Below are 57483 nucleotides of genomic sequence, written 5' to 3' on the forward strand. Positions count from 1 at the left end.
GCCAATTCGCTGAAGCGACGGTTGAGCACGGCCATGCCCAGCGTGCGAACCCAACCCTTGGCGCGCTCTGCCGATGTGTCCGGAGCGTTCACATACGGCTTGGTCCAGAAGATCTGCGTCGAGGACTGGACGCCGGGCTCCTGGAAGATGCGGGTCTCGGTCTGACGCGGCTGAACCTCGCCCAGAACAGGTTCCGGGCCGTCTGGGGCCGGATTGTCCCAGTTCGAGAAGGCCGCCTTGATCTGGGCCTCCATCTTGTCGATGTCGAAGTCACCGACCGCGATCATGGTGGCGCGCTCGGGGCGGTAGTATTTGCGGTAGAAATCGACGAACTCGTCACGGGGCGCGGTCCGGATGATGTTGAGGTCGCCGATGGGGAAACGGTCGGCCAGGCGCTGGCCGGGAGCCAGGAAGCCGAACTGCGCCTTGGCGGCGCGAAGCCCGGGGACGTCGCGGGTCCGCTCCTCGCCGACGATGACGCCGCGCTCGGCGTCGACGGCGGTCGCATCGAACAGCAGTTCGCTGGCGGTCTCGCGCAGGACGAACAGGCTGGTCTCGACGACCTCGTCGGTCGTGTTGGGGAGGTTCAGCGTATAGGCGGTCTGGTCGAAGCTGGTGAAGGCGTTGGTGTCACCGCCGAACGACAGGCCCAGCCGCTCCAGCCGCCGGGTCATCTCGCCTTCGGGGATGTTGTTCGAGCCGTTGAAGGCCATGTGTTCGAGGAAGTGGGCCAGGCCCTTCTGGGAATCGGTTTCGGAAAGCGAACCCGCATCAAAGCGCAGGCGCAGCGCGGCCTGGCTGGGCGGCGTAGCGTTCCGCATGATGGCGTATTTCATCCCGTTGGGCAGGACGCCGAAGCGGACGGAGGCGTCCGCCGGAATGTCGCTGAGGGTCTGACCCCATGGGTCGGTCGGCTGGCCATCGACCGAGGCCGAGGCGGCCGGGGCCTGGGCGAGGGCGACAGCGGGCAGGCCGGCTCCGGCGATGACGGCGACACCGGACACGGCAACAAGAAGCAGGCGGCGGAACGAGCGCATCTGGATATCCCCGAATGGCGGACGTCATCCGGGTGGAGCGCCTCGCCTTTGAATGGACGGGGCGACCGAACTCACGCGCGTCGGACCCCTGACGCTCACTCTTAGAGCGAGAGCAGGGGCCCTCAAGTTACCGATGTGTAATGCGGCGTCCTACTGACCCGGGCGGGTCACATAGAAGCTGGCGGCATTGCCTGTGGCGCTGGAGCCGGTGATCACGGCCCGTCCCGAAGAGACGATGGTCGTGTTGGCGATCGCCGAGACATTGCCGGTGTTGATCTGGTTGTTGGTTGCGGCAACCTGGCCGGCACAGGTGGAGCAGGCATAGCCGGTCACGCTGTTGCCGACGGCAGTGGCGGTGACGAAGGCGTCATAACCGGCACCCGACCCATTGCCGATGAAGCTGGCCTCGACATCCACGCCGCCCGAGTTCACCTGGCTGTTGTCGATCTCAAGATAGACGTCGTTGTTGCCAGCCTCGACCTGGTTGCCGGCGCCCGATGCCTGGGCATATGCCGCCCCGAAATCGAAGCTGGTGGTCAGGGCCCGCGAGCGAACCCGGGACTGGTTGTCCTGATCGGTCGAGACCACGACCGATCCGCCGCCATTATAGAAGGCGGCCTGGTTGGCGGCGGCATGCGACTGGCTGGTGAGGTCCCAGCCATTGCCCGCATTGGCGCTGGTGTCGGCCTCGACCAGGTCACCGGTCGAGCGCTGGCGCGTGGCCAGAACCTGATTGGAGCCGGTCGGGGTGTTCACCGAAATCGTGTTGGCCACGGCCTGACTGGAGAAGACGGCGCGGGCCGGCACATAGCGGGTCTGGGCCAGGTTGCCGGCGCGAACGGTCGCGGCGGAGTCCTGGTCGACCGAACCATTGATGCTGGCCCCCTCGCCGCCGAGGATCGTCGTATTGGCACTGGCGGACGCGCCGACAAAGCCACCCTGCAGCAGGCGGGCCTCGCCGCCACGGATGGCGGTATTGGCGATGATCTCGCCGGTGCCCGTGGTCTGGGAAGCTTCGATGTCGAGCCGCGCCCCTGTGGCACCGGCAGCAAGGTAGTTGCCCCCGGCCTGGGTCGTCGAATGGACATAGCCGCCCGTCGTGCCGGTCAGGCCCAGTTCGGTCGTGGCGCGGGCATTGCCCTGCATCGACTGGCGCGAGACGACATAGGCCGGCACGCCCTCGGTCGAACCCGAGATGCTGTTGCCCAGCGCCGAGTTGGTCACGCTGACCTCCTCGCGCACGCCTTCGACGTTCAGGACCTGGCCCGAGATGACGTCGCCGAGCTGAAGCTGTTCGTTCAGGACGTCAGGACGGTCCTGGGCGCAGACCTCAGTAGCGGCTGCGGCGAACATCACCGTCGCGGCCAGCGTGCCAGCGATTCGGGTCTGCGCGTGTCTGACCATTGTTCTGATCCAGGTTGTTGTAAGCAGGGTAATAGCCACCGGTCGGTCCGACAGGGCCAAGCGGGTCATTCGAGGCATTCAGGCAGACTTCGGGGCCGGGCGCGCCATACAGGTTCGCCATCATTTCCAGCGTGGCGCGCTCGATCAGGGCCCGGACAGCCAGCTGGGTCGGCTCCATGCCGCCGGTGCCGGCCGAGATGTCGAAGACATTGCCGTTCAGGAAGTCGAACACGCCTGCCGAGATTTCACGGCCGATGATCTGCTTCTGGTAGGAAACGACGTCGACAACCTCGAGCGTCGTCGTCTGGACCATGCGCAGATCCAGCGCGATGTTCATGACGAAGGTCTTGCCTGAGACGATGCCGGAGCCGCCGCCGTCCTCGACCTCGCCGCCAGCGATGTCGAACCCGCCCGAGCGGATGTTGTAGTTCACCTCGGTGATGCCGCCGACGATGTAGAAGTCGGAGCCGGGGACCTGGCCCGCGAGGATGCGGCGATAGTTGGGGTCTTCGGGTCCGCCGCCCTCATCGGAAATCAGCTTGTTGTTGGCGTAGCGCAGTTCCAGCTCGGAGATGGAGGTGTCGAACCGTTCCACGATGTGGACGCCCGCTTTTGCCAGGGCCGAGTTGGCCATCAGCGACGCCCCGCCGGTGATCTGGCGTCCGCCGTCGGCCGCGACCGTGCCGGTGTAGTCGCTGATCCGGCCCACGGCGATGCGCGGGGAGGGCAGGTCGTAGTTCCGGGCGTAGTCGGCCAGGCAGTAAAGGGCCGGCGTGTAAGGCGTCGGGTTGGACGTCACCGGGGCATTGCCGATCGGTGTGGCGTACAGGCCCTTGGGGCCCGCCACTGGGCTGACGCAGGCGCTCAGCAGGGCCGAGACAGCGCAGGCCGCCGCGATGGGGCGAAGGCGGCGCATGAGGGTGCGATCGATCATTGTGCTCTCGGAGTACCGTTTACGTTGGTCCCGGCCGTGACGTTGCCGGAGTTGTTCTGGGTCGAGTTGACGATCACGGTGTTCCGGTTGCCCTGGACCACCACGTTCAGATTGTTCCCGATCGCGGTCGATCCGCCGGCATAGCCACCCTGACCGCCAACGCCCGAATAGGACGAGGAGACGCCGCCGGACTGGCGGGTGTAGCTCGACGCCCCGCTCTGGATGATGCCGTCGACGATGATGCGGTTACCGTTACCGTCCCGGGTCGAGCCGGTGGTGTTCTGGGCCGTGGCCTGGCGGGCGTTGCCATACCCCGCCTGGTAGTTGGCCGCCTGGCTGCGCGACTGCGCGACCGCGGGGGCGGCGATGACGCAGGCGAGTGCCGCGATGGCGACGCCCTGTGTCATCCTGAAACTGGTCATCGGTCTACTCCGTCGGACGATCCGTCGCCGGGAGACCCTGCAACTGATGTGCCAGAGTGCACGATGGGTCTTAAGAACGGCTTGAGATTGAGGCACTTCCCGCCCATCTCTGGCCCATGGACCCCCGGCACGATCGAATCGACACTCCGCCCAGAGAGAGACTCTTCAATGCGCCGCTGCTGGCGGTGCTGGTCGCGGTGTCGATGCCGGTGCTCTATGTGTTCCAATCCGGGGCAGTGGATCAGTGGATCAGCCTGGCCTTCGTGCCGACCGATCTGGAGCGGGGACGCTGGGGAGGCCTGGTGTCGTCCATGCTTCTGCACGGGAACTGGCCCCATGTGCTGATGAACGCGATCGCCGCCCTGACCTTCGGCGCACCGGTCGCGCGGCTGTTGAGGGGACCTGCGGGGATGGGCGCGTTTTTCACCCTATATATTGTATCGGGTGTCGTGGGGGCCGCCGGTTACGGTCTGTTGCACCTCGACAGCAGCGATCCCCTGGTCGGGGCTTCGGGCGCAATCTTCGGGCTGATCGGCGCGGCGACGCGGCTGATCGGGGTGCCAGGTCAGAGTACCGGCGGCCGGGTGATGCCCCTGACCGCGCGTCCGGTCGTGACCGCATCGATCGCCTGGATGGCCGTCAACGCCGTGATCGGCCTGATCGGACTGGCACCCGGAGCAGAGGGTGCGCGAATCGCCTGGGAGGCTCACGCCTTCGGGTTCGTAACAGGCCTGCTGCTGATCGGTCCGCTCGCGCGCCTGTTCGGGACGCCCGCCGCTGCATTTGATTCGCGGGACGTTATGGGTGATCCTCGATCCTAGAAGCGGCGTCGCGCCGATCCACGGCCCGGGGCCTTCTCTGAAACGAACAGAGACGAGGAACGCCCATGCTGGTTTCGCAGATTCTCAAGGACAAGGGCGGGTCCGTCTTTGCCATCGCTCCGCACCTCACGCTCGGGCAGGTCTGCAATGAGCTGGAGCAGAAAAGGGTCGGCGCCCTGATCGTCTGTGATGGCGATACGGTCGTCGGGGTGGTGTCGGAGCGGGACATTGTCCGGGCCGTGGCCAGGGGCGGGGCGACCTGTCTGGACCAGCCGGTGTCGGATCACATGACCCGCGAGGTGGTGTTTGCCGAACCGTCCGAGACGGTGGCCATCCTCATGACCCGCATGACGGACCGCCGGATCCGGCACCTGCCCGTGATGATCGATGCAAGACTGGCCGGGGTGATCTCGATCGGGGATGTCGTGAAATGCCAGATCGCGGAAGCGCAGCATGAGGCCGAGAGCCTGCGCAGCTATATCGCTGCGGGCTGAAGCGCCGGTCCCACCGGGGCGCGGCGGTCGCTGAGCGGGGGTCTGCGAGAAAGTCGGCCTGCCGCGAAAAAGCCGCTTGCGGACGAAATGGGGTCTCCGTATAGACCCGCCTCGCCCGGAGACGGGCCGGCCACCGGGCCGCGGCGACGCAAGTCGCCAAAGGTTCCCGGGGAAAACGGAAGTCGCAAAAACTTCTTGCTTCCATGGCCCGGTCCACATAGTCTCCGCGCTCCAATCGAATCGTCGGAAACGATAAAAGAGGGAAGCCTCTCGCTTCTCCTGACGGTTTTGTGCGGCCTGGAAGCTCCGGTTTCTGATCCGCAGAATGGCTGAAAAGTCCGGTTGACACGGAGATCGGACTTCTTCAGGAAGCCGCCTCCGCCGACCCCCGGGTCGGGACGGACCCTGAAGTTTCTTCCAAGAAACTTCTTGACTTGAACGACCGAGGCGACTAAATCCCCGCCTCCGCCGGACACCGGCGTTAAACAGTGTCCTCCGGGTTTCCGGTGTTGGTCTTTGAAATCGTTGATTTGGAAAGAGAAACGCAGGCGGCGGTATTCTAGCGAATGACTTCGGTCATTACGATGAAGCTGACAGCTGCGGTCTTTTTTGAAGATACCATGCCGAATATCTTTAGGGGTATTTGGAGTGGTTCTCGTCAAGAATACGTAGAACTAATGCCAAGTCGGATTTCGGTCCGGCTCTGCTTAGGTCAGATAGTCAACTCAACCTGAGAGTTTGATCCTGGCTCAGAGCGAACGCTGGCGGCAGGCCTAACACATGCAAGTCGAACGGACCTTTCGGGGTTAGTGGCGGACGGGTGAGTAACACGTGGGAACGTGCCTTTAGGTTCGGAATAAGCTCGGGAAACTGGGTCTAATACCGAATGTGCCCTTCGGGGGAAAGATTTATCGCCTTTAGAGCGGCCCGCGTCTGATTAGCTAGTTGGTGGTGTAATGGACCACCAAGGCGACGATCAGTAGCTGGTCTGAGAGGATGACCAGCCACATTGGGACTGAGACACGGCCCAAACTCCTACGGGAGGCAGCAGTGGGGAATCTTGCGCAATGGGCGAAAGCCTGACGCAGCCATGCCGCGTGTATGATGAAGGTCTTAGGATTGTAAAATACTTTCACCGGTGAAGATAATGACTGTAGCCGGAGAAGAAGCCCCGGCTAACTTCGTGCCAGCAGCCGCGGTAATACGAAGGGGGCTAGCGTTGCTCGGAATTACTGGGCGTAAAGGGAGCGTAGGCGGACATTTAAGTCAGGGGTGAAATCCCAGAGCTCAACTCTGGAACTGCCTTTGATACTGGGTGTCTTGAGTGTGATAGAGGTATGTGGAACTCCGAGTGTAGAGGTGAAATTCGTAGATATTCGGAAGAACACCAGTGGCGAAGGCGACATACTGGATCATTACTGACGCTGAGGCTCGAAAGCGTGGGGAGCAAACAGGATTAGATACCCTGGTAGTCCACGCCGTAAACGATGATTGCTAGTTGTCGGGATGTTTACATCTCGGTGACGCAGCTAACGCATTAAGCAATCCGCCTGGGGAGTACGGTCGCAAGATTAAAACTCAAAGGAATTGACGGGGGCCCGCACAAGCGGTGGAGCATGTGGTTTAATTCGAAGCAACGCGCAGAACCTTACCACCTTTTGACATGCCTGGACCGCCAGAGAGATCTGGCTTTCCCTTCGGGGACTGGGACACAGGTGCTGCATGGCTGTCGTCAGCTCGTGTCGTGAGATGTTGGGTTAAGTCCCGCAACGAGCGCAACCCTCGCCATTAGTTGCCATCATTTAGTTGGGAACTCTAATGGGACTGCCGGTGCTAAGCCGGAGGAAGGTGGGGATGACGTCAAGTCCTCATGGCCCTTACAGGGTGGGCTACACACGTGCTACAATGGCGACTACAGAGGGTTAATCCTTAAAAGTCGTCTCAGTTCGGATTGTCCTCTGCAACTCGAGGGCATGAAGTTGGAATCGCTAGTAATCGCGGATCAGCATGCCGCGGTGAATACGTTCCCGGGCCTTGTACACACCGCCCGTCACACCATGGGAGTTGGTTCTACCCGAAGGCGATGCGCTAACCGCAAGGGGGCAGTCGACCACGGTAGGGTCAGCGACTGGGGTGAAGTCGTAACAAGGTAGCCGTAGGGGAACCTGCGGCTGGATCACCTCCTTTCTAAGGATGCGTCTCCAGTGCGTCTCTCACGAGAAGCACTATTGGCGCTCCATACAGCGAGAAGCCCTCAAGCAGCCGCAAGGCGTTAGGGCTTCGAGCAAAAACTGCGGGATACCGCCGTCTTCGTTTCTCTTTCCTTTTTCACGCTCCATGGCGTCCGGTGTTTGGCTGGATGGTGTGGGGTGTGCGATCGCGAGCCTGGTATCCGGGCTGTCGTGCGGCCATAGGCCCGTAGCTCAGCCTGGTTAGAGCGTACGCCTGATAAGCGTAAGGTCGGCAGTTCGAGTCTGCCCGGGCCTACCAGCCAGCTGGCTGGTGGCGCTAGCGCCGACTTCGTGGACCTCGCACCGACAGCTTTCCTGAGCTCGCACCGTTCCTGGAACGGGGCCATAGCTCAGTTGGTAGAGCGCCTGCTTTGCAAGCAGGATGTCGTCGGTTCGACTCCGTCTGGCTCCACCAGGCCCTCTTTGAGGGGCTATCGCCTGGCGGCTACTTGAGCCCGGGTGGTTTGGTGACTGCGTGATCGCATAGAGAGATTGCCCCGACTGTTTGGTCGACGGCATTGATATTGTGAAGGAAGAATGCGTCCGGCCTGTTCATAGGCTTTGAGGACCTGTTCGAGAGAAGACATTGTCTGACAAAAATCAGGCATGGACCCGCTGGCATTTCTTTCCAGTCACCGGGATGCATCCATGCATGAGTTTTGCTGAGAAACGATCAAGCGTTGAAGGGCTTCTGACGGATGCCTTGGCGTAGAGAGGCGATGAAGGACGTGGCAAGCTGCGATAAGAACCGGGGAGGCGCTAGCACCCTTTGATCCGGTTATTTCCGAATGGGGAAACCCACCTTTACGGTCTTCCAACTTTGCTTTCCCTCGGGAAGGCAAGGATTGGCGGATCGTTCAAAGGTATAATGACCTGAATACATAGGGTTCATTAAGCAAACCCGGGGAACTGAAACATCTCAGTACCCGGAGGAAAGGACATCAACCGAGACTCCCGTAGTAGTGGCGAGCGAACCGGGACCAGGCCAGTGCTCTTGTGACATAAAGCCGAACGATCTGGAAAGGTCGGCCATAGCGGGTGAAAGCCCCGTAGGCGTCAAACAGCAAGAGACTCGAGTAGGGCGGGACACGTGAAATCCTGTCTGAACATGGGGGGACCACCCTCCAAGCCTAAGTACTCCTCTACGACCGATAGTGAACAAGTACCGTGAGGGAAAGGTGAAAAGCACCCCGACAAGGGGAGTGAAACAGATCCTGAAATCGGAAGCCTACAAGCAGTCGGAGCCTCCAAGCGAGGTGACGGCGTACCTTTTGTATAATGGGTCAGCGACTTCATGTGTCGAGCAAGCTTAAGCCGTTAGGTGTAGGCGCAGCGAAAGCGAGTCTGAATAGGGCGCTAAGTTCGACGTATGACGACCCGAAACTAGGTGATCTATCCATGAGCAGGATGAAGGTAAGGTAACACTTACTGGAGGTCCGAACCCGTGAATGTTGAAAAATTCTGGGATGACTTGTGGATAGGGGTGAAAGGCCAATCAAACCTAGACATAGCTGGTTCTCCGCGAAATCTATTTAGGTAGAGCGTCCGACGAATTCCTCAGGGGGTAGAGCACTGGATGGTTGCGGGCTGCGCGAGCGGTACCAATACTAACCAAACTCCGAATACCTGAGAGAACTATCGGGCAGACACACGGCGGGTGCTAACGTCCGTCGTGAAAAGGGAAACAACCCTAACCATCATCTAAGGCCCCCAAGTACTGGCTAAGTGGGAAACGATGTGGGATTGCTTTGACAATCAGGAGGTTGGCTTAGAAGCAGCCATCCTTTAAAGAAAGCGTAACAGCTCACTGATCAAGCGATCCTGCGCGGAAAATGTAACGGGGCTCAAGCCAGTCGCCGAAGATATGGGTTTGCACTTATGTGCAAGCGGTAGCGGAGCGTTCCGTAAGCCGGTGAAGGTCAGGCGTGAGCCTGGCTGGAGGTATCGGAAGTGAGAATGCTGACATGAGTAACGATAGGAGTGTGAGAGACACTCCCGCCGAAAGACCAAGGGTTCCTGCGTAAAGCTAATCTGCGCAGGGTTAGTCGGCCCCTAAGGCGAGGCTGAAAAGCGTAGTCGATGGGAAGCAGGTAAATATTCCTGCACCAGCTGGAAGTGACGGATGGCGTAAGTTGTCGGGGCTTATTGGATTGTTCCCGGCAGCGAAGTTGTCCCTGGAAATAACTCCAGCAGAGACCGTACCCGAAACCGACACAGGTGGTCAGGTAGAGCATACCAAGGCGTTTGAGAGAACTATGCTGAAGGAACTCGGCAAATTGCACGCGTAACTTCGGAATAAGCGTGACTCTCCTTGCGCAAGCAGGTGAGAGTGGCACAAGCCAGGGGGTAGCGACTGTTTAGCAAAAACACAGGGCTCTGCGAAGCAGCAATGCGACGTATAGGGTCTGACGCCTGCCCGGTGCCTGAAGGTTAAAGGGAGTTGTGAAAGCGACGAACTGAAGCCCAGGTAAACGGCGGCCGTAACTATAACGGTCCTAAGGTAGCGAAATTCCTTGTCGGGTAAGTTCCGACCTGCACGAATGGCGTAACGACTTCCCCACTGTCTCCAGCATAGGCTCAGTGAAATTGAATTCCCCGTGAAGATGCGGGGTTCCCGCGGTCAGACGGAAAGACCCTATGAACCTTTACTATAGCTTCGCCTTGGCGTTAGCGACCGTATGTGTAGGATAGGTGGGAGGCTATGAAGCCGGGGCGCCAGCTCTGGTGGAGCCATCCTTGAAATACCACCCTTACTGTCGTTGACGTCTAACCGAGGGCCGTTATCCGGTCCCGGGACATGGCGTGGTGGGTAGTTTGACTGGGGCGGTCGCCTCCTAAAGTGTAACGGAGGCGCGCGATGGTGGGCTCAGAACGGTCGGAAATCGTTCGATGAGTGCAATGGCATAAGCCCGCCTGACTGCGAGACTGACAAGTCGAGCAGAGACGAAAGTCGGCCATAGTGATCCGGTGGTCCCGAGTGGAAGGGCCATCGCTCAACGGATAAAAGGTACTCTAGGGATAACAGGCTGATTTTGCCCAAGAGTCCATATCGACGGCAAAGTTTGGCACCTCGATGTCGGCTCATCACATCCTGGGGCTGGAGCAGGTCCCAAGGGTTCGGCTGTTCGCCGATTAAAGTGGTACGTGAGCTGGGTTCAGAACGTCGTGAGACAGTTTGGTCCCTATCTGCCGTGGGTGTTCGAAGCTTGAGAGGATCTGTCCCTAGTACGAGAGGACCGGGATGGACATACCTCTGGTGGACCTGTCATGACGCCAGTTGTGCAGCAGGGTAGCTAAGTATGGAATAGATAACCGCTGAAAGCATCTAAGCGGGAAACTAACCTCAAAACAAGGCTTCGCTGAGGATCGTGGAAGACTACCACGTTGATAGGCCAGGTGTGGAAGCGCGGCGACGCGTGAAGCTTACTGGTACTAATAATCCGATCGGCTTGATCGTTTCTCAGCAAAACTCATGCGATTTTAACAAGACAATGTCTTCTCAAACACGTCCCGGGCCTCAAAACCCGGGGATCTGATATCCGCTTGGTTGACCTGGTGGTTATGTCGGAGGTTCCCCACCCGATCCCATTCCGAACTCGGTCGTTAAGCCCTCCAGAGCCAATGGTACTTCGTCTCAAGGCGCGGGAGAGTAGGTCGCCGCCGGGTCTACCAAGCCGATATCAATCACAAACGTGTCTCTCGAACATCTTCCTTCACAACCCTCACTCTGTCGCGGGATGGAGCAGCCCGGTAGCTCGTCAGGCTCATAACCTGAAGGTCGCAGGTTCAAATCCTGCTCCCGCACCCAAAACACCAGACACGCAAAACAAAAAGCCCCCCGGTCCACACCAGGGGGCTTTTTTGCTGTTCTGCCGTGCCGGTCTTTCCAACCAGGCGGTCGAAGCGGTCATGCCAGACGGGAACACGTCTGTCCCACAGGCGCTTCCAAGGCTGTCCAACCGTACGGAGAAACCCATGACCGCATCGCTCACCGACCTGAACATCGCCGTCGTTGCGACGGACGGCTTCGAACAGATCGAACTGACCCAGCCCGTCGCCGCGCTGCGCGCCGCAGGCGCCCGCGTCGATATCCTCGCGCCCGAAGGCGGGGAGATCCAGGGCTTCAACCATCATGACAAGGCCGACCGGTTCTCAGTCGACCATACGCTGCAGGCTGCGAGCGCAGGGGACTATGATGGTCTTCTGCTGCCGGGCGGCGTCATCAGTCCGGACGCCCTCCGCATCGACGAGGACGCCGTCGCCTTCATTCGCGCCTTCGTCGAGGCGGGCAAGCCAATTGCCGCCATCTGCCATGGCCCCTGGACGCTGATCAACGCCGACGGCGTCGAAGGACGCCGGCTAACCTCCTGGCCATCGCTGCAGCGCGATCTCGAGAACGCCGGTGCCATCTGGGTGGATGAAGACGTCGTGGTCGATGCCAATCTGGTTACTTCGCGCAAGCCGGACGACCTGCCCGTGTTCTGTGCGAAGATGATCGAGACGTTTGCCGCTGAACGCGACCGCGACTGACGTAAGACAGGCTCATACGTTACGGGTCTGCCATGCGGTGACGCCCTTCCAGCCTTGGTCTAGCGTCGGGCATGGCCTAGCCGGAGATTCCCATGACCTACCAGACCCTGAAACTGGACCTAGACGACCGACTTCTGTGGGTCCGGCTGAACCGCCCGGACCAGATGAATGCCTTTACCGTCGAGATGGCGGACGAGCTTGAAGCGACCTTCCGGTATGCCAGTCTGGACGAGGCCATCCGCGTTGTCGTCGTGACCGGCGAAGGCAGGGCCTTCTGTGCGGGCATGGACCTTTCGGTGCCTGGCAATGTGTTCGGGCTGGACGAGACGCTGGACCCGACCCTTGCCGAACTGGATGCGGGCTTCGAGGAATCGGGGCTCCGGGACGGTGTCCGGGACACCGGGGGGCGGGTCACCCTGGCCATTCACGACTGTCGCAAGCCGGTGATCGCGGCCATCAATGGCGCGGCGGTCGGGGTGGGTGCGACCATGACCCTGGCAATGGATTTCCGCATGGCCTCGACGGCAGCGCGGATCGGGTTCGTCTTCAACAAGATCGGCATTGTGCCGGAGGCCTGTTCGACCTGGTTCCTGCCCCGGCTGGTCGGACTGCAGCAGGCGCTGGAGTGGTGCTATACAGGGGATATCCTGAAGCCGGAGGCGTGCCTGCAGGCCGGACTGCTCCGGTCCGTTCATGATCCGGAAACCCTGTTGGCCGAGGTCGAGGCCTTTGCGCGACGGCTGATCACGCACCGTTCGCCCGCTGCCATCGCCATGACCCGGCACATGATGCGGCGAAACCCCGCCCTGCCGGATCCGAGACAGGCGCACCTGATCGAGTCTCTCGCCATGCTCCATGCCAGTCAGGGCGACGGCAAGGAAGGTGTCCGGGCTTTCCTCGAGAAAAGGGACCCTGAGTTCTCGGCACCGGCTTCGCGACTGCCGGGGTTTGCCGAGGCCTGGCTGGGCTGACCATATCCCGGCGATCGCGGCGGACTGGCTTATGGCTGGCGCGACCTTATGTCGGGTAACCCCCAGCCTCGGGTGAACGTAGCTGAGGGCGTGCGCAGTTTGCGCCACAAGCTGATAGAGTCTGCCGATGACACGACTGTTTTCCCTGATCGTCCTTCTCGCCCTTGCCGCCTGCGCGTCACCGCAGCCGATCGAGCGGGCTCAACCGGCCAATGCCGCAACCGCCGTGTTCGCGGCGGGATGTTTCTGGTGTGTGGAACAGGCGTTTGAGAAGACCCCAGGCGTTTCGCAGGCTGTCTCCGGCTACACGGGCGGGACGACTGTGAACCCCACCTATCAGCAGGTCACCGTGGGCGATACCGGCCATTTCGAGGCTGTGAAAGTGACCTACGACCCCGCTGTCGTCACCTATGCCCAGTTGCTGGACGTGTTCTGGAAGAACGTCGACCCGTTCGATCCGATCGGCCAGTTCTGCGACAAGGGTCCTTCCTATCGCGGGGCCATCTTTCCGGCGACACCCGAAGAGACTGCCGCAGCCGAGGGCTCGAAACAGGCGGTGGCACAAAGGTTCGGGCGGGCGGTGGCCGTCGAGGTCCTGCCGTCAGCGGCCTTCTACGACGCCGAGACCTACCACCAGGACTACTATCTGAAGAATCCCTCGACCTATAATTTCTACAAATGGCGGTGCGGGCGAGCGCAGCGGCTGGAGGAAATCTGGGGTCCTGCCTGATGCTGCGGTCATCCAGACGCGGGCTGATCCTGGGCGGAGCGGGGTTTCTGCTGGCCGGGCCGGCAGGGGCTCAGGCAGGGAGCGTTGCAGGGTTCACCGTCAATCGGGCCGGGAGCGGCACAGCCAGCCATGGCGCGTTCGACACCCTGCTGGGACGTCGCGCCCGGGCTTCCAGGGATGGCGTCGTGCGGGTCGACTATGCAGGCTGGAAGGCGTCGGCGGCAGACCGTGCAGCGCTGAAGGCCTATATCGCCAGTCTCGTGCGGCTGAGTCCCCTTGCGCTGACCCGGCCCGAGCAGTTCGCCTTCTGGGCCAACCTGTACAATGCCGTGACCATCGATGTGGTGCTGGAGGCCTGGCCGGTGCGGTCGATCCGGGACATCCGGTCGGGGCTGGTCGCCGGCCCCTGGAAGCGCAAGGTCGTCACGGTTGGCGGCGTCGCGCTGTCGCTCGACGACATCGAGCACAACATCCTGCGCAAGGGGTGGAGTGACCCGCGCGTCCATTACGCCGTCAACTGTGCATCCTTCAGTTGCCCGAACCTGCCGCTGCGCGCCTGGCGGGGCACCACGCTCGGGCCGGGGCTGGACGCAGCGGCGCGGGCCTATGTGAACGCTCCGCGGGGCGTGACCTTCGATGGTGATGTGCTGGTCGTCTCGTCGATCTACAAATGGTACGCGGCCGACTTCGGCGGGAGCGATGCCCGGGTCATCGCCCATCTGGCCCGTTATGCTGATGAGCCTCTCAAGGCGCGGCTGCGGGCGGTGACGCGCATCGGCCGGGATACCTACGACTGGTCGCTGAATGCGGTCCCGAGAGGCTGAGGCATGAAGCACATCAAACGGTTTCTCCCGCTCGCGATCCTGATCGTCGCCGTGATCGCGATCTTCGCCAGCGGGGTGACGAAGTATCTGAACCTCGAGGCGCTGCAGGCCAATGAGGCGCTGCTACGTGGCTACATCGACCAGAACCTGATCCTGGCGCTTCTGGCCTTCATCGCCGTCTATGCCCTTGCGACAGCGGTAAGCCTGCCGGGTGCGATCATCCTGACGCTGGCAGGCGGTTATCTGTTCGGGACCTGGGTCGGCGGGTCCGCGACGGTGATCGGGGCAACAGTCGGGGCTGTGGCCGTCTTCTATGCGGTGCAGACCTCGCTGGGCGAAGCGCTGCGGGCGAAGGCGGAAGCCTCGGGGGGTATGCTGAAGAAGGTCATCGACGGCGTGGGGCAGGGGGCGTTCGGCTATATCCTGACGCTCCGGCTGATCCCGCTGGCCCCCTTCTGGCTGGTCAATGTTGCGGCGGCCCTCGCCCATGCGCCGCTGCGGGCCTATGCGCTGGCGACCTTCTTCGGGATCATGCCGGCGACCTTCATCTACAGCGGGATCGGGGCCGGGATCGGGGCCCTGGTCGCACGTGGCGAGGCCCCCGATCTGGGCGTCATCTTCGAGCCGAAGGTGCTGGTGCCGCTGGTCGCGCTGGGCCTGCTTTCGCTGGGCACGACCCTGTATCAGCGCCGCAAGGGAAAGAGCCTGTGACGGAAACACTGACGGTCGATGTTTGCGTCATCGGGGCCGGCTCGGGCGGACTGTCGGTCGCAGCCGGTGCGGCGCAGCTGGGTCTCGATGTCGTGCTGTTCGAAAAGGGCGAGATGGGTGGCGACTGCCTGAACTATGGCTGCGTCCCGTCCAAGGCCCTGATCGCGGCCGGAGACAAGGCGCATCAGGCCCGGACCGCGGGGCTCGGCATCGGTGCCGTGGAGCCGATCGTCGATTTCGCTGCTGTGATGGCCCATGTCCACCGCACCATCGCGACCATTGCGCCAGTCGACAGCCAGGACCGATTCGAAGGTCTGGGGGTCCGGGTGATCCGCGCCCATGCCCGGTTCGAGGATGAGCGGACGGTCGTCGGCGGTGACGTCCGGGTCGAGGCGCGCAAGGTCGTCATCGCCACCGGTTCCCGGGCGGCCGTTCCGCCGATCCCGGGGCTTGAGAACCTGCCCTATCTCACCAACGAGACACTGTTCGAACTGACGGAACAGCCACGGCGGCTGATCGTGCTGGGTGGCGGTCCGATCGGGGTGGAACTGGGCCAGGCGTTCCAGCGGCTGGGGTCCGAGGTCGTTATCGTCGAGGCAGGTGAAATCCTCGGCCGCGAGGATCCGGAAGCGGTGGCCGTCGTGCGCGACCAGTTGGTTGCCGACGGCGTCGATCTGCGGGACCGGACCCGGGCAATGCGTGCCGAGACGTCACCGAAACGGACTGGCGTCGTGCTGATCGTCGAGGGGCCTGAGGGCGAGAGCCGGATCGCGGGCTCGCACCTGCTGGTCGCTGTGGGCCGAAGCCCTTCCACGGGTGGTCTCGACCTCGATAAGGCTGGCATCGTCCATGATGCGAAGGGGATACGGACAGACAAGGCTCTTCGGACCAGCAACAGAAGAGTCCACGCCGTCGGCGATGTCGCCGGGCGGGGACAGTTCACCCATCTGGCGGGTGCGCATGCCTCGCTGTTCGTGCGGCGGGCCATCTTTGGTGCGCCAGTTAATGCCGATGCCCTGGCCGTGCCCCGTGTCACCTATTGCGATCCCGAACTGGCCACGATCGGCCATACCGAAGCCGAGGCCCGTCAGGCGCATGGCGAGGATGTCCGGGTCGAGACCTTTCATTTCAGCGAGAACGACCGCGCCATGGCCGAGGGCGATACCCGGGGTCTGGGCAAGCTGGTCACGACGAAGAAGGGCAAGGTCCTGGGGGTCACCCTGGTCGGGCGTCATGCCGGGGATCACATCCACGTGTGGGCCCTGTCAATGTCGGCGAAGCTGAAGCTCAGCGCCATGACCGGCATGATCGCGCCCTATCCGACCCGGGGCGAGATCGGCAAGCGGCTGGCCGGGATGTGGTACACGCCCGCCCTGTTCAGCGACCGGACGCGCAAGATCGTCTCGATCCTGAAACATCTGGCCTGAGGCGGTCGCGCCCGTCAGGTCCGGCTGCGTGCTACAAAGCCGAGGTCTAGCCGTCGCTTGAGCGCCAGGGCGAGGCGGCCCTGCCACCACAGACCGTCCCTCATGGCGAGGCCTGTGTCATCACCGAGGTCCATGATCGAGAGCCAGTGCTTCTGGGGCCGGTAGGGCCGGGGTTTGGTGCCCGTGCCGAGGGCGCACAGATTGTCGATCAGGACGTCCGCAGCCCGGACCCCGAACACGCCGGCAAAGGGGCGGGGGTCGCCCTTGATCGTGGCGCAGTCCCCGGCGGCGAAGACCCGGTTGTCGGCGATGCTGCACAGGATCGGCGCGACCTTGATGCGACCGCGATCGTCCAGCGGCAGATCAAGCGTCTGTGTCAGGATTGACGCCCGCAGGCCGGTCGCCAGCACCAGATGATCGCACGCAAGGGTCTGTCCATCCGAGAGGCTGACGTGGCCGGGCTCATGCGCCACGACCTGGGCGAGGACCCGTTTCACACCTCGCCGGTCGAGGGACCGGGTCATGCTGTGGCCGGCGGACCCCGGAGCCCAGCGGGCATCGGCCTTGGGACCCGTGAGCGTCAGGTTGACGGCGCATCCATGCCGTTGATGCAGGCCCGTCAGAGCAGCGGCGATCTCGAAACCGGTGGGGCCGTCTCCGGCAACCACGATGGCGGGGGGCGTGCTGCCTGCGGCCATGTGGGCCTCCAGGGCTGCGCGCAGGGCAAACAGGGAGGACAGCGGTTTCACGGGCCAGACTCCGTCGCGACCGATCCAGTCTTGGGGGGCCTCCACCGTGCTGCCGATGTTGAAGGAGACGACGTCATAGGCCGCCTGCGATCCGTTCTCCAGCGCCAGGATCCGCGCGGGTCGGTCGATGCCGATGACCTCTGCCACCGTGTGCGGGACGTCGTGCTTCCGGGTGAGGGTGGCGATGTCGATTCGCGCAGAACCTGTCGACAGGGCTCCGGACAGGACCCCTGTCGCCAGACCGGAATAGTCGAAGGTCGCCGGGGCGATCAGGACGGGGTGGACCCCTGCCGCGCGCAGCCGCGCGGCACTGGCGATGACGGCCAGATGGGCGTGTCCCGCGCCGACCAGAACCAGATGGATCGGCGCGACCCGGGTCGATGTCATGAGGGCCGGACGACTGTCCGCATGGCGTCGGCGTTCAGGATCGTGTCGTATTTCTGCAGGAGGAACAGGGTGATGCAGGCGGCCAGCATCGGCCATGCCGCGAAAAACAGCAGATTGTCGAACGCATCCAGATACTGTTTCCACGACGCCAGTGTGGTGACTCCATGCATCAGCAATACGGCACCGTAGCTCCAGGTCCTGAACAGGCCGACGGTGAACAGCGTGACGATGACGACCTGGGCCAGCCCGATCAGCGTCACCACCGTAACCCCGCTGTCGCCCATGCCGTAGAAATGTTCCAGCACCGCCTGGCCATGGCCGGGATTGACGAATTTGTCCGCCGCCCAGATCCCCATCACGATCGCGATCCCAAGCCGCAAGAGCAGCAGGGACAGGGCAAGGTGCCGAAGGGGCAAGAGGGCCGCGGGGGTGGGCATGGCAGGTGTCCGGTGTGGGAAAGGCGCAGGTCTGACGCTACGACGGCTCCTGTCCGGAAGTTACAGGCGGGCCGAGACCCCTGTCAGATAGGCCTCGATCCGGGCGGCATTGGCCCCCAGGTCGCTGAGGCCGACGCGCGATGTCGACCGGACGTCGATGACAGAGCCTGAGCCGTCAGCGCGCACCCGAACCGCGACATCATCCTTGAAGCCGAACCAGAAGGTCGTCGCCGTGGCGCTGAGCGTGCCTGCGGCCGGGTCCTGGCTGACGATGGTCCAGCCCTGGGACTGTGCCTCGGTCAGCGCGGCTGCGAAGGCCGTTGCGGGCGCAGTATTCGTGGTCAGGGGCTGGATGTCCGGATAGGCTTCTGCCGCGACCTGGCCCAGGGACTGGTCCGCCATCTCGGCGAAGCGCGGACCCTGGTATTTCTCCAGCCGGGCCATGGGGACGGTCAGATCGACCACAGGGTTCACGTCCTCGGTCAGGGCACGCTGGGCCAGCAGGTCCGGCGAGAAGGCGGGCGGGTCGGCGGGGCGCGTCGAGACGTCGTGGATCGGCGGGATGTCTTCGGATTGTCCCCGGACCCAAGCCAGATAGCCCAGGCCCGCAGCCGGTATCAGAACGGCGACGAGCGCCGATCGCCAGCCCTTGCGCGGGGACTTCACCAGGGTCGCGATCAGGATCAGCACGGCCACAGCCAGCAGGCCGATGATCAGTCGGGGTCCCCACTGGATGATCATCGTGCCGAGACCGAATTTCCAGTCGAAGAGGCCGAACCGCGATCCCAGGGCGGCAACGGCAAAATAGACCGGCAACAGCAGGGCGAGAAACAGGGTCAGGCGGGCCAGGGTCGAACGCATGGTCAGGTTTCTTTCAAGCAGCCGCCCCTGTGTTCCATGTTCGACGTGATGAAGCCAGACCGTACCCCACCGATGAAACCTCGCAGGGTGCGCTGTCGTAACTCGCAGGTCGCGGCTTGCACTCGCCGGGCACGCCCTTCAGATAACGACAGCATGACCATGGCCGCCGCATCCCCCTTCGTCACTGGCCGACCCCGCACCCTGTCGCCGCAGAAATTCGTCGATCCGGCCTGGACGCTGGACGGGTCTCGGCGCGCGGGCGTGGCTCTGGAGCGGCTCGAGACGCTGTGGTTCAACACCGGCACCCTGTGCAACATCGCCTGCGCCAACTGCTATATCGACAGTTCACCGACCAATGACGCCCTCGCCTATCTGACTCGGGCGGATGCCCGGGCCTATCTGGACGAGATCGCAGCGGAGGGGCTGGGCTCCATCGAGATCGGCTTCACCGGCGGCGAGCCGTTCATGAACCCGGATATCCTGCTGATGATCGAGGACGCCCTCGCCAGCGGTCACCGGGTGCTGGTCCTGACCAATGCCATGCGGCCGATGATGCGGTGGGACCAGCGGCTGGCCCGGCTGGCCGAGAACGTCGGCGACCGGCTGACGTTGCGGGTCAGTCTGGATCACCACACGCAAGCCATCCACGACGCCGAGCGCGGCGAGGGGGCCTGGGACAAGGCGTGGGAAGGATTGCGCTGGCTGCGCGACCACGGCTTCCGCCTCGCCATTGCCGGACGACGGCTGGCGCATGAGGACGAGGCATCGGCACGGGCCGCGTTCGGCACCGTGTTTGCCGGGGAGCGTCTGCCAGTCGAGGCCGCCAGCCCGGCGGCCCTGGTCCTGTTTCCCGAGATGGAACCTGCGGCCGATGTGCCCGAGATCACCGAAGCCTGCTGGGGCATATTGCACAAGTCTCCAACCGAGATGATGTGCGCCTCCAGCCGGATGGTGGTGCGCCGTCGCGGAGCCCCGCAGGCGGTCGTCGTCGCCTGCACCCTGACGCCCTATGACCCCGGCTTCGAGATGGGACGGACCCTGGCCGAGGCGTCCGGGCGGGTGTCACTGAACCACCCCTTCTGTGCCCAATTCTGCGTTCTGGGCGGAGCCAGTTGCAGCGCGTGAGCCCGCTGGAGCAAATCGACGTCATCATTCCGACCCTGAATGCGGCGGGCTCGCTTTCGACCACCCTCGCTGCCCTGCCGCCCGGGGTGGCGGTCATTGTCAGCGACGGCGGCTCGACCGACAGAACATCGGCGATTGCGCTGGCGGCCGGAGCCCGGGTCGTCAGCGGCCCGCCGGGTCGGGGCCAGCAGCTGGCCGCCGGAGCCGGAGCCGCGACACGCCCCTGGCGGCTATTCCTTCACGCGGACACGACCTTATCGCAGGAAGGGTGGGCCGGCATCGTCCGGCACATCGAACGGCCGGAGGGTCGCGGACGGGCGGCCTCCCTGCGGCTGGCAATCGATGATTCCGCCTGGCAGGCCCGCGTGATTGAACGGGCCGTTGCCTTGCGGGTGCGCCTCCTCGGCCTGCCCTATGGCGATCAGGGCCTGTTGATCCACCGGGACCTGTACGACGCCGTCGGCGGCTATCCGGATCAGCCGCTGATGGAGGATGTCGAGATCATGCGACGCCTGGGTCGGGCCCGGCATGTCGTCCTGTCCGGTGAGGCCAGGACCTCTGCGGCCCGGTGGCGGCGGCGCGGGTGGATTCGCCAGACGGCGTTGAACCTGACCTGTCTCAGCCTGTACCGGATGGGTGTGCCCGCCGAACGGATCGCGAAACTGTATGGCCGCTAGAAACTGTCATCTGGTGATCTTCGCGCGCCGGCCGCAGCTGGGCGTGGGCAAGCGGCGGCTGGCGGCGGACGTCGGGGATGTCGAGGCCGTGCGGTTTGCACGCCATGCGCTGGACCGGCTGACTCGCACCTTGGGACATGATCCGCGCTGGCGGCTGTGGCTGGCGGTGGCACCGGACCGACCGCTGGACTGGGTCCGGACGGGCACGGCCCTTCCGCAGGGGCCGGGCGATCTCGGCGAGCGTCTGACGCGGGTGATCCGGTCCCTGCCGCCCGGGCCGGTGGTCATCCTGGGCAGCGACACACCGACAGTGACGCGGGCCGATGTCGGGGCGGCCTTTCGGGCGCTGGGCTTGCATCGCGCCGTGTTCGGTCCGGCGACGGACGGCGGCTACTGGCTGATCGGCCTGCGCCGGGGGCCGGGCGAGCGCCTGCCGTTCGAGGGCGTGCGGTGGTCGACCGCAAATGCCCTGTCTGACACCCTCGCCAATCTGAAGGGGGCAACCGTCACCCTCCTGCGCGAGCAGGAAGATGTCGACGACGGGCCCGCCCTGAAACGCTATCGCGCCCGGTCCTAGCCGAACTTCCGTGGGCAGAGGGTCGCCAGCCTGGCCTTGAGGTCCGGCTCCCAGAGGTCCGGGGCGGTGATCACGGCCATGTCGAGCGTGGTGTCGATCGGTGACGGCTCCCGTTCGGCGGGCAGGGATCGCACCAGGGTGTCGACCAGTTTGCGCCCGGCCTCGGCATTGCTCTTCAGAATCGCCAGGACGTCAGTCACCTGCACATCGGCGGTGTGCTCGCGCCAGCAGTCATAGTCGGTGACCATGCCCACACAGGCGTAGGGCAGCTCGGCCTCGCGGGCGAGGCGGGCCTCGGGCATGCCGGTCATGCCGATGACGTCGCAGCCCCAGGACCGGTAGAGATGGCTTTCGGCCCGGGTCGAGAACTGGGGCCCCTCCATCGCCAGATAGGTGCCGCCGTTCACGATCGGCACGCCATTGCTCCGACCGGCCTCGAAGGCCAGCTCCGACAGGCGCGGGCAGACGGGATCGGCCAGCGAGACATGGGCCACGATGCCGGGGCCGAAGAAGGAGGCCGGTCGAGCGACCGTGCGGTCGATATACTGGTCGATGACGACGAAGGACCCCGGCGCATGCTCTTCCTTCAGCGAGCCGACGGCCGAGATCGACAGGACGTCGGTACAGCCCGCCGCCTTCAGGGCCGCGATATTGGCCCGGGCGTTCAGGTCGCCGGGCGGGATGCGGTGGCCGCGGCCGTGGCGGGGCAGGAAGACCAGTTCGACCCCGTGCAGGGTCCCGCTGAGGAGCTCGTCCGACGGTGCGCCCCAGGGCGTGTCGACCCGGTGCCACTGGCGGTCCTGCAGCCCGTCCAGCTCATACAGGCCCGAGCCGCCCATGATCCCGATCTTCCACGCACCCATGGTTCATCCTTCGTCGACTGAAGCGGTTCCGTTACCGTATCGCGGTGCCGGTGTCCCGGGCCTGTTCGCGGGCGGCTGTGGCGGCTAGACACCGGCCATGACGACCCCCCTTTGCGTTGCTGCCCTGTACCGGTTTGCACCCGTCGCCGATCCCGAGGCGATGCGGGCGACGCTGCAGGCTGCGTGCGAGGACTCTGGCGTGCGCGGGACCCTGCTGGTTGCCCATGAAGGTGTGAACGGCACCCTGGCCGGGCCGGACGCCGGGATCGAGGCGGTGATCGCGACCCTGCGGGCCCAGCCGGGGTTCGCGGCGCTGGACGTCAAATACTCGACGGCAGAGACCATGCCGTTCCACCGGCTGAAGGTGCGGATCAAGCCCGAGATCGTCACCCTGGGGCGTCCCGACGTGGATGCCCATGATGCCGGGACCTATGTTGCGCCCGCCGACTGGAATGCGCTGATTGCCGACCCGGACACCGTCATCATCGACACCCGCAATGACTATGAGGTCGCTGTCGGGACGTTCGAGGGGGCGATCGATCCGCGCACGGTCAGCTTTCGCGATTTCCCGGCCTGGTTCGAGCGCGAAGGCCGGGCCCTGCTGGACAGGCCTGAGCCGCCTCGGGTGGCCATGTTCTGCACCGGCGGAATCCGCTGCGAGAAGGCCACGGCCCTGCTGAAGGCCGAAGGGATCGAGAAGGTCCATCACCTGCAGGGCGGGATCCTGAAATATCTCGAGACCGTGCCGGAGGCCGACAGCCTGTGGCGGGGCGAATGTTTCGTATTCGACCGGCGGGTGGCCGTGGGGCATGGGCTGAGCCCGGGCACCCACACCCTGTGCCACGGCTGCCGCATGCCGGTCAGTCCGGAGGGGCGGACCTCGCCCCAGTATGTCGAGGGCGTGTGCTGCGAACGCTGCCATGACCGTGATCCCGACCGGCAGGCTGGCTATGCCGAACGGCAGCGCCAGATGCAGATCGCCGCCCGGCTGGGTATCGACCATGTCGGTGCACGCTTGACGCCGCCAGTTCGATCGCAGCCTTTGGACGATGACAGCGTTTCGACGACGCCACCCGAGGGGACATCATGATCCGGTCCGACCGCCTTATCGCCATCGCTCTCGTCGCCCTGCTGGCGGCCTGCGACCAGTCTCCCGAGGCCCCGGTCCAGCCGCCGGTCGAGCCCTCTGCACCGGTCCTGACCGCAGCGGCCGTCGCCTATGAGTGCGAGAGCGGCAAGACCGTCGCGGTGCAGTATCCCGACCTCCAGTCGGCCGTGGTCACCTATGAGGGCGAGGTCTACCAGACCCGCTCGGTCGAGGCCGCCTCGGGCGCCCGCTATTCCGGCTCCGGTGTCCAGTGGTGGACGACCAGCCGTGACGGTATCGAGACCGGGACCCTGGGACGCGTCAGCGCGACTGACGGGGGCGTGTCAGCCATACTGGAGCGGTGCAGCCGGGCTTTGCCGCCGTCGCCGAGCACCATCGCGGCAACCGCAACACCGGCACCGTGCCGCGCGGCCGATCTGAAGCTGTCCAGCGAGGGCGGAGACGCTGGCGCAGGCAATCGGCTGGCAACAGTCGGCGTTCAGAATATCGGGGCCCAGCCCTGCGGCCTGACCGGCTATCCGACCGTCGCGCTGCTGGACGCCATCCAGCAGCCGATCACGACCGTGCGCAGCGAACAGGACACAGGCAGCTATCTGAGGTCAGGTTCTGCACCCATGCTCGTCCGCCTGGCCCCGCAGGCGAAGGGCTATTTCGATCTGGCCTGGACTGTTGTCCCGGATAAGACCCAGGGGCAGACGACCTGTCCTGCGGCCATGGGTGTTCGCGTGACGCCGCCGGCCGATACCCGCAGCGTCGATCTGGCGCAGCAGCTTGGCCCGTGCGGCGGACGGGTGAAGGTCAGTCCGTTCCGCGCGGTGCAGGAGCCGGCACCCGCCCCCTGAGACCGATCGCCGGTCGGTCAACGGCCGCCGCGGCGGGGTGGAAACACGGCCCGTTTCGGCCTACCTGTCCGGTCATGACCTCGACCTTTCACGACCGTATCGCCGCCGAGCTGACCGACATCGAGGCCCAGGGCCTGACCAAGCCTGAGCGCGTGATCGCCTCGCGCCAGGGGCCGGTGATCCAGGTTGGTGGTCGCGACGTCCTGAACTTCTGCGCCAACAACTATCTGGGTCTGGCCGGCGACCAGCGGATCGTGGATGCCGCCAATGCCGCCAGCGAGGCGCGCGGAGCCGGTACCGCTTCGGTGCGGTTCATCTGCGGGACGCTGGACATCCACAAGGAGCTGGAGCGGTCGCTTGCCGACTATCTGGGCTTCGAGGATTCGATCCTTTTTGCCGCTGCGTTTGATGCCAATGGCGGGCTTTTCGAGCCGCTGTTCGGGGCCGAGGACGCGATCGTCTCCGACAGCCTGAACCATGCCTCGATCATCGACGGCGTGCGGCTGTGCAAGGCGAAACGCTACCGGTTCGCGACGTCGGACATGGACGATCTGGAGACCCAGCTGAAGGCGGCCCGCGCCGACGGGGCCCGCGAGATCGTCATCGCGACCGACGGGGCCTTCTCGATGGATGGCTATATTGCGAAGCTGAAGGACATCCGGGCGCTCGCCGACAGATATCAGGCCCTGATCATGGTCGACGACTGCCATGCGACCGGCTTCCTCGGGCCGCAGGGCAAGGGCTCCTATGCCCATCATGGCGTCGAGATCGACTTCCTGACAGGCACCTTCGGCAAGGCGCTGGGCGGGGCCATGGGCGGTTTCATCTGCGCGACCGCGCCGGTGGTTCAGCTGCTGAAGCAACGGGCGCGGCCCTATCTGTTTTCCAATGCCCTGGCCCCGTCGATCTGCGGCGCGTCCCTGGAGGCCATTCGCATCGCCCGGGGCAGCGAGGGCGACACCCTGAGGACGCAGCTGTTCGCCAATGCCGCCCGCTATCGTTCGGCCATGACCGAGGCAGGTTTCAACCTTCTGCCCGGCGAGCATCCCATCATCCCGGTCATGCTGGGCGACGCCCGTCTGGCGCAGGATCTGGCGGCGCGGATGCTGGAGCTGGGCGTCTATGTCATCGGCTTCTCGTTCCCGGTCGTGCCGCGCGGGGCCGCGCGGATCCGGACCCAGATGTCGGCGGCGCATACTTTTGAACATATCGATGCAGCGGTCGCGGCGTTCACGACGGCCGGCAAGGAACTGGGAGTAATCTGATGACCGATACCATGAAGGCCCTGGCCAAGACCGCACCGGGCATCGGCCTGGAGCTGATCGACGCGCCGATCCCGGTCGCCGGGCCCGAGGATGTGCTGATCCGCGTGAAGCGGACGGCCGTGTGCGGCACCGACATTCACATCTGGAACTGGGACGACTGGTCCCAGAAGAACGTCCCGACCCCCATGATCACGGGTCACGAGTTCAGCGGCGAGATCGTCGCCATCGGCTCGGACGTCAATCGCCCCCTGAAGATCGGCCAGCGCGTCTCGGCCGAGGGTCATGTCATCGACCTGAACTCCGAAGCGGCGCGCGCCGGGCATTTCCATCTCGACCCCCACACCCGGGGCATCGGCGTGAACCGTCAGGGGGCCTTTGCCGAGTTCGTCGTCGCGCCGGCCTTCAACGTGATCGAACTGCCGGACGACGTGTCCGACGACGTCGCCTCGATGCTGGATCCCTTCGGCAATGCGGTTCACACCTGCCAGCAGTTCGACCTGCTGGGCGAGGATGTGATCGTCACGGGGGCGGGGCCGATCGGCATGATGGCCGCCGCCGTTGCACGCCACGCCGGGGCCCGGACCGTGGTCCTGACCGATATCAACGACTTCCGGCTTGAGCTGGCCCAGAAGGTCGCGCCGGGCGTCCGCACCGTGAACACCACACGCGAGGACCTGAAGGACGTGATGCACGAGCTGGGCCTGAAGGTCGGGTTCGACGTGGCGCTCGAGATGTCGGGCTCGCCGATCGCCTTCAAGCAATGCGTCGACACCCTGATCATGGGCGGCGGCATGGCCTTGCTGGGTATTCCCTCCAAGCCGATGGAGACCGACTGGGGTGCGATCATCCTGAAGGCCCTGACCATCAAGGGCGTCTACGGGCGCGAGATGTTCACGACCTGGCGCAAGATGCTGGGTCTGCTGAAGGCGGGTCTGGACCTTGAGCCGCTGATCACCCACCGCATGGGCTACCAGCGTTTCGAGGAAGGCTTCGAGGCCATGCGCTCGGGCCAGTCCGGCAAGGTGGTTCTGAACTGGGACAAGGCGGCCTGAAGCACGCCGAGGGGCGCTATTCCGGGATGTCCCTGACGTTCGAATAGCGCCCGTCGCGGGCCAGGTTGCCGAAGCGGGTCGTGTCGGCGTCGAACGACAGCTTGACGATACCGATCGGGCCGTGGCGCTGCTTGCCGATGACGACCTCGGCCTGGTGCTGCAGGACGTCCATGTCCTCCTGCCATTTCAGGTGCTCTTCGGTGCCTTCGCGGGGCTCGGTCCGGCCAAGGTAATAGGCTTCGCGGTAGACGAACATCACGGCGTCGGCGTCCTGCTCGATCGAGCCGGATTCCCGCAGGTCGGACAGCTGGGGCCGCTTGTCCTCGCGGTTCTCGACCTGACGGCTGAGCTGGGACAGGGCGATGATCGGGACGTTCAGTTCCTTGGCCAGCGCCTTGAGGCCGCCCGTGATCTCGGACACCTCCTGCACGCGGTTCTTCTGGCCATTGCCTTCGCCGACGGTGATCAGCTGCAGATAGTCGACGATGATCAGGTCCAGACCCTGATCCATTCGTTTCAGGCGCCTTGCGCGGGCGGCCAGTTTCGAGATGGCCAGGCCGCCGGTCGCATCGATGTAGAGCGGGCTCTCGCCGATCTCGATGGCGGCATCGCGGACGCGGCCGAAGTCCGAGGCGTCGATCTCGCCCTTCCTCAGCTTGTCCGATGACACGCCCGAGGCATCGGCCAAGATCCGCATGGCCAGCTGTTCGGCGCTCATTTCCAGGCTGAAGAAGGCGACCACGCCGCCGGATACGGTCTTTCGACCGTCAGGCGTCGGCTCCCAGCGATAGTTCCGGGCCACGTTGAAGGCGATGTTGGTGGCCAGCGCCGTCTTGCCCATCGAGGGTCGGCCGGCAAGGATCAGCAGGTCGGACGGGTGCATCCCGCCCAGCATCCGGTCCAGGTCGTCCAGATGGGTGGCCAGGCCGGCTAGCTTCCCGTCGCGCTGATAGGCCTCGCCGGCCATCTGCACGGCCCCGGCGAGGGCGGTCGAAAAGCTGACGAAGCCCGAGGACGGCGCGCCACTCTCGGCGAGGGAATACAGGGTCAGTTCCGCCTGTTCGATCTGGTCGATGGCAGCGGTCTCGGGGTCCGGGGCATCCTTGATGATGTCCCCGCCAATCCGGATCAGGTCGCGGCGCAAGGCCAGGTCATAGACCACGCGCGCATAGTCGGGCGCGTTGGCGCCGGGAGGCGCCCGGTCCATCAGGTCGGCGAGGTAACGCAGGCCGCCGAACTCGGCAAAGGCGGGGTCCTGCTTGAACCGCTCCATCAGGATGGTGGGCTCGGCCAGCATGCCCTGACGGATATGGTCCTCGATCGCGGCGTACAGGCGCTGGTGGAAGGGCTCGTAGAAATGCTGGCCGCGCAACCGGTCCGACAGGCGTTCGAACACGGCATTGTCGAACATCAGGGCGCCCAGCAGGGCCTGTTCGGCCTCCAGATTGTGGGGCAGCGACGGGATGGCGAGGTGGTCGGCGGTGATCGGAGCGAAGGCGTTCATCCACATTTGCTTAACCGTCCCGGGCCTCCGCGACATGCGCGGGACGGCCTTCGGTGGTGGAGAAGTGCGCGGGGTTGTGGACGGTCCGAAAATCCTGAGGCGGATCAGTTTTCGAGGGTCACGCCGGGCAGGGGTAGCGGCTGCGCAGCCACTGGCGCATGCCGTCCGTGACCGTCATTGACGGCCGTCCCGCATCGGCAATCGCATCCAGCTGGCGAAGGGTCGCCACCGGATCGATCGACAGGCGTTCCGGCGGACACATGGAGGGCGCGCGACCCGCCGACCTTGCGGCGGCCTCTTCGCGCTTGACGGCCGTGAGCCCGCCCTCGAACTCACGCTTCACGCGCCGGAAATCGGACCGCAGAAGGGCTGTTGGATTGCGGGGGATGCGCTCGGCGACCGTGACGAACTCCCGAAGGTTCATGGTCTGGGCCGACGAAGGCACCGGAGTCACGAGGACGGTTCCCACACCGAGAGCGGCGGCCAGTCCGATGGTCTTCAGCATTCCCGTTCTCCCGTTCACCCCACCACAGTGAACGATGATCGGTGGCAGAAAAAGGGCGGCAGACCCGTCCGGATCACGCCGCCCTCCTGATATCAGAAGTTGTAGCTCAGGCGGCCGTAGAAGAAGCGGCCGTTGAAGCCATAGGGCGAGAAGCTGGGGTAGCCGACCGAGCCCGTGGCCCCGTTCAGGGTTGTCGGCGTTGCCGTCGGATACTCGTCGGTCAGGTTGTTCACCCCCACGGCTGCCGTGACGCCGAACGGGAAGGTGTAACGGCCTTCCAGATCGACCAGCAGGGCCTCGCCGGTCTGGTAGTCGAGGATCGGGTTGTTGTTGGGGACCAGAACCGAGTCATAGCTGGTCACCTTGACCGTCGCGGCCAGGGCATCGAGCGTCCAGTCCACGCTGCCGACGATCTTCTGCTCCGGCGTTCCTTCCTCGAAGGTCAGGCGGCTGGAGCGGTCGAACAGGAAGGCGTCAGATGGCGCGATGGCCAGATTGGACGGGACTGGCGGGGTGCGGGTGACTTCGGTCTCGTTGAAGTTTCCAGCCAGGGTGAAGTCGAAGCGACCGAAGTCCTGGGACGTGCGATAGCGGGCCACGAGGTCGATCCCGGACGTCGTGCTGTCGACCCCGTTAAGGAAGAATCGCGCGCCGGCCACGCCGAGCGGAGCCAGCAGGGTCTGGATGGCGGCGGTGGAGGCCGCGCTCTGGCTGGGCCGGGCAACGCCGAGGGTTTCCGAATAGATGATCCGGTCCTGCAGATCGATGCGGTAGGCATCGACCGTCAACTCGAATCCGCCCCGGCGGAAGACGGCACCACCGGAGAAATTGGTCGAGGTCTCGGGCTCCAGCGGCTTGGCACCGAGGGCGATGGCCGTCGGATCGGTGACGCGGAACGATCCGTTCTGCTGGATCACAACCCCCTGTGCCGTCGCCACGAGGTTGGAGGCGACATAGGAGAAGAACTGCTGCTGAAGGGCGGGCGACTTGAAGCCGGTCGAAATCGCGCCGCGCAGGGCAAACGCGGGCGAGAAGTCGTAGCGGGCCGACATCTTGCCGGTCAGGGTGTCGCCGAAATCGGAATAGTCCTCGTACCGGGCCGCGAGGCCGAGCGTGAACTGTTCGGTGAACTTCCCTTCCAGGTCGATGTAGGCGCTGATGTTGTTCCGGTCCTCGTCGGTGACGTTGGAGGGCTGGAAGCCGGGGAAGCCCTGCGAGCCACCCCCGGCGGATGCTGTTCCGGCCGTGCCGCGGGTGTAGGAGGCCAGTTCACCGGCCGAGACGTCGAAGGACTCGGTGCGATATTCGACACCGAGCGCGAGGTTCAGCGGCTCGTACAGGCCCGCCTCGATCGGGCGGACGGCGTCGATGGCGAAGGTGAACTGGTCATAGCCCAGACCGCCGGCATCGAACGAGCGTGGTGAGGCCGCGCCCAGCGAGGCGTTGATCGAGTTCTCGACGCGGTACTCCAGCTCGTTGCGGCCATAGCCCGCCGAGATGTCCCAGTCGAAGCCGGCCGCCGGTCCCTTGATCCCGCCATAGATGTTCGTGTCGTCGATCGAGGTGGCGATGATCGGCAGGAAGCCGTTCGGATAGACCGAGGTGATGTTGTTGGCGTTGTTGAAGGCCCGGGCGGTCGCAGCGGCGCTGGAGTCGCGATGCTGATAGCCGCCGAAGGCATAGGCTTCCCAGCCGCCGCTGAGGGGTTTGCCGGCATTGAACCAGCCCGCATAGGACTCGGTATCCGGATCTCCGAAACGGCCGATGACGGTGGTGGACGATCCGCCATTGACGGCCGTCGGCGCCGCATAGTCGGAGCGGTTGGTGGGCGCGCGGCTCTGGACCTCGGCCGACAGCGTCAGGAAGCCGTCCCCGAACAGCGGCAGGCCGACCCAGCCGGCGGCGGAATACTGTTCGCCGTCGCTGGCGCTGTGGTCGCCGCGGGCCGTGGTGTATTCGGTGTCATAGATGCCATAGTTCAGCGTCAGCCCGCCGCCGCTGGCAGCTTCGCGCAGACGCAGGTTGATCACCCCGGCGATGGCATCGGCGCCGTACTGGGCCGAGGCCCCGTCGCGCAGGACCTCGACCGAGCCGAGGGCGACCGAGGGCACGGTGTTCAGGTCGAAGGCCGTCGAGCCGCGACCGACGTTGCCGTTGACGTTCAGCAGGGCCGCGACGTGGCCGCGCTGGCCATTGATCAGGACCAGGGCCTGGTCGGGGGCGAGGCCGCGCAGGGTGGCCGGGCGGACGTGGTCGGAGCCGTCGGTGATGGCCGGGCGGGGAAAGCTGATCGACGGGGCCGAGGCGGCGAGCGCCGCTGCCAGTTCCGTGCCCGTGCCCTGACGCGTCAGGACCTCGGCGGTGATGACATCGACCGGCGCCAGGGTCTCGAGGCGGCTGCGGCCGACGGTGCGGGTGCCCGTGACGACGATCTCGTCCACGGTCGTGTCCGGTTCATCCTGCGGCGCCGGGGTCTGGGCAAGGGCCGCGGCAGGGAAGGCGAGGACGGCAACGGAGGCGAACCCCAGCAGAAGGGTTCGGGTAGAGACGATGCGCATGTGAGATCCTGACAGCTCGATGACGAGCGATCCGTGCGGTCGCGCAAATTTATTGCCCAGCACCGCATCCTGTCGCCCTTGCGTGCAAGCTGATGTCGCGCACGGGGCAGGTCAAGCACGCGCCTTGCGACGGTCCGCGTCCGTTGCAATTTTGACATAGATGGGGCGGGCAAGAAAAAAGGCGCATTCCCGGGGGAATGCGCCTCGTTTCGACTGTCTCTATCCGGAACGGATAGAAGAAATCAGGCTTCCGAGCCCAGACCGTCTTGCTGGCCTGCGCCGCCGGCGACCATGTCGCGGGCCTGTTCGATCGCCGCTTCGCGGTCCTCGTCATAGGCCGACTTGATGACGTCCTCACCCTTCGCCTGACGTTCGGCTTCGTCGGCCGAGCGGGCGATGTTGATCTTGACCGTGGCAGAGACCTCAGCGTGCAGGCGAACCAGCACTTCGTGGACACCCAGGGTCTTGATCGCGGTGTTGAGCACGACCTGCGAACGCTCGACCTTGCCGCCTTCGGCACGAACGGCCTCGGCAACGTCGCGACCGGCGACCGAACCGTACAGCTGGCCGGTTTCACCCGCCTGACGGATCATGACGTAGGACTGGCCGTCGATCTTGTCGGCGACCTTCTGGGCGTCAGCCTTGTTCCTGTCGTTGCGCTGCTCGATGGCAACGCGGTCGAGTTCGAACTTCTCGAGGTTCTTGGACGTGGCCCGCAGCGCCTTTTCGCGCGGCAGGAGGAAGTTACGGGCGAAGCCGTCCTTGACGGACACGACGTCGCCGATGGCGCCGAGATTCTCGACGCGTTCCAGCAGAACGACCTTCATCTTACTTCACCACATAAGGCAGGAGGGCCAGATAGCGGGCGCGCTTGATGGCCTTGGCCAGTTCGCGCTGCTTGATCTGGGACACGGCAGTGATGCGCGAGGGCACGATCTTGCCGCGTTCGGAGATGTAACGCTGCAGCAGCTTGACGTCCTTGTAGTCGATCTTCGGCGCGCCTTCACCCGTGAACGGGCAGGTCTTGCGGCGGCGATTGAACGGACGGCGGCCACCACCGCCCGAACCGGCAGGGGTGCCGGGGACGTTGGCGGAACGGGGAGCGGTTGTATCGGTCATATGATCTGATCCTTACGCTTCGACGGTTTCGTCGTTGCGGACGGGGCGGTCACGCTCGCGTTCGCGCTCGCGGCGGGCGAGCAGCGGCGACAGTTCCAGATCGAGTTCCTCGACCTTGATGGTCAGCCAGCGCAGGACGTCCTCGTTGATGCCCAGCTGACGCTCGACTTCGGCCATGGCCGCAGGCGGGCAGTCGATGGCCAGCAAGGAATAGTGCGCCTTGCGGTTCTTCTTGACCCGATAGGTCAGGTTGCGCAGACCCCAGTATTCGATCTTGGCGACCGAGCCGCCACCGGCGACGATCAGATCCTTGATGGTGTCGTTCAGCGCTTCGGCCTGCTGCGCGCTGATATCCTGGCGCGACATGACCGTGTGCTCGTAAAGAGCCATGCGTTCGTCTCCCTTGTAGGGCATCGGCGTCGATGCGGCCGGGTAAGCCGCGTCGGCGATGGATCCTGAAGCGGCGGCCGGGATGACTTCCCGAACCCTTTGGCATTCCGCATCAGGACCGAAGCCCTGGAAAGCGGGGGCGTATAGGGGAAAACGGCCGCGGGGGCAAGGATGGCAATGGCAGCGCGTCTGTGGTTAGGCTGCGTCACAACCAAAAGGGGATGCCAGATGTTTCGAATGACGCTTCTGATTGTCGCGATCTGCGGATTGGCGACCCTGCCAGCGCACGCGGCGCATCAGGATAACAGCGCGTCGGCGCAAGGGTCGCGTGAGGTGCTGGTCCGGAAATATCTGGATGCCATCGAGTTCGACAAGATGATGGACGCCTTGACGGCCACGATGGTTCAGCTCCAGACCGCTTCGATCCCGGCGGATTCAGCTGTCAGCCCGGAAATGTCCGACGCCATGGGGGAGGTCACGACAGAGGTGATGCGCGAGCTTCGTCCGGTCATGATGGATCGGTATGTCGCGCTGTACGCCGAAGTCCTGACGACCGACGAACTGTCTGCGCTGGTCCGGTTCTATGAGAGCCCGACAGGCCGGTCGATCACGGGAAAGACTCCGTTACTCACTCAGCGCTCTGGCCCGATTGTCCAGGAACTGATGCCCCGGATGCAGCAGATGATGGTTCAGAGGCTGTGTGGCCGCGTGAAGTGTCCGGAGGGGTTTGCCGAACAACTCCGCTGACAATGGCCGGCGGGGCTTTTGTCACGTCCGGCTGCAGCCCCTCAAGCAACGTCTTGGGGGAGTAGCGCCTAGAAGCTCCGGCGCGCGCTGAGGTAGGCGCTGAGTGTTCCCCGGCTGGCCGAGCGTTCGTCATAGACGGGCCCGGCCCGGTCGCGAGGGCCTCCGAACAGGGTGAACCGGCTCTCGGAATCGCTGGCCAGATTGACCCCGGCGCTGAGGCTAAGCTTCGCATCGGGACGCCAGCTGATGTTGCCGTTGAACGACGGGTCCGTGGAGAAGGTGGACAGGGTGCTGGGCGCAAACGACCGGCCCCGCTGGCCACTGGAGGCGCTGACGCTCCAGCTGATCTTCTGACGGATCAGGTTCTGGCTGAGACCAAGACTCCAGCTCGAGGGCTGTTCACCCGACAGGCGACGTTCGAGGAAGGTTACGGGGTCTTCGGTCTCGGATTTGCGAACCTGAAAGGACGCTGACGCGATCCCGCCCGACATCCCGTACTTGTCCAGGGGCAGACGACCCGTCAGGCGCGCGGTGTCCCGCTGTGCCGTACCGACATTGCGCGTCACGTTGAAGGTCCGGGGTCGTGTCTCCCCGGGCAGGGTTTCAACGACGACGACCTGGCCCAGGATCTCGTCGAGTTCCTCATGGGTCAGTTCCGCGACGAACGACCCCTGGCGATCGAACACCCGTTCATACCGCAGCGAGCCGATCCAGGTCTGGGCCGGACGGATATCGGGATTGCCGCGCCCGAAGATGCCGGTCGAGAAGGCCGCAGACGCCTCGAAGGCTCCGAAGGACAGCTGGTCGACGTTGCGCTCCAGCCTCAGGGCCAGGGAATGGCTCGGGCGCGGGGTCCAGGAGACATTGAGCCGTGGCTTCAGGAAGGCGAGATTGGTCTCGGCGGCGCCGCCCGATCCCCCGGCGGTGATGCGGGACCGCTCATAGCGCATGGCTGCCGTGACGCTGAGATTGGTCCTGGGAGCCCAGACGGCCGAGACGAAGCTTTCGCTGCGCAGTTCCTCCACGCGCGTATCATCGCCGGGCAGCAGCAGAGGGGACTCGTTGAACCGGAAGGCGGTGGCGCTCTCCACGAAATTGAAGGCGACCTCGCTGCCTGTCTCGATATCGATGCCGCCCAGGGGCGTCTTCAGCGATGCGAACTTGACCGCCGCTGACCCGATGCTTTCGCCGCTGGTCTCGTCATTGACGGACTGGGACGTGAAGTCCGGCGTGTCGTATTCGCCGACGCTGTCGGTCCAGATCTGCTGCTGCGACCCCAGCAGCTCCAGCGTCATCCCGCGCGGAAGGTTGCGGGTCCAGCGGGCACCGACTTCCCCCTTGGTCTGGTTGAAGTCGCTAAGATTGCGTTCCTGCCCGGTCGGGAACAGCAGCAGGTCGTCGCCGTCGTATCCACTGTAACTGTACTCGACCAGACCGTTCAGTCGCACACGGCCCCCGCCCAGCGGGCCTTCATAGACCGTCGTGGCCTCTGCGCCGCTGTAGTCGAAGATGCCCTCGCTCCGGCCGAGCAGCAGCAACTGACCATCCGGCGTCCGGCGTTCGCGAAAGCCGTTGTCCTCGCCCGAACCGCCATAGGTGCTGAAGGCCCCCTCGATCGAACGCCCGTTGGCTTGTCGCTGCGCCTGCAGGCTGAAGTTCGGGCTCAGGCGGCCATCGGTATTGGCCTGGAGTGTCCCGCCGACCGACCCGGTCACGCCGCTGTCCGGCCTGCGGATGACGTTGGCCACGACCGCCTTGCCGGCCATGTCGATCCCTCCGGCACCGGCCCGGACGATCTCGATCCGCTCGACCTGGGAGGCCGGGATGCGCGACAGGATAGACTGCAACGAATCGCTGCGGACGGGGGGCCGCTCGCCGTCGATCAGGATGTTGCCGACCGTGCCCGCAAACCCGCGCCCGGACGTGCCTCCGTCGAACTGGAAGCCCGGGATGCGGCCGATCATGTCCAGTGCCGTGATGGACCGGAACTCGGTGAAGAAGCTGGCGGGATAGGGGGTGATATTGGGGTCGGCTTCGGTCACCGAAGCGGTCCCGGGCGCTTGCGCCTGCGCGGGCATCACCAGTGGGAAGAGGGTCCCGGAGGCTAGCGTCAGCACCAGCACGCTTGCTCGAACCATGATCATCACTACCCCCCGCAACATCACTGAAAACCGAGGGTTGAATGAGATTGTGGCGGATCGTGGGCTCCGTGCCGCTGTTCCAGGAGCGCTTGAGCCGGGCGGCCGCTTGGCCTAACCCTCGCGACAAATCCGTCGCAATAATCTGAGGCCACCCATGACCCTTGCACTCCTCTTTCCCGGCCAGGGCAGTCAGTCGGTCGGCATGGGCGCGAGCCTGGCCGATGCCTTTGCGCCTGCGCGCGAGGTGTTTGCCGAGGTCGACGAGGCGCTGGGCCAGGATCTGTCGGGGCTGATGCGCAACGGACCCGAGGACCAGCTGACCCTGACCGAGAACGCCCAGCCGGCGCTGATGGCGGTGTCGATGGCCGCCATGCGGGTGCTGAAGGTCGAGTTCGGGTTCGATGTCTCGGCCGCAGCCTATGTCGCCGGGCATTCGCTGGGCGAATATTCGGCCCTGTGTGCGGCGGGGGCGATCTCGCTGGCCGATACGGCGCGGCTGCTGAAGCTGCGCGGGCAGGCGATGCAGCGCGCGGTCCCGGTCGGCAAGGGCGCCATGGCCTCGCTGATCGGGCCGAAGACCGACCTTGCGCTGGCCGAGGCTGCGGCGGCAGCAGGCTCCGAAGTCGGAGTCTGTGTCGTGGCCAATGACAACAACAACGGCAACATCGTCATCTCCGGCGAGAAGGCTGCCGTCGACCGGGCGATCGAGAAGGCCAAGGAACTGGGCGCGCGGGCGATCCCGCTGAACGTCTCGGCCCCCTTCCACTGCCCGTTGATGCAGGCGGCCGCCGACGAGATGGCGACCGCTCTCGCCGCCGCGACGATCGTGGCACCGGTGGTGCCGGTGGTCGCCAATGTGACGGCGCGGGCCGAGCGGGATGCCGAGGTCGTGCGCGGGCTGCTGGTCGATCAGGTCACGGGCCGGGTGCGCTGGCGCGAGAGTATGGAGTGGATGGCGGGCGAGGGGGCCGTAACCCGCTTCGCCGAGATCGGCTCGGGCAAGGTCCTGACCGGCATGGCCAAGCGGATCGCGCCGGATGCCGAGGCGGTGGCGCTCAACACGCCCGAAGACCTGGAAGCGTTCGCGAAGGGGCTTTAGGCCCCGGCGTCCAGGGCCAGTGCCTCGCGGATGTCCCCATCCACGTCGATCGCCTGATTGAATCGCTGGAGCATGACGGTGACCGCGGTGCCGGCCGAGGGGTCGAGCCAGGCCACCGTGCCCGCCGCGCCGCTCCAGCCGTACTCGCCCGTTGTCCGATCCACAGAGCCCGCGAAGCCGTGACCCTGGCCTTCGGCCTCGGGCACGGCCGTCGGCAGGATGTCGGTGCGGATCAGACGGGCGGTCTCCGGCTTCATGACCGTCACCCGCCCGGCGCGACCTCCGTCGAGGATGGTGGTCAGAAAGGCGAGATAGTCCTGGGTCGAGGACACCAGCCCCGCCCCGCCCGCAAACAGGGTGACCGGCCGGGCATAGTCACTGTTCCTGGGATCGTCGCGGGCGACGCGACCGCCGTCCTTGTAGTCGTAGAGCGCCGAGAAGCGTGCGCTGTCGCCCGGGCGCAACTGCCAGATCGTGTCATCCATGCCGATGGGATCGAACAGGCGGCGCTGGACGAAGTCGGGGAAGGCCATTCCCGACGCGCGCTGGATCACCAAACCCATGACATCGAGGCTGAGCGAATAGGCATAGGCCGTGCCCGGATCGGCCACGAGCGGGATCTCGCCCAGACGCCGTGCCATCTCGTCGAGATCGCGGACTTTGGGCCCGTCGAGAGGATCAGTGCTCAGATTGTAGCCGGTGACCGGAAAGATGCCGGCACGGCGATAGGCGGCGGCGACGGGCTGATCGCCGTAGAAATGGTAGATGAAGCCTGCCGTGTGGGTCAGCAGATGGCGCACGGTCATGACCGTCGTCGGCGCGCGGGCGTCGAGACTGCGCAGGGGGCTGGTGGCGACCTGGACCCTGGCGAGCTCCGGCACGAAGTCAGCCACGGGCGTGTCCAGCGTGAGCCGTCCGTCCTCGATCAACAGGGCTGTCGCTGCGCCGGTGATTGGCTTGGTCATGGAATAGATGCGGAACAGGCTGTTGCGATCCACGGGGCGAGAGGCCGGATCGTGGTCGAGCCTGCCGGCCTGCAGCCAGGCATTCGTGCCGTCGGCATTGCGCAGCCCAACCGTGGCCCCCGGGACCTTGCCGGCTGCGACCCAGCCGTCGAGCACGGCCTGGGTCGCCGGGAAACGGGCGGCGTCACTCCGCGCGGATGGGCGGGTGGTGGCGCAGGCGGCGGTCAGGGCCCCGGCCCCGAGGATCAGACCGCGACGGGTCGGGCGGATCAAAGTCTCGGTCATGATGCCTCCGGTGAGAGGTGGGACGGTGATCGAGAAAATGGAGGATGTCACGTCAGATTCCGTCTCTCCCCAGGGGCCAGGGGCGCGAAAGGGCTTTGACTTTCCTTCTCCCCTTGCGGGAGAAGGTGGCAGGCGAAGCCTGACGGATGAGGGGACAAACTGCTCTTTCCGGACGGGGAGACAGCAGGGAGACGAAACATGTTCAATCTCAGTGGCAAGACCGCGCTCGTGACCGGTGCGACCGGCGGCATCGGCGGGGCGATTGCGCGGGCGCTGCATGCCCAGGGGGCGACGGTCGTACTGTCGGGGACGCGCGAGGCGGTGTTGCAGGAACTGGCAGGCACCCTGGGCGAGCGGGCCTTCGTTGCGGCGGCCAATCTATCGGATGCGGCGTCGGTGGACGGGCTGGTCGCGCGGGCCGAGGAGGCCGCAGGGGCCGGTCTGGACATCCTGGTGGCCAATGCCGGGATCACCAAGGACGGCTTGCTGATGCGGATGAAGGACGAGGATTTCGAGAGCGTCCTGAAGGTCAATCTCGAGGGCTATTTCCGGCTGACCCGTGCGGCCATGAAGGGGATGATGAAGCGCCGGACCGGGCGGATCATCGGCATCACCTCGGTGGTCGGGGTGACCGGCAATCCCGGCCAGACCAACTATGCGGCGTCCAAGGCCGGTATGATCGGCTTTTCCAAATCGCTGGCTCAGGAGGTCGGGTCGCGCGGGATCACGGTCAACTGTATCGCGCCCGGCTTCATCGCCAGCCCGATGACGGATGTGCTGAACGACCAGCAGCGCGAGGGAATCCTGGGGCGCATCCCGGCCGGGCGGCTGGGCACCGGCGAGGAAATCGCGGCGGCTGCGGTTTATCTGTCGTCGGACGAGGCGGCCTATGTGACCGGTCAGACGCTGCATGTGAACGGCGGGATGGCGATGGTCTGACGCGGTCGCTAGACTGGCAGGCTTGAGGAGTAACGCCATGGCCGATTTCGAACATGTCTTTGCGGAGCCGCCCGAAGGTGCGGCCGCCGACTGGACCATCAGCCAGAACTGGCGGGCCTATACCCAGGTCGAGCACGCGACCTGGGACACCCTGTATGCGCGGCAGATGGAGATCCTGCCGGGCCGGGCGGCCGACGCCTTCATGAAGGGGCTGCAGGCACTGCGGCTTGATACCGGCGGCATTCCCGATTTCGCCCTGATGAACGCCAAGCTGCAGGCCCTGACCGGATGGACGGTGGTCTGCGTGCCGGGTCTGGTGCCCGATGACGTCTTCTTCGATCACCTGGCCAACCGTCGGTTCCCGTCGGGCCAGTTCATCCGCAAGCCGGACCAGCTGGACTATCTGCAGGAGCCGGACATCTTCCACGACGTTTTCGGCCATGTGCCGATGCTGACGGACCCGGATTTTGCCGACTATATGCAGGCCTATGGCAAGGGCGGGCAGCGGGCACAGAGCCTGGGCATGCTCAGGAACCTGGCGCGGCTGTACTGGTACACCGTCGAGTTCGGCCTGATGGATCAGGGCGATGGTCTGCGGATCTATGGCGCCGGGATCGTGTCGTCCGCGACCGAGAGCGTGTTCGCGGTCGAGGATCCGTCGCCCAACCGGATCGCCTTCGATCTGGAGCGGATCATGCGCACCGATTACCGGATCGATGACTTCCAGCAGGTCTATTTCGTGATCCCGTCGATCGAGGCGCTGAACGATGCCACGCTCGAGGACTTCGGACCGATCTACGACCGGCTGAAGGGGGCCACAGACATCGCGATCGAGGCGGTGCTGCCCTATGACAAGGTCATCACGCGCGGGACCCAGGCCTATGCCGCGCGCGGCGGGAGGTTTGCAGCATGAAACGGATCTTCTTCATCCTTGCAGGGTCGGCGCTGGCCCTGGCGGCTGCGGGCTGCACCGACAGCGAACGCGCGCGAAAGGCGGCCACCTTTGGGGATCAGCCGGCCGACATCGCGTGCTGGACCTATGGCACCGAGACCTTCCGCGGGCGCTCGACCGGCAAGGTCGAATATGACGAGGGTGGTCGGATCTCGTTTGTCGATGCTTCGAACGGGCGCCTGACCACAGTCGACGGCGAGTGCCGCGTCACCTATCTGGGCGACGATCCGGAAGTGCCTGAAGCGCCGTTGGCCCCCGTTGCTCCGGTCGCGCCGGTTGCACCGGCCGCCCCCGTGGCTGTCGAATAGGGACCGCGTTCCTCAGGTCATGAACCCGAGGTCGCGGGTCGGGAAGTTCTTCAGGTTGGGGAAGATCGTGTCCAGCCCGCTCTCGCTGGCCCCCAGCCACCGGCCCATGGTCGCCGCATACTGGTCGACAGACGTGGTCGGCACCAGGGCATTGCCCGCCATGTCGGGGTTGCGGAAGGTTCCAAGGTCGACGCCGAGGGTGGGGTACTGGCCGTAGATGTCACCACCCTTGACCGAACCGCCCATCACGAAATGGTGGCCGCCCCAGGCATGGTCTGTCCCATCGCCATTGGTCGTGAAGGTGCGCGAGAAGTCGGATGCTGTGAACGTCGTCACGTTCTGGCGCATGTTCAGCCCGCCGACATTGCCCATGACGGTGTCGAAATAGGCCATGGCGTGGGCGACCCGGGCCAGATTTGCGCCCTGGGCCGCGTTCTGGACATCGTGGCTGTCCCACCCGCCGATGCTGACGAAGAACACCTGGCGTTTCAGCCCCAGCGAACTGGATACCGCGATCATGCGGGCCACGGTCGCGAGCTGGTTTGCCAGGCTGTTGCCTTCCGTTGCCCCGTTGACCGGGTTCACGAACGGCGTGGGAGCCGGTACGGCTGCCGCTGCCGCCGTGCCGAACAGGACGTTCAGGTTGCTGGAAGCCGCAATCGAGCGGTTGACGACCGTGCCGTAGTCCGCCGCGAACAGGCTGTCTGAGGTCTGGTCCTGAATGGTGTCACGGACCCGCGACGGTGCCACACTCGAACCAAAGAGGGTGCTGCCTGTGCCGTTGATCACGACGGCCGGCTGGGCGCCCGTGGTGACCTGGTACTGGATCACGTTCTGACCGGACAGGAAGACGGCGTTCCCGGCGGTGGATATGGCCGTGAACAGGCTGTTGGTCCCGTTCATCCCTGTGATCAGATCTCCCAGACGGCCGCCCCAGCCAACGCTGGCACCTTCTGAAGCACCTGCCTGCCAGGTGGACTGCTGGTCGTTGTGAGAGAACAGGTTGGCTGGAAACGCCGCGGTGCGTCCCTGGAACTGGGCCTTGGTGATGGGCCGGACCAGCGTGCCCACGTTGGCGACGACACTCAGGCGACCGGCATCAAACAGGGTCTTCAGCGGGCCGAGTGAGGGATGCAGGCCAAAGGTCCGGGTCGTCGCATTGGTCCCCGCCGGGATTGGTTGGGGCGTACGGGGTACGATCGGCAGGATGCCGCCAAGATGCTCGGGCGACCCGTTGAGCGCCGTACGACCTGTGTAGGACGACACCGCTCCGACCGGGATCGGCGCCGTGCCCGGAGGCAGAAGGGCGATCGGGCTGCTGCCGGTGTTTCGCGCCGCATAATAGCGCCCGTAGGAGTCGGCATCGGTGGCCAGAACCATGTTGTGGCTGTCGTTGCCACCGAACATGAAGATGCAGACGAGCGCCCGGTAATCGGGAGCACTCTGGCCTGCGGCCGAGCCGGCGGCCGCCAGTTGCGCCGCAAATGGCGCGGCAGCGCCGAGCACGGTCAGGCCACCCCCGATGGACAGAAGGCGGCGGCGATGGATGGGTCCGGTCATGTGCTTGTCCTCACCGCTGAACCAGGTATTCGGGGGAGATCATGGTCAGGTAGATCGCAATTCTCGTGCGGTTGAGCCGTGCGGTGGTTATCTGCGCCGCCGAGGCCGTCCCGCCGGGGATCGGCACGCTGTTGACGCTTTCGATGATCCGCTGGCGAAGTCTGCCGGACATCTGGCCGTACAGCAGGATGGCATTCATCCGGTCAGCAAGCGCATTGGCATCGTGGGCAATGGCGACCTCCTGGGCATAGGTGGACCGGACATCCGTTCCTGTGCCGATCCCGTTGCCAATGGCCCCCACCATCGTGTTGGCATAGCCAGCGACGGACACTTCATCGACGATCTGGAATTCCGGAGCCGTCAGGTTGGCCGCTCCGAGCCGTGTATTCGGGGGCACATAACCGGGCCGGTAGAAGTTGAAGACGGACGGTGCCGTGAGGGGGGCCTGACCCAGCGAGACATTGGAACGGGTCGAGCCGATGAGATAGTTGCCGCTGACGGATGTCGCACCAAAGGCTCGCATCCAGTTCGTCAGCCGGATCATCGGCTCGCGAACCTTGCCGGAGCCCGGGTCCGTGCCGATCGTGGAGGCTTCGCGATCCAGCAGGATGGCCCGGACCACGGCGGCCAGATCGCCCCTTACGCCCTGTCCATTGTTGTTGAACACAGCGGCGACCCGTCCGACATAGGCCGGGCTCGGGTTGGAGGTCACCAGCCGCTGGATCAGACGCCGCGCCAGGAACGGTCCGGTGTTCGGGTGATTGAACAACGTGTCAAGGGCCTCGTTCAACTCGGCGCGGGCATCGGTCGATCCTGCCGCGATGGACTTGCCGAGGAACGTCTTCGCGCTTGTGGAATGGTACTGGCCGTAGGGGATCATGGACCGGACCGCGGACTCAGGGTCACGGTTACGGCCCAGGAAGGTGTTGTTCGACGGGGTCGGATGGTACCAGCTGAAACCGGTGAAGACCTTGGCCAGTTCCGTGATGTCGGTCGAGGTATAGCTGGGGATCGCTGCACCGTTGGCATCGCGTCGCACGGTGCCGTCAGGGTTCAACTGCTCAACCCCGATCGACATCAACTGCATGACCTCGCGGGCATAGTTTTCGTCCGGGCTTCGCCCGGTGGCCGGATCTTCCTTCTGATTGGCCATGTGGGTCAGATAGACCCCCATCATGGGATGCAGCGACACCTGTTCGAGCAGGGTCCGGTAGTTGCCGAAGGCGTTGTTGCCCAGCATGTCATAGTAGGACGCTGCCCCCCTGACTTCGACGACGGGGTCCGCAAAGGAGATGACGAAGATTTCCGACAGCGCCAGTTTCATCCGTTCCCGCAGCTGGGCGGGGCTGGTGGCGGCGTAGAGCCAGAAGCTTTCGTAGAACTGCGTCGCGTCCAGGGCTGCGTCCGGGTTGCTGAGCTTTATCTGCGCAATCCGGTTGTCGACATAGGCCAGATGGGAAGGCGAGGGGGTCGCCATCTGCTGGTCGATCCAGCCGCGATAGCCCAGGGCCTGGACCTGCTGCACGGAGGCATCGGTCGGGCCGAACGTGGCCTGGGTCAGGAAACGCGCCGCATTCTGTTTGGTCGAGGAGGCTTCGATCAAGGGCGAGCCACTGGTCGATTGACCATTAGCGCCCGCTTGATCGTTAATGTTGCCACAGGCGGAGACGCCGAGAACGAGCATCGTCAAACAGATGCCGCGCGCGCGCTTCAACAGGAACTGCCCCATGAACCCTCCAACTGCCGTGCTCGCTATGAATGACAGCAAAAACTAAGTCGTCGAGGTCTATAAACGCTTAAAATGAAGTTATTCATTTTCGCTAGTCGTGTCGGTTAACAGAACTACAGTCGTCCAAGGAACAGTAGAACAGCCGATAGTTGAAAGAGTCGCGCTTTCGGCTGCTCGGCTTTTGCCGACATGACGGCTTTCTGCGGGTGCATCGTCGGTTCAACGCAAACGCCGTTACACGCGCTGACGGATGGCTCCGGGCTGTCGAATCCCGGCTGCAGGCGATGCCCGCGGGCGGCGATGTCCCAGTCAGCAAGGCGTTTCAGCGGGGAAAGGCGTGCGTTGTGCTGCCACAAGAAGGCGCGGCACCGAGGCCGGTACCGCGCGTCTGGAGGACAGAAAGGGTTGCCGATCACCCCATCGGCAACAACTGCTGAATGCAAGGCGCGGGCAAAGGGCTCCGCGGCTCGACCGGCATGTTCGAGGACGGTCAGAACCCCATTGAGGTGCCGCTCTGGTAGGCGGAAGGATGCGTCACTCTGCTCTGAAGGATGGCCCCCGCCTGGAGGGCACCCGCGTCAGTTCATGAAGCCGAGGTCCCGCCGTGGGAAGTTTTTCAGGTTCGGGAAGATCGTGTCGAGGCCGCTCTCGCTGACCCCCAGCCAGCGACCCATGGTGGCCGCATACTGTTCCACAGCCGTGGTCGGCACGAGCGCGCGCCCGGCCATGTCGGGGTTGCGGAAGGTCCCGCGATCGGTGCCGAGCGTTGGATACTGGCCGAAGATGTCGCCGCCCTTCACGGCCCCGCCCATCACGAAATGATGCCCGCCCCACGCATGGTCCGTTCCATCGGCATTGGTCGTGAAGGTGCGCGAGAAGTCTGACGCCGTGAAGGCTGTGACGTTCCTGCGCATGTTCAGGCCTCCGACATTGCCCATGGCGCTGTCGAAATAGGACATGGCTCCGGCGAGCGTGGCCAGAAGGACCGCCTGGTCCGGGCTCTGGGTGTCATGGAAATCCCACCCGCCGATCTGGACGAAAAAGACCTGACGCTTCAGCCCCAGCGAACTGGCCACGGCGATCATCCTGGCCACGGTGTAGAGCTGGTCCGAGAGGGCATTGGGTGCCGACTGACCCGTCACCGGGTTCACGAGCGGTGGCGGCACGGCGATCGCCCTTGCCGCGGCCGATCCGAACAGGGTGTTCAGGCTGTTCGCCGCAGCCATCGAGCGGTTCACGACCGTGCCATAGTCCGCCGCGAACAGGCTGGCGGACGTCTGGTCCTGGGCGATGTCCCGCAGGCGTGCCGGACTTAAATCGCTGCCGGTCGGAAGACTAGTGGATCCGTTGATCTTCAGGGCTGGCTGGGCACCAGGCGAGACCTGGAACTGGATCACATTGTTGCCAGACAGGTAGACGGCATTCCCGGCCACCGACATGGCGGTGAACACGGTATTGGCCCCGTTCATCCCGGTGATCATGTCGCCCAGCCGACCGCCCCATCCTACGGTCGCACCTTCCGAGGCCCCGGCCTGCCAGGTCGATGACTGGTCATTGTGCGAAAAGAGGTTCGCAGGAAAGGGGACGGTCCCGGCCTGATACTCGGCCTTGGTGATGGGTTTTATGAGGGTCCCGACATTGGCCACCACCCCGAGGCGACCGGCGTCGAAAAGGGTCTTCAACGGTCCCAGCACGGGATGGAGGCCGAAGGTCCGAACGGTCGCGCTTGTGCCGGCCGGGATCGGCTGGGGCGTGCGGGGCACGATCGGCAGGATGCCCCCAAGGTGCTCGGGCGATCCGGCCTTCGCCACGCGGCGCGTGATGGGGGACGTGGCCCCGATGGCGAGCGGGGGCGTGCCTGGCGGCAGGAGCGCGATGGGGTCTGTGCCCGTGTTTCGTGCTGCGAAATAGCGGTCGTAGGAGTCCGTGTCGGTTGCCAGGACGGTATTGTTGCTGTCGTTTCCTCCGTTCAGATAGATGCAGACGAGGGCGCGATAGTCCGCTGCGGTCTGTCCCGCAGCCGACCCGGCGGCCGCCAGCTGGGCCGCAAAGGGTGCCGCAGCCCCGAGGAAGGTCAGACCGCCGCCGATGGACAGCAGGCGGCGACGATGGATGGGTCCGGTCATCGAATTGTTCCTAACGTTGAACCAGATAGTCTGGTGAGAGCATGGTCAGGTTGACCGCCGTCCGCACGCGGGTCAGGCGGGCGTAGGCGGCCTCTTCGGCCCCGTTGGGGATCGGCACGGCGTTGACCCCTTCGATAATTCTCCGGCGCAGGGATGCAGGCATCTGGCCGTACATGAGGATCGCGTTCATCCGGTCGGCCAAGGCGTCGGCGTCATGGGCGATGGCGATTTCCCTGGCATAGTTGCCCCGGACCTCGCTGTCCGTGCCGATCCCGTCCCAGATGGCCCCCCCGATGGTGTTGGCGTAGCCGGCGATCGACACCTCGTTCACCGTCTGGAACTCGGGGGCTGTGAGCCGGGCCCTGCTGGCCCGGGTATTTGGCGGGACATAGCCCGGGCGATAGAAGTTGAAGACGGAGGGAGCCGTGAGGGGGGCCTGACCCAGCGATCCGAAGTACCGCGTCGATCCCACCAGATAGTAGCCGCTCCTGGACGTTGCATTGAACGCCCGCATCCAGTTCGCCAGTCGGATGATCGGCTCCCGCAGCTTGCCGGAGCCGGGTGCCGTCCCGACTTTCGTCGCCTCCGGATCCAGCAGAATGGCGCGCATGACCGCGCCGAGATCGCCCCGCACCCCCTGGCCATTGTTGTTGAAGACGGTGGCAACGCGCCCGACATAGGCCGGACTGGGGTTCGAGGTGACGAACCGCTGGATCAGGCGATGGGCCATGAAGGGGCCCACGTTGGGATGGTTGTAGATGATGTCCAGCGCGGCCTTCAACTCGGCCCTGGCATCGTTTGATCCGGCCGGGATCGTCTTGCCGAGGAAGGTCTTGGCCGAGGTCGAATGGAAGCTGTTGTAGGCGATCATCGGGCGCACCTGCGCCTGCGGGTCCCGGTTCTCGCCAAGGAAGGTTTCGTTGGTCGGGCTTGGTGAATACCAGGCGAACCCGGTGAACACCTTGGCAAGGTTCGAGACGTCCGACGTTGTATAGGTCGGTATCGGGACGCCGTTATTGAGCTTTGGCGTCCCGTCGATGTTCAGTTCCACGACACCGATCGACATCAGCTGCAGGATTTCACGGGCGAAATTCTCGTCAGGCGTCCTGCCGGTGACGGGGTCTTCCTTCTGATTGGACATGTGGGTCAGATAGACGCCCATGATCGGATGCAGGGCCACGTCTTCCAGCAGCGTCCTGTAGTTGCCGAACGCGTTCTTTCCGAGCATGTCGTAATAGGACGACGCACTCCGGATATCGAACCTGACGTCGTTGATCGAGACGACAAAGATCTGCGAGAGCGCGAACTTCATCCGCTCGCGAAGTTGTGCCTGGCTCGTCGCCGCGTTGAACCAGAAGCTGTTGTGGAAATGGGGCGCTCCCAGCTGGGCGTTCGGATTGGTCAGCTTCATCTGTGCAAGCTGATTGTCGACATAGGTCAGATGTGACGGCGATTGCGTCACAAGTTGCTGGTCGATCCAGCCGCTGTAGCCGAGCGCCTGAACCTGCAGTACGCTCGCGTCCGTCGGTCCGAAGGTCGCCTGGGTGAGGAAGCGCGCGGCGTTCTGCTTGGTCGAGCTGGCTTCCATGCGAGGTGTGGTGCTGTCGGGCTGGCTGCCGGCTTCCGCAGCACCCCCGCCATCGCGGCAACCGGACACGGCCAACATCAGCGCCATGGCCCAGATGCAACTGGTGCTCCTTGGATCGATCTTTTGCATATGCCCCCCGATTGCCGCTGTGCTTATAAATGACAGCGATTTTCGAGTCGTCGAGGTGGATACGACCTTAACGGGAAGTTAGTAATGGGTATCAATAGTTGACTGAAAACAGTTCAGAGTATCAGGTCGATGATTTTTCGTTGAAATCATCACGGATTGTGCCAGGCGACTGTTTCCAGATTTCTGCAAAGGTCAGAACGGCGGAAAAATACTTCGACCGGATTAGGTGGCCATGCTTTTTATCAATGTTGAGGTGTCGCTGCGCCGACCTTTGGAAGAAAATCCCGAGCGCGAGCCGACTGCACGCGTCAAGCGTGATGCGGCAGGGCATCGATCGATCGTCTTCACGACCGATCGGTATGGGCGGCCAGAGCCTCTAGACCGGTGCGGCTGCCGCGATCCTGCCGCGTGCGAGGAACAGCATCAGGGCAGCAATCGTCGCGGCCAGACCCATCATGATCGAGACCGTTGGCAGTGACCAACCGGCCTGGAACAGGAAACCTGCGATTACGGGTGCAAGCGCCGCCCCGCCCCGGCCCAGGCCGATGATGAATCCGGTTGCCGTGGCGCGAAGCTGGGTCGGGAAGGACTGGGCGACGATGGCGTAGAGCCCCACAATCGGCGCGTTGGTGAAGAAGCCGGCGACCGCTGCTGCAATGGAAATATGCTCCAGCGTTTCCCATCCCTGGCCGAAGACGATCACGGCGGCAGTGGAGGCCAGCATGGCGCCGATCGTCAGCGCCGTGATCCTGGCTTTCAGGGTCAGCAGGCCAAGCGTGAGTGCCCCGATCGATCCGCCGATGCTGGCCCAGACCAGGACCCCGGCCGCAGTCGGGGGAGCGAAGCCCATGTCGACGACGATCTTCGGGATCCATTTGATGATGTAGTAGAAGGTGATGATGTGCATGAAGTAGGCGAGCGCCAGCAGGATCGCGAGCGCAGCAAACTGTTTCGAAAAGAGCAGCGAGAGGCCGGCCTTTGGCTTGATTGCCGGCACCTCGGGCAGCGCGTCGATGGCCGCATGGCCCATCTTGTTCAGTGTCTTGTTGATGCGTTCGAGGGCTCCGGGGGAGCGCTTGTGCATTTCGAAGGCAATGGATTCCGGGGCCAGCCACAGCACCAGCGGAAGGAAGGCTGCCGTGGCCATGCCACCGAGTATGAACACCGCGGGCCAGTCGTAGACCTTGAGCAGTTCGCCTGAAATCAGCCCGCCTATGACCGATCCAATCGGGAGGCCGGCCGACATCAGCACGACACAGAGCGCGCGACGTTTTGCGTTGGCAGCCTCCGCCACGGCAGCGTTGATCGACGCCAGCATGCCGCCGATGCCGAGCCCCGTGATCAGGCGACAGAAACAGAGGGTGGTGATGTCGGTCGCGGCCGCCGCGGCGAACATGCCCCCCGACATCACCACCAGACAGCCGATAATCGTTTTCCTTCGCCCGATCGCATCAGCGACATTGCCGAGGAACAAAGCCCCGAACGCCATCCCGACCAGTTCCATCGAGAGCACGATGCCGAGCGCGGCACGATCGATCCCCCAGGCGGCAGCGATGCCGGGCGACGCATAGCTGATGGACAGGACGTCAAATCCGTCGAGCGCATTGAGGCCGATCATCAGGAATACGGCGGTCCACTGGAACCGCGACATGTTCGCCTTGTCGACAATCTCGCGAGGGTCCATCAGCCTTGAACTCCATGGGCGATCGCCAGGGCGTCGCTCGATGAATATGCAGTGATCAGACGATAGACCATCAGTCGCTGAAGACCACGGTCTTGGTGCCGTTCAGCAGGACGCGGTCCTGAACATGGAATGCCACGGCGCGGGCCAGGACCCGCCGTTCGATGTCGCGGCCCTTGCGGATAAGATCATCGGCACGGTCGGCATGGGTGATCGTCTCCACATCCTGCGCGATGATGGGGCCCTCATCCAGATCGGCCGTCACATAGTGGGCTGTCGCGCCGATCATCTTCACCCCGCGTGTATGGGCCTGATGATAGGGCTTGGCACCCTTGAACCCCGGCAGGAAGCTGTGATGGATGTTGATGCAGCGCCCTGAAAGATAGGCGGCCATGTCGTCGGACAGGACCTGCATGTAGCGGGCCAGCACAACCAGTTCCGCCCGGCTGTCCTCCACGATCTGCTTGATGGCAGCTTCCTGCTGGGACTTGGTCTCGCGGGTTACGGGCAGATAGTGGAAGGGAACATCGCCGATCAGCGAGATATTCATCACGTCGCGAGGGTGGTTTGACACAATGCCAACGACCTCGATCGGCAGTTCTCCGGTGCGGTTGCGGTAGAGCAGATCGCCAAGACAATGATCGAACTTCGACACCAGCAGAAGCACACGGCGACGTTCGGCTGTGTTCCTCAGGCTCCAGGTCATGGCGCTGTCAGCCGCCATCCGGGCGAACGCGTCGCGAAGGGCTTCCAACCCCTCCGCACCCTTATCGTGTTCGAACATGACGCGCATGAAGAACAGTCCGGAATCGCGGTCATTGAACTGCCCGGCTTCGAGGATGTTTGCGCCATTCTCGAAAAGGAAGCTTGCAATGCCTGCAACGAGCCCCGGTCGGTCGGCGCACGACAGGGTTAGAACGCAAATTTCGGACATGTCGGGCGGCACCTCAGATATCGGGTTCAGGCGGCCTTGCGAGCGTTGAAGTCGCTGACCCACTCGGCGGTTTTGGCGATACCGCCAAACGGATAGAAATGCAGGCTGAGCGGACCGTGTCGCTCTGGATCCACGCGGCGTGCCAGGTCCTCGATCAGTCGGTCCGGTCCGGCCGTACCCATCAACTGTGTCAGGGACAGCCCGTAACGGCTCATGACCTTTGCCGAGGCGCCCACGCCACAGCGTGCCGCGAACCGCAGCAGGGTCTTCACGCCTGCCGGACCCGGGACACCGATGCGGATGAGAGCGTCGATGCCGGACTCGCGGACCTGTTCAACCCAGTCGACGATCGGCCTTGCGTCGAAACCGAACTGGGTGAGGATCGTCATGGAGATGCCGAGATCGGCAAGGGCATCCCGCTTGTCGCGCATGGCTTGCCACAGGGCAGGCGATCCGATCTCCGGATGGCCCTCGGGATATCCCGATACGCCGACGCTCTCGAGACCCAGGTCGTTGAGCATGCCGGAGCGGATCAGGGACAGGGCGTCTTCATACGGACCTTCAGGAACCGGGGGATCGCCGGCGACGACAAACAGTCGGCGGATGGACGCTTTTGCCACCAGACCTTCGAGAAAGCCGCGCAGTTCTGCCTCAGAGGCAATTCTTCTGGCCGAGATGTGGGGAGCCGGATCAAAGCCGAGCGCCCGGACTCGCTCTGCCGCCTTGAGGCGCGCTTCGAATGTCTCGCCCGGCAGGAAGGCGATGGCGATGCGCGTGCCGGGTGGAATGATGCCGGCCGCCTCTTCAAGGGCGACAACGTCCTTGGCGGTCATCTCCAGGGAGAAGGACTCCAGAAGTGAGCCCGCGCTCTCGGGAGCGACTGCTTGTCCCTGCGTTACGTCCAACACGTCAGCCTCCTCGACGATCGCTCTGGACGATCGTGACAACAGCCTCTAGCGAGCCTTTATATATTCGTATAGACGAAGTCTTCGGATATGTGAAGCGGAGGGGAAATGTCGGTTACGCGCGCCGCGCCTCTCCTTCTTTTGCCGGGTTTGATTTGCGACGCGCAGATATGGCCCCGCTCGGTGTTCGCGCTCGGCTGTCCGGTCCTGGCGCCTGATGGCTACGATGGCGCAATCAGTCTTCCCGAAATGGCGAGCCTTGTGTTGCATCAGGCACCCGCCAGGTTCTCGCTCCTTGGCCATTCGATGGGCGCACGGGTTGCGCTGGAAATCATTCGGCGTGAGCCCGAAAGGGTCGACCGTCTCGCATTGGTCAGTACCGGCGTGCACATGCCGCGCGACGGCGAGGCCGCAAGCCGCCATGCCCTGTTTGACCTTGGCCGACGCGAAGGTGCCGAAGCGCTCGTGGATCGCTGGCTGCCGCCCATGGTGGCACCGTCGCGTCGAGCGGACCACGCGCTCCTGTCACCGCTCACGGCCATGTGCGTTGGAATGGGGGTCGAGACCTTCGGCAGGCAGATCACGGCTCTGATCGAACGGCCAGAAGTCGAAAGCCTCCTGCCGGGTATCGCCTGCCCGACACTGGTTCTCGTCGGCTCCGAAGATCAATGGAGCCCGCCGGAACAGCATCGCTTGATTGCGGCGTCGATTCCGGGCGCTGTGCTCAGAATCGTCGAGGGCAGTGGTCACATGCTGCCGGCAGAAGCCCCGGAAGACTTTCTCGCCGCTGTTTCCGGGTGGCTGGCAATGCCAGCCACTGACATCCAGAACGCCCAAATCACCCGCTAAACAACTAGCGTGATAACAACAGGAGAAACGCCATGACGAAACAAAGTTTGCAAAATGTCTTGAACGGAGTGGACAACATCCCTCAGTTCCTGCGCAACCAGCAGGCCGGCCCGAATGCCTATCCAGGCGTTCCAGCCGAGTACAGCAACTGGCGCGACGAGCAGATGGCCTGGCAGCAGACCTGTGTGCTGTTCAACCAGAGCTACCACATGGTCGATCTCCTGGTGGAAGGGCCCGACGCCTTTGCCATGCTCAACAGCATTGGCATCAACAGCTTCAAGGGGTTCGTACCCGACCGAGCCAAGCAGTTCGTTCCGGTCAGCCATGATGGCTTCGTCATCGGTGACGTGATCCTGTTCTATCTTGCAGAAAACACTTTCAACATGGTGGGCCGCGCCCCGACCATCGAATGGGTCGAGTTCCATGCCGCGACCGGCGGCTGGGACGTGCGTGTTGCCCGTGACGAGCGCACAGCTGTCCGTCCCGATCCACAGAACCGCAAGTCCTACCGGTACCAGGTGCAGGGACCCCACGCGATGAAGCTGATGGAAAAGGCGCTAGGCGCGACGCCGCCCGATCTCAAATTCTTCCACATGACGACGCTGAAAATCGGCGGTCGGGATGTTCGTGCGCTGCGTCACGGCATGGCGGGACAGCCAGGTTTCGAACTGTTCGGCCCCTGGGAAGAACGCGATGAGGTGCATGCCGCGCTGGTCGCCGCCGGCGCCGACTTTGGCCTCAAGCTGGTCGGAGGCAGGACCTACTCGTCCAACACGCTCGAGTCGGGCTGGATCCCGTCGCCCCTTCCGGCGGTCTACACGGGTGAGGGCATGCGCCCCTACCGCGAGTGGCTGCCGTCATCGAGTTATGAGGGCAAGGCGTCGCTGGGCGGCAGCTTCTATTCGGATAACATCGAAGACTATTACCTGACGCCCTGGGACCTTGGTTACGGTCCTTTCGTCAAGTTCGATCACGACTTCATCGGCAAGGAGGCTCTGGAGAAGAAGCAGGCCGGGCCCCATCGCAAGAAGGTCACGCTTGCCCTGGACAGCGAAGACGTGATCCGGGTCATGAGCTCCCAGTTCCAGAAGGGCGACCGGGCCAAATTCTTCGAGTTCCCTTCTGCGGTCTATACGATGCACCAGTTCGATCGGGTGCTTGGCGCGGGTGGAAAGGATGTCGGTCTGTCCACCTGGGTCGGCTACAGTGCCAACGAAGGCCGCGGCCTGACGCTGGCAATGCTCGACGAAGAGCACGCCAAGCCCGGGACCCAGGTGACCTTGTTGTGGGGTGAGGAAGACGGTGGATCTTCCAAGCCGACGGTCGAGCGTCACATCCAGACCGAGATCCGCGCCACGGTCAGTCCAGCGCCCTACTCGGAAGTCGCGCGCGACGCTTATGCCGACAGCTGGCGTACCCGCCAGTTCGGCTGACTGGAAACGGCGCCGTCGGCTAAACCGGCGGCGCCGGCTCGTCCTCGGGATCAGCCTGATCCGGGCTCTCCAGAAGATCGACAGCCCGCTTCAGGAGATCAATCGTCTCCGTCTCCATCAGCGGCGTCGCCCGAGGCAACGGTATGGCAATGCTGATCGCGCCCACCGGCCGCCCCTCGGCCATCACGACGCGAGCGATGCCGCGTATGCCCGGGGTGTGTTCTTCACGCGTCCGGGCGATCCCCGTCTCGCGAACCTGCATCAGCTCGGCCCGCAGGTCCTGTTCATCCGTCAGGGTGTGCGCCGTGAAGGCTTCGCGTTCCGACGTCGCAAAATACTCGGCCAGATCCGCTTCGGAATAGCTGGCGAGGATGGCCTTGCCGGCTGCAAAGGCGTGCATCGGCGCGCGCCGGCCAACATCCAGGGTATAGCGCAGCGCATGGGTGCCGACTTCGCTGACCGCAGCCTCGACCTCATGGCCGCGCGGCATGAAGAAGCCTGCGGTCTCGTTCAGCCGAACTCTCAGTGACCGGACGATCGGACCGGCTCGCTGGACGAGGGTGTCGGCCATCCGTCGAGGCTGAAGCCTCTCCAGGCCATTGCCCGGACCGTAGCGCCGTCCAACACGCTCTATGTAGCCGCGCTCGGCAAGGGTGGTGAGCAGATAGGAAAGGCTGCTGACCGGGATCACGAGGGCCGAGGCGATTTCATGGGCGGCCAGCGGACGGCCTTGTGAAACGAGCAACTCGAGGATGTCGAGCGTTCGCATGGCCGACTTGACGGTGGAGGTACTGCCTGTGTCACTCATGGTTCTGGAGCTCCCATGCGGCGTGAGCCGCGGACTGGCAAGAGGCGCGCGCTCCCTCCCGGCTAGGGCAACGGCTGAAAGCTGAGACCGCCTCTCCGTTCCGAGAACTGCCATACGCCGTCTGTCCGGACAAATCGGTCGTGGAAGGTCCCCACGAGAGGGGGCTTGTCGGGATCGACGTAGAGCAGAATGACGCTGGACGCGGACGCCGTATCCTCGGTCTCCGCAGTCACCACGATGTTGGAGCAAATGTGCTGGGTGGTCCGCGGCGGCCGCGCCCTGAAGGCCGCGAGCAAGGCTTCACGACCCACAATCGGATCCTGCGGTGCCGTTGGTCGGGTCATCAAGCCGTCGGCCGTGAACAGAGCGACGAGATCCTCCCATCGCGCCTGGTCATTCAGGGTCGCATAGACGTTGATGAGTCGGGCACAATCCAGCTCGATGTCGCGTCGTTCTGCCGGGTTCATGCGGCTCTCCATGGAGCGGCCCGGAGCGATGATCGCCCCGGGCCTGTCCCGTCCTAGAAGCGATAGCCGACGGAGAAGCCGTAGGTTCTTGGCGGCAGATAGGTCACGCCGATCAGGCGGCCGGTCGACACGGCGAACGTGGACGCCCGGACGTCTTCATCGCCGATGTTCTTGGCCCAGAGCTGGGCTGTGATGGCCCCGTCTCCGCTTTCGTAGACCAGGGACGCGTCGGCCATCGTGTAGGCATCCGAGCTTTCGATTTCCCGCGCGAATTCCGAGAAGAAGATCTGGCTCTTGTACGACAGGTCACCCATCAGCGTCAGCTGACCGTCCATCGGCAACACGAACGGGAGGTCAACCTCGCCATGGAGGCTCCAGGCCCACTCCGGGGTGTTGCGGACGCGGTTACCTGCCAGTTGCAGGTTGCCGCCACCCGGTGCGCCGAAGGCGGTGGGGCTTGGATTGGTGACGGGATTGTAGGCTGGCCCCCCGGCGACATTCTGCGGTGCCAGGGGATCGACGGTGATGTAGTCGTCGAACTGTGCGTCCGTCCACGACAGGCCGCCCGAGACCCTGACCGTGTCGATCGGACGAGCGAAGAAGTCGGCCTCAAAACCGCTGGCCGACGTGCGGGCGGCGTTCTGGAAGATGGTGGTGAAGCCAGCGGGTCCGCCCGTGATGGTCTTGTTCAGCTGAAGACCTTCGAGCTCATAGCTGTAGGCCGCCATGTTCAGGGTGAGACGCTGGTCCAGCAACGTCGCCTTGACCCCGACCTCATGGTTGGTGATCTCCTCCGGGTCCACGATGGTCCGCGACTGGAATGCGTTCTCGCCGGAACCGGCTTTGAAGCCTTCCGAGTAGGTATAGTAGAGCAGGACGTCCGGATTGACCGCCCACTGCAGGCCGAGTTCCGGCGTGAAGTCTTCGAAGGTGCGCTCGGTCAGTGTGCTGCCCCTCGGTGAATAGAGGGTCGGCAGGGCCTGCAGCGGAGCCGTTGCGGAATAGCGGATGATGTAGCCGGCGTTGTCGGTGGTGACAGTCTCACGGCTGTATCGACCGCCAACCTTGACGCTCAGACCGGACAGCTGTTCGGAGAGGGTACCAAGGTTGAACGTCGCCTGACCGAACAGGGCCGTGGCCTCGGTCTGGAGGTCAGAGCTGACGCAAACCCGCTTGGGCGTCTGAATAGCCGAACCCCCCGTCGTGTCCCCCGGGCCATAGCCACAGAAGGAATAGGCGACGTCGAGCGGAATGCCATCCCGCGCCAGGATCGCGGGCGTGCCGGGAAGGCCGGTGCTGCGGCCGAATCCGACGTTGTCGATCGGGTTCTGCTGCTCCTCGAAATAGTAGCCGCCGAGCACGAGGTTCACGAAATCCGTGTCGTAGTTCATCTGCAGTTCCGTCGAGAACTGCTCGCTGTCGATGCGGCGTTCCTGAACCGTCGAGTTGAACCCGTTGACCGTGAAGGCGCTGACGACGGCCGACAGGTCGAGGTCTTGGAACAGGGAGGATTCGAAGCTGCGGAAGTTGGTGATGTTCGTGAACGACAGGTTTTCGCTCACGTTCGCCCGGAACGTCGAGGTGAAGGCGTAGGATTCCGTGCTGGTACCGGGCTGGATCTCGCTGGCGAGATCGCGGGGGTCGGTCGCATAACCGCCGACGCCGAAGGCCGGAAGGCGCGCCACGCCGGGAAAGCTTGCGCGCAGATAGTGGATGGCACCGGAGCTGTCATCCTGGCGGAAATACTCACCCGACAGCAGAAGGCTGACATCGGGGGTGAAGTCGAAGTTGAGCTGACCCCGGAACATTCTCCGGTTCAGATCATCCACGTCGGCGCCGGTGAAGGGGTTCTCTCCAAAGCCATCCCGGGCTTCGGTCTTGCCCGCGATGCGGAACTGGATGCCGTCGGTAATCGGCCCGCCGATCGCGACTTCGGTGTTCAGGGCGTTGTAGCTGCCGATGGTCAGTCGACCATAGCCTTCCATGACGTCGGAGGGCTTGGCCGTGATGACGTTGATGGAGCCACCGACCGCGTTCCGCCCGTAGAGCGTGCCCTGCGGACCACGGAGCACTTCGACCCGCTGGACGTCGAAGAGCGACGTCAGTTGAGCCTCGGCGCGGGCGACATAGGCCCCGTCGACGTGGAGGGCCACGCCCGTGGACGATCCCGTCGTCGACGTATTGGCGCCGACGCCACGGATGAAGATCTTGGCCTGGTTGAAGTCGTTGCCAAAATTGACGGACGGCACGATCGTCTGAAGGTCTGAAAGGTTGTTGACCTGTGCGTTGTTCAGTCGCTCCTCGCCGAGGGCCGTCACGGCGATGGACACGTCCTGCAGCGACTGTTCACGACGCGACGCCGTGACGATGATGTCGTCTACGGTCGTTGGCTCTTGCGTATCGGCAGGCACGCCGGTCTGGGCATAGGCACTCGTGGAAGTCAGAAGCGCCAAAAGGGCACCGGTCACAACTCTCATGTAATCCTCCCGATCGTCTTTGTTTTTGTTGGTAGTCGTCATGCCGCGCGCGGCCATGACGCCGATCTCGCCGGAACCTCCGTCCGGACACAGTCGCCTGTTTTCTTCTTATATGTGAAGATTTCAGGTCTACGAAGTATATCAGTGTGCCGCCGCTGGCAAGTTACAGCCTTGCCGCAGCGATATCGGCCCCCTCCCGAAGCGCAGCCAGCTTCATCCAGGTCACGGCCGGGTCGATCTTGCCGTATCCCGCAAAGGTGCCAAAGCCGCAGTCGGTGCTCGCAATGACGCGCTCGGGCCCGACGATTGCAGCGAACCGCTCGATCCTTTGCGCAATCAGTTCTGGATGCTCGACATAGTTCGAGCAGGTGTCGATCAGGCCGGGAGCCAGGATCTTGTCGTCGGGCAGGCCTGCATCCCGCCAGATGATCCATTCGTGTTCGTGACGAGGGTTCGCCGCCTCGAACAGGATCGTCGAGGGACGGGCGCGCAGAACAATCGACATGATGCGTTCAAGGGGGATGTCGTGGGTGTGCGGACCCTCGTAGTTCCCCCAGCAGATATGCATCCGCATCTTCTCGGGCGGGATGTTCGCCGTGGCGGCATTCAGGGCATCCACATTGGCAGCGATGGCCGAAAGGAACTGGGCCTCGTCCATGTCCTGGTAGCCGGTATGGCGTGACATCGCGAGGTCGGGGCAATCGAGCTGCAGGTCGAATCCGGCAGCAACGATCGCCTCGTATTCCGGCCGCATCGCATCGGCGAGGTCGGCGAGATAGGCCTCGTGACTGGGGTAGAAGGCATTG

At 64.2% G+C, this 57483-nt stretch carries 49 protein-coding genes, 3 tRNA genes and 3 rRNA genes (2 of these 55 only partly in view); 28 read left to right on the forward strand and 27 right to left on the reverse strand.

From position 1 onward, the window contains the following. From GGR13_RS12710 to hfaA, 4 genes are all read right to left on the reverse strand, one after another. Positions 1–1037 carry the beginning of a M16 family metallopeptidase gene (locus tag GGR13_RS12710; RefSeq protein ID WP_183213920.1) on the reverse strand. It extends 1849 nt beyond the left edge of the window, so 1037 of the gene's 2886 nt are visible here — the first part of the coding sequence; it begins with the start codon at positions 1035–1037; its stop codon lies off the left edge, out of view. Between the two features lie 150 nt (positions 1038–1187). After that, positions 1188–2441, reverse strand: coding sequence for a holdfast anchor protein HfaD (hfaD, locus tag GGR13_RS12715; protein ID WP_183213921.1), 1254 nt, complete (start codon positions 2439–2441; stop codon positions 1188–1190). Next, positions 2368–3375 carry a holdfast anchoring protein HfaB gene (gene hfaB / locus GGR13_RS12720; protein ID WP_183213922.1) on the reverse strand — a complete coding sequence of 336 codons (1008 nt, stop codon included), beginning with the start codon at positions 3373–3375 and terminating at the stop codon, positions 2368–2370. The genes hfaD and hfaB overlap by 74 nt, the downstream gene beginning before the upstream one ends. Beyond that, complete coding sequence (gene hfaA, locus GGR13_RS12725) at positions 3372–3797, reverse strand: holdfast anchoring protein HfaA (protein WP_246347838.1); 426 nt, start codon at positions 3795–3797, stop codon at positions 3372–3374. Before hfaA ends, hfaB begins: the two co-directional genes overlap by 4 nt. Positions 3798–3913: 116 nt before the next feature. Between hfaA and GGR13_RS12730 the strand changes: the two genes are divergently transcribed. From GGR13_RS12730 to GGR13_RS12795, 14 genes are all read left to right on the forward strand, one after another. Further along, a complete protein-coding gene (locus GGR13_RS12730) occupies positions 3914–4618 on the forward strand; it encodes a rhomboid family intramembrane serine protease (RefSeq protein WP_183213923.1) in 705 nt (234 codons plus the stop codon). 65 nt (positions 4619–4683) lie between these two features. Continuing rightward, entirely contained in the window at positions 4684–5112 is a 429-nt protein-coding gene (locus GGR13_RS12735) for a CBS domain-containing protein (protein WP_183213924.1), read from the forward strand. A gap of 726 nt (positions 5113–5838) precedes the next feature. Beyond that, positions 5839–7299: ribosomal RNA gene (locus GGR13_RS12740) — 16S ribosomal RNA — on the forward strand. Positions 7300–7524: 225 nt separating this feature from the next. Beyond that, positions 7525–7602, forward strand: a tRNA-Ile gene (locus GGR13_RS12745). Between the two features lie 80 nt (positions 7603–7682). Next, positions 7683–7758: transfer RNA gene (locus GGR13_RS12750), tRNA-Ala, on the forward strand. A 256-nt stretch (positions 7759–8014) separates the two neighbouring features. Next, positions 8015–10800: ribosomal RNA gene (locus GGR13_RS12755) — 23S ribosomal RNA — on the forward strand. Positions 10801–10894: 94 nt separating this feature from the next. Further along, positions 10895–11009, forward strand: a 5S ribosomal RNA gene (rrf, locus tag GGR13_RS12760). The 16S, 23S and 5S rRNA genes sit together here with 3 tRNA genes alongside, the layout of an rRNA operon. A gap of 65 nt (positions 11010–11074) precedes the next feature. After that, positions 11075–11151: transfer RNA gene (locus GGR13_RS12765), tRNA-Met, on the forward strand. A 167-nt stretch (positions 11152–11318) separates the two neighbouring features. After that, complete coding sequence (locus GGR13_RS12770; RefSeq protein ID WP_183213925.1) at positions 11319–11873, forward strand: type 1 glutamine amidotransferase domain-containing protein; 555 nt, start codon at positions 11319–11321, stop codon at positions 11871–11873. A 92-nt stretch (positions 11874–11965) separates the two neighbouring features. Further along, positions 11966–12844, forward strand: coding sequence for a crotonase/enoyl-CoA hydratase family protein (locus tag GGR13_RS12775; protein ID WP_183213926.1), 879 nt, complete (start codon positions 11966–11968; stop codon positions 12842–12844). Positions 12845–12971: 127 nt separating this feature from the next. Next, complete coding sequence (gene msrA / locus GGR13_RS12780) at positions 12972–13574, forward strand: peptide-methionine (S)-S-oxide reductase MsrA (RefSeq protein WP_183213927.1); 603 nt, start codon at positions 12972–12974, stop codon at positions 13572–13574. After that, positions 13574–14398 carry a DUF547 domain-containing protein gene (locus GGR13_RS12785; protein ID WP_183213928.1) on the forward strand — a complete coding sequence of 275 codons (825 nt, stop codon included), beginning with the start codon at positions 13574–13576 and terminating at the stop codon, positions 14396–14398. The genes msrA and GGR13_RS12785 overlap by 1 nt, the downstream gene beginning before the upstream one ends. 3 nt (positions 14399–14401) lie before the next feature. Further along, positions 14402–15109 (forward strand): TVP38/TMEM64 family protein, encoded by a 708-nt coding sequence (locus GGR13_RS12790; RefSeq protein WP_183213929.1) that lies wholly within the window; start codon positions 14402–14404, stop codon positions 15107–15109. Further along, positions 15106–16536, forward strand: a complete 1431-nt coding sequence (locus GGR13_RS12795; RefSeq protein ID WP_183213930.1) for an FAD-dependent oxidoreductase — start codon at positions 15106–15108, stop codon at positions 16534–16536. The genes GGR13_RS12790 and GGR13_RS12795 overlap by 4 nt, the downstream gene beginning before the upstream one ends. 14 nt (positions 16537–16550) lie before the next feature. Here GGR13_RS12795 and GGR13_RS12800 read toward each other — a convergent pair whose 3' ends face one another. From GGR13_RS12800 to GGR13_RS12810, 3 genes are read right to left on the reverse strand one after another with little or no spacing between them, the layout of a single operon-like run. Further along, on the reverse strand, positions 16551–17672 hold the full coding sequence (locus GGR13_RS12800) for an FAD-dependent oxidoreductase (protein ID WP_183213931.1): 1122 nt from the start codon (positions 17670–17672) through the stop codon (positions 16551–16553). Next, a complete protein-coding gene (locus GGR13_RS12805) occupies positions 17669–18109 on the reverse strand; it encodes a hypothetical protein (RefSeq protein WP_183213932.1) in 441 nt (146 codons plus the stop codon). The genes GGR13_RS12800 and GGR13_RS12805 overlap by 4 nt, the downstream gene beginning before the upstream one ends. A 60-nt stretch (positions 18110–18169) precedes the next feature. After that, positions 18170–18970 (reverse strand): DUF1499 domain-containing protein, encoded by an 801-nt coding sequence (locus GGR13_RS12810; RefSeq protein WP_183213933.1) that lies wholly within the window; start codon positions 18968–18970, stop codon positions 18170–18172. A 159-nt stretch (positions 18971–19129) separates the two neighbouring features. Between GGR13_RS12810 and GGR13_RS12815 the strand changes: the two genes are divergently transcribed. Genes GGR13_RS12815 through GGR13_RS12825 form a run of 3 tightly spaced genes read left to right on the forward strand, consistent with a single transcriptional unit; the run spans position 19130 to position 21349 of the window. Next, positions 19130–20095: a radical SAM protein gene (locus GGR13_RS12815; protein ID WP_183213934.1), complete on the forward strand. Its 966-nt coding sequence runs from the start codon at positions 19130–19132 to the stop codon at positions 20093–20095. Then, positions 20092–20772 (forward strand): TIGR04283 family arsenosugar biosynthesis glycosyltransferase, encoded by a 681-nt coding sequence (locus GGR13_RS12820; protein WP_343060412.1) that lies wholly within the window; start codon positions 20092–20094, stop codon positions 20770–20772. The genes GGR13_RS12815 and GGR13_RS12820 overlap by 4 nt, the downstream gene beginning before the upstream one ends. Beyond that, positions 20762–21349 (forward strand): TIGR04282 family arsenosugar biosynthesis glycosyltransferase, encoded by a 588-nt coding sequence (locus GGR13_RS12825; RefSeq protein ID WP_183213935.1) that lies wholly within the window; start codon positions 20762–20764, stop codon positions 21347–21349. The genes GGR13_RS12820 and GGR13_RS12825 overlap by 11 nt, the downstream gene beginning before the upstream one ends. On the opposite strand, the gene mtnP is transcribed toward GGR13_RS12825, so the two are convergent. Next, positions 21346–22212, reverse strand: coding sequence for an S-methyl-5'-thioadenosine phosphorylase (mtnP, locus tag GGR13_RS12830; protein WP_183213936.1), 867 nt, complete (start codon positions 22210–22212; stop codon positions 21346–21348). The two genes, GGR13_RS12825 and mtnP, sit on opposite strands and share 4 nt — an antisense overlap. 97 nt (positions 22213–22309) lie before the next feature. On the opposite strand from mtnP, the gene trhO reads away from it, so the two are divergent. From trhO to tdh, 4 genes are all read left to right on the forward strand, one after another. Then, entirely contained in the window at positions 22310–23302 is a 993-nt protein-coding gene (gene trhO / locus GGR13_RS12835; protein WP_183213937.1) for an oxygen-dependent tRNA uridine(34) hydroxylase TrhO, read from the forward strand. Then, positions 23299–24162, forward strand: coding sequence for a DUF4232 domain-containing protein (locus GGR13_RS12840; RefSeq protein WP_183213938.1), 864 nt, complete (start codon positions 23299–23301; stop codon positions 24160–24162). Before trhO ends, GGR13_RS12840 begins: the two co-directional genes overlap by 4 nt. Positions 24163–24236: 74 nt before the next feature. Beyond that, the gene (locus GGR13_RS12845; protein ID WP_183213939.1) at positions 24237–25427 is read left to right on the forward strand and encodes a glycine C-acetyltransferase; all 1191 of its coding nucleotides are present in this window, start codon (positions 24237–24239) and stop codon (positions 25425–25427) included. Further along, a complete protein-coding gene (gene tdh, locus GGR13_RS12850) occupies positions 25427–26479 on the forward strand; it encodes an L-threonine 3-dehydrogenase (protein ID WP_183213940.1) in 1053 nt (350 codons plus the stop codon). Before GGR13_RS12845 ends, tdh begins: the two co-directional genes overlap by 1 nt. 16 nt (positions 26480–26495) lie before the next feature. Here tdh and GGR13_RS12855 read toward each other — a convergent pair whose 3' ends face one another. The 6 genes from GGR13_RS12855 to rpsF all read right to left on the reverse strand — a co-directional run bounded on the left by GGR13_RS12855 (position 26496) and on the right by rpsF (position 32555). Then, positions 26496–27983, reverse strand: coding sequence for a replicative DNA helicase (locus GGR13_RS12855; protein WP_183213941.1), 1488 nt, complete (start codon positions 27981–27983; stop codon positions 26496–26498). 118 nt (positions 27984–28101) lie between these two features. After that, positions 28102–28488, reverse strand: a complete 387-nt coding sequence (locus GGR13_RS12860) for a hypothetical protein (RefSeq protein ID WP_183213942.1) — start codon at positions 28486–28488, stop codon at positions 28102–28104. Positions 28489–28580: 92 nt separating this feature from the next. Further along, a complete protein-coding gene (locus GGR13_RS12865) occupies positions 28581–31046 on the reverse strand; it encodes a TonB-dependent receptor plug domain-containing protein (RefSeq protein ID WP_183213943.1) in 2466 nt (821 codons plus the stop codon). A 242-nt stretch (positions 31047–31288) separates the two neighbouring features. Then, a complete protein-coding gene (gene rplI, locus GGR13_RS12870) occupies positions 31289–31873 on the reverse strand; it encodes a 50S ribosomal protein L9 (protein WP_183213944.1) in 585 nt (194 codons plus the stop codon). Position 31874: 1 nt separating this feature from the next. After that, positions 31875–32165 carry a 30S ribosomal protein S18 gene (gene rpsR / locus GGR13_RS12875; protein WP_183213945.1) on the reverse strand — a complete coding sequence of 97 codons (291 nt, stop codon included), beginning with the start codon at positions 32163–32165 and terminating at the stop codon, positions 31875–31877. Between the two features lie 12 nt (positions 32166–32177). Then, positions 32178–32555 carry a 30S ribosomal protein S6 gene (rpsF, locus tag GGR13_RS12880; protein WP_183213946.1) on the reverse strand — a complete coding sequence of 126 codons (378 nt, stop codon included), beginning with the start codon at positions 32553–32555 and terminating at the stop codon, positions 32178–32180. Between the two features lie 237 nt (positions 32556–32792). Between rpsF and GGR13_RS12885 the strand changes: the two genes are divergently transcribed. After that, complete coding sequence (locus tag GGR13_RS12885) at positions 32793–33302, forward strand: DUF2059 domain-containing protein (RefSeq protein ID WP_183213947.1); 510 nt, start codon at positions 32793–32795, stop codon at positions 33300–33302. A 68-nt stretch (positions 33303–33370) separates the two neighbouring features. Here the strand turns inward: GGR13_RS12885 and GGR13_RS12890 are convergent, their stop codons facing one another. Then, positions 33371–35446, reverse strand: coding sequence for a TonB-dependent receptor plug domain-containing protein (locus tag GGR13_RS12890; protein WP_183213948.1), 2076 nt, complete (start codon positions 35444–35446; stop codon positions 33371–33373). A gap of 151 nt (positions 35447–35597) precedes the next feature. On the opposite strand from GGR13_RS12890, the gene fabD reads away from it, so the two are divergent. After that, a complete protein-coding gene (gene fabD, locus GGR13_RS12895; RefSeq protein ID WP_183213949.1) occupies positions 35598–36542 on the forward strand; it encodes an ACP S-malonyltransferase in 945 nt (314 codons plus the stop codon). Here fabD and GGR13_RS12900 read toward each other — a convergent pair. Then, a complete protein-coding gene (locus GGR13_RS12900; protein WP_183213950.1) occupies positions 36539–37792 on the reverse strand; it encodes a serine hydrolase domain-containing protein in 1254 nt (417 codons plus the stop codon). The two genes, fabD and GGR13_RS12900, sit on opposite strands and share 4 nt — an antisense overlap. A 198-nt stretch (positions 37793–37990) precedes the next feature. On the opposite strand from GGR13_RS12900, the gene fabG reads away from it, so the two are divergent. From fabG to GGR13_RS12915, 3 genes are read left to right on the forward strand one after another with little or no spacing between them, the layout of a single operon-like run. Then, on the forward strand, positions 37991–38731 hold the full coding sequence (gene fabG / locus GGR13_RS12905; RefSeq protein ID WP_183213951.1) for a 3-oxoacyl-[acyl-carrier-protein] reductase: 741 nt from the start codon (positions 37991–37993) through the stop codon (positions 38729–38731). A gap of 37 nt (positions 38732–38768) precedes the next feature. Continuing rightward, positions 38769–39644: a phenylalanine 4-monooxygenase gene (gene phhA, locus GGR13_RS12910; protein ID WP_183213952.1), complete on the forward strand. Its 876-nt coding sequence runs from the start codon at positions 38769–38771 to the stop codon at positions 39642–39644. Further along, positions 39641–39991 (forward strand): hypothetical protein, encoded by a 351-nt coding sequence (locus GGR13_RS12915; RefSeq protein WP_246347839.1) that lies wholly within the window; start codon positions 39641–39643, stop codon positions 39989–39991. The genes phhA and GGR13_RS12915 overlap by 4 nt, the downstream gene beginning before the upstream one ends. A 12-nt stretch (positions 39992–40003) precedes the next feature. Here GGR13_RS12915 and GGR13_RS12920 read toward each other — a convergent pair whose 3' ends face one another. The 7 genes from GGR13_RS12920 to GGR13_RS12950 form a co-directional block, all read right to left on the reverse strand. After that, positions 40004–41551 (reverse strand): DUF1501 domain-containing protein, encoded by a 1548-nt coding sequence (locus tag GGR13_RS12920; protein WP_183213953.1) that lies wholly within the window; start codon positions 41549–41551, stop codon positions 40004–40006. Between the two features lie 10 nt (positions 41552–41561). Then, complete coding sequence (locus tag GGR13_RS12925; RefSeq protein WP_183213954.1) at positions 41562–43280, reverse strand: DUF1800 domain-containing protein; 1719 nt, start codon at positions 43278–43280, stop codon at positions 41562–41564. Positions 43281–43858: 578 nt separating this feature from the next. Beyond that, a complete protein-coding gene (locus GGR13_RS12930; RefSeq protein WP_183213955.1) occupies positions 43859–45406 on the reverse strand; it encodes a DUF1501 domain-containing protein in 1548 nt (515 codons plus the stop codon). Positions 45407–45416: 10 nt separating this feature from the next. After that, on the reverse strand, positions 45417–47123 hold the full coding sequence (locus tag GGR13_RS12935; protein ID WP_183213956.1) for a DUF1800 domain-containing protein: 1707 nt from the start codon (positions 47121–47123) through the stop codon (positions 45417–45419). Between the two features lie 376 nt (positions 47124–47499). Further along, positions 47500–48807, reverse strand: coding sequence for an MFS transporter (locus GGR13_RS12940; RefSeq protein WP_183213957.1), 1308 nt, complete (start codon positions 48805–48807; stop codon positions 47500–47502). 70 nt (positions 48808–48877) lie between these two features. Continuing rightward, complete coding sequence (gene purU, locus GGR13_RS12945) at positions 48878–49738, reverse strand: formyltetrahydrofolate deformylase (RefSeq protein WP_183213958.1); 861 nt, start codon at positions 49736–49738, stop codon at positions 48878–48880. Positions 49739–49764: 26 nt separating this feature from the next. Then, positions 49765–50646: a methylenetetrahydrofolate reductase gene (locus GGR13_RS12950; RefSeq protein ID WP_343060398.1), complete on the reverse strand. Its 882-nt coding sequence runs from the start codon at positions 50644–50646 to the stop codon at positions 49765–49767. A gap of 105 nt (positions 50647–50751) precedes the next feature. Here GGR13_RS12950 and GGR13_RS12955 point away from each other — a divergent pair, with 105 nt between their 5' ends. After that, positions 50752–51492 (forward strand): alpha/beta fold hydrolase, encoded by a 741-nt coding sequence (locus GGR13_RS12955; RefSeq protein WP_183213959.1) that lies wholly within the window; start codon positions 50752–50754, stop codon positions 51490–51492. A 32-nt stretch (positions 51493–51524) separates the two neighbouring features. After that, positions 51525–52925 (forward strand): syringate O-demethylase, encoded by a 1401-nt coding sequence (desA, locus tag GGR13_RS12960; RefSeq protein WP_183213960.1) that lies wholly within the window; start codon positions 51525–51527, stop codon positions 52923–52925. 19 nt (positions 52926–52944) lie between these two features. Here the strand turns inward: desA and GGR13_RS12965 are convergent, their stop codons facing one another. The 4 genes from GGR13_RS12965 to GGR13_RS12980 form a co-directional block, all read right to left on the reverse strand. Beyond that, the gene (locus GGR13_RS12965) at positions 52945–53733 is read right to left on the reverse strand and encodes an IclR family transcriptional regulator (RefSeq protein ID WP_183213961.1); all 789 of its coding nucleotides are present in this window, start codon (positions 53731–53733) and stop codon (positions 52945–52947) included. A gap of 62 nt (positions 53734–53795) precedes the next feature. Then, positions 53796–54200: a nuclear transport factor 2 family protein gene (locus tag GGR13_RS12970; RefSeq protein ID WP_183213962.1), complete on the reverse strand. Its 405-nt coding sequence runs from the start codon at positions 54198–54200 to the stop codon at positions 53796–53798. A 53-nt stretch (positions 54201–54253) separates the two neighbouring features. Next, positions 54254–56677 carry a TonB-dependent receptor gene (locus GGR13_RS12975; protein WP_183213963.1) on the reverse strand — a complete coding sequence of 808 codons (2424 nt, stop codon included), beginning with the start codon at positions 56675–56677 and terminating at the stop codon, positions 54254–54256. Between the two features lie 163 nt (positions 56678–56840). Continuing rightward, positions 56841–57483, reverse strand: partial view of a cobalamin-independent methionine synthase II family protein gene (locus GGR13_RS12980; protein WP_221230663.1) — the 3' portion only. Its footprint extends 491 nt past the window's final position; the window shows 643 of its 1134 coding nt (coding positions 492–1134); its start codon lies beyond the right edge, outside the window — the gene reads right to left on this strand; it ends in the stop codon at positions 56841–56843.

This window comes from Brevundimonas variabilis, from assembly GCF_014199945.1.
In the GTDB taxonomy this organism is placed as follows: Bacteria; Pseudomonadota; Alphaproteobacteria; order Caulobacterales; family Caulobacteraceae; genus Brevundimonas; species Brevundimonas variabilis.

Bases quoted from the DNA above. Each gene is read 5' to 3' on its own strand.
- hfaD (WP_183213921.1), bottom strand. From the start codon at position 2,441: ATGGTCAGACACGCGCAGACCCGAATCGCTGGCACGCTGGCCGCGACG.
- hfaB (WP_183213922.1), bottom strand. From the start codon at position 3,375: ATGATCGATCGCACCCTCATGCGCCGCCTTCGCCCCATCGCGGCGGCC.
- hfaA (WP_246347838.1), bottom strand. From the start codon at position 3,797: ATGACCAGTTTCAGGATGACACAGGGCGTCGCCATCGCGGCACTCGCC.
- GGR13_RS12730 (WP_183213923.1), top strand. From the start codon at position 3,914: ATGGACCCCCGGCACGATCGAATCGACACTCCGCCCAGAGAGAGACTC.
- GGR13_RS12735 (WP_183213924.1), top strand. From the start codon at position 4,684: ATGCTGGTTTCGCAGATTCTCAAGGACAAGGGCGGGTCCGTCTTTGCC.
- GGR13_RS12770 (WP_183213925.1), top strand. From the start codon at position 11,319: ATGACCGCATCGCTCACCGACCTGAACATCGCCGTCGTTGCGACGGAC.
- GGR13_RS12775 (WP_183213926.1), top strand. From the start codon at position 11,966: ATGACCTACCAGACCCTGAAACTGGACCTAGACGACCGACTTCTGTGG.
- msrA (WP_183213927.1), top strand. From the start codon at position 12,972: ATGACACGACTGTTTTCCCTGATCGTCCTTCTCGCCCTTGCCGCCTGC.
- GGR13_RS12785 (WP_183213928.1), top strand. From the start codon at position 13,574: ATGCTGCGGTCATCCAGACGCGGGCTGATCCTGGGCGGAGCGGGGTTT.
- GGR13_RS12790 (WP_183213929.1), top strand. From the start codon at position 14,402: ATGAAGCACATCAAACGGTTTCTCCCGCTCGCGATCCTGATCGTCGCC.
- GGR13_RS12800 (WP_183213931.1), bottom strand. From the start codon at position 17,672: ATGACATCGACCCGGGTCGCGCCGATCCATCTGGTTCTGGTCGGCGCG.
- GGR13_RS12805 (WP_183213932.1), bottom strand. From the start codon at position 18,109: ATGCCCACCCCCGCGGCCCTCTTGCCCCTTCGGCACCTTGCCCTGTCC.
- GGR13_RS12810 (WP_183213933.1), bottom strand. From the start codon at position 18,970: ATGCGTTCGACCCTGGCCCGCCTGACCCTGTTTCTCGCCCTGCTGTTG.
- GGR13_RS12815 (WP_183213934.1), top strand. From the start codon at position 19,130: ATGGCCGCCGCATCCCCCTTCGTCACTGGCCGACCCCGCACCCTGTCG.
- GGR13_RS12825 (WP_183213935.1), top strand. From the start codon at position 20,762: ATGGCCGCTAGAAACTGTCATCTGGTGATCTTCGCGCGCCGGCCGCAG.
- mtnP (WP_183213936.1), bottom strand. From the start codon at position 22,212: ATGGGTGCGTGGAAGATCGGGATCATGGGCGGCTCGGGCCTGTATGAG.
- trhO (WP_183213937.1), top strand. From the start codon at position 22,310: ATGACGACCCCCCTTTGCGTTGCTGCCCTGTACCGGTTTGCACCCGTC.
- GGR13_RS12840 (WP_183213938.1), top strand. From the start codon at position 23,299: ATGATCCGGTCCGACCGCCTTATCGCCATCGCTCTCGTCGCCCTGCTG.
- GGR13_RS12845 (WP_183213939.1), top strand. From the start codon at position 24,237: ATGACCTCGACCTTTCACGACCGTATCGCCGCCGAGCTGACCGACATC.
- tdh (WP_183213940.1), top strand. From the start codon at position 25,427: ATGACCGATACCATGAAGGCCCTGGCCAAGACCGCACCGGGCATCGGC.
- GGR13_RS12855 (WP_183213941.1), bottom strand. From the start codon at position 27,983: ATGAACGCCTTCGCTCCGATCACCGCCGACCACCTCGCCATCCCGTCG.
- GGR13_RS12860 (WP_183213942.1), bottom strand. From the start codon at position 28,488: ATGCTGAAGACCATCGGACTGGCCGCCGCTCTCGGTGTGGGAACCGTC.
- GGR13_RS12865 (WP_183213943.1), bottom strand. From the start codon at position 31,046: ATGCGCATCGTCTCTACCCGAACCCTTCTGCTGGGGTTCGCCTCCGTT.
- rplI (WP_183213944.1), bottom strand. From the start codon at position 31,873: ATGAAGGTCGTTCTGCTGGAACGCGTCGAGAATCTCGGCGCCATCGGC.
- rpsR (WP_183213945.1), bottom strand. From the start codon at position 32,165: ATGACCGATACAACCGCTCCCCGTTCCGCCAACGTCCCCGGCACCCCT.
- rpsF (WP_183213946.1), bottom strand. From the start codon at position 32,555: ATGGCTCTTTACGAGCACACGGTCATGTCGCGCCAGGATATCAGCGCG.
- GGR13_RS12885 (WP_183213947.1), top strand. From the start codon at position 32,793: ATGACGCTTCTGATTGTCGCGATCTGCGGATTGGCGACCCTGCCAGCG.
- GGR13_RS12890 (WP_183213948.1), bottom strand. From the start codon at position 35,446: ATGATCATGGTTCGAGCAAGCGTGCTGGTGCTGACGCTAGCCTCCGGG.
- fabD (WP_183213949.1), top strand. From the start codon at position 35,598: ATGACCCTTGCACTCCTCTTTCCCGGCCAGGGCAGTCAGTCGGTCGGC.
- GGR13_RS12900 (WP_183213950.1), bottom strand. From the start codon at position 37,792: ATGACCGAGACTTTGATCCGCCCGACCCGTCGCGGTCTGATCCTCGGG.
- fabG (WP_183213951.1), top strand. From the start codon at position 37,991: ATGTTCAATCTCAGTGGCAAGACCGCGCTCGTGACCGGTGCGACCGGC.
- phhA (WP_183213952.1), top strand. From the start codon at position 38,769: ATGGCCGATTTCGAACATGTCTTTGCGGAGCCGCCCGAAGGTGCGGCC.
- GGR13_RS12915 (WP_246347839.1), top strand. From the start codon at position 39,641: ATGAAACGGATCTTCTTCATCCTTGCAGGGTCGGCGCTGGCCCTGGCG.
- GGR13_RS12920 (WP_183213953.1), bottom strand. From the start codon at position 41,551: ATGACCGGACCCATCCATCGCCGCCGCCTTCTGTCCATCGGGGGTGGC.
- GGR13_RS12925 (WP_183213954.1), bottom strand. From the start codon at position 43,280: ATGGGGCAGTTCCTGTTGAAGCGCGCGCGCGGCATCTGTTTGACGATG.
- GGR13_RS12930 (WP_183213955.1), bottom strand. From the start codon at position 45,406: ATGACCGGACCCATCCATCGTCGCCGCCTGCTGTCCATCGGCGGCGGT.
- GGR13_RS12935 (WP_183213956.1), bottom strand. From the start codon at position 47,123: ATGCAAAAGATCGATCCAAGGAGCACCAGTTGCATCTGGGCCATGGCG.
- GGR13_RS12940 (WP_183213957.1), bottom strand. From the start codon at position 48,807: ATGGACCCTCGCGAGATTGTCGACAAGGCGAACATGTCGCGGTTCCAG.
- purU (WP_183213958.1), bottom strand. From the start codon at position 49,738: ATGTCCGAAATTTGCGTTCTAACCCTGTCGTGCGCCGACCGACCGGGG.
- GGR13_RS12955 (WP_183213959.1), top strand. From the start codon at position 50,752: ATGTCGGTTACGCGCGCCGCGCCTCTCCTTCTTTTGCCGGGTTTGATT.
- desA (WP_183213960.1), top strand. From the start codon at position 51,525: ATGACGAAACAAAGTTTGCAAAATGTCTTGAACGGAGTGGACAACATC.
- GGR13_RS12965 (WP_183213961.1), bottom strand. From the start codon at position 53,733: ATGAGTGACACAGGCAGTACCTCCACCGTCAAGTCGGCCATGCGAACG.
- GGR13_RS12970 (WP_183213962.1), bottom strand. From the start codon at position 54,200: ATGAACCCGGCAGAACGACGCGACATCGAGCTGGATTGTGCCCGACTC.
- GGR13_RS12975 (WP_183213963.1), bottom strand. From the start codon at position 56,677: ATGAGAGTTGTGACCGGTGCCCTTTTGGCGCTTCTGACTTCCACGAGT.